At 70.6% G+C, this 56,414-nt stretch carries 48 protein-coding genes and 1 pseudogene (2 of these 49 cut by a window edge); 17 read left to right on the top strand and 32 right to left on the bottom strand.

What is annotated here, in order from left to right; translation table 11 throughout:
- From ABZ893_RS20400 to ABZ893_RS20410, 3 genes are all read left to right on the top strand, one after another.
- Window positions 1-357, top strand: the 3' end of a protein-coding gene (locus tag ABZ893_RS20400) for an MFS transporter (RefSeq protein ID WP_361405410.1). Its footprint begins 1,236 nt before the window's first position; 357 of the gene's 1,593 nt are visible here — the last part of the coding sequence; its start codon lies off the left edge, out of view; its stop codon occupies window positions 355-357.
- A 106-nt stretch (window positions 358-463) separates the two neighbouring features.
- Complete coding sequence (locus tag ABZ893_RS20405; RefSeq protein WP_361405792.1) at window positions 464-1,063, top strand: TetR/AcrR family transcriptional regulator; 600 nt, start codon at window positions 464-466, stop codon at window positions 1,061-1,063.
- A 240-nt stretch (window positions 1,064-1,303) separates the two neighbouring features.
- The gene (locus tag ABZ893_RS20410; protein WP_361405413.1) at window positions 1,304-2,341 is read left to right on the top strand and encodes an endonuclease/exonuclease/phosphatase family protein; all 1,038 of its coding nucleotides are present in this window, start codon (window positions 1,304-1,306) and stop codon (window positions 2,339-2,341) included.
- A 45-nt stretch (window positions 2,342-2,386) separates the two neighbouring features.
- Here ABZ893_RS20410 and ABZ893_RS20415 read toward each other — a convergent pair whose 3' ends face one another.
- From ABZ893_RS20415 to ABZ893_RS20435, 5 genes are all read right to left on the bottom strand, one after another.
- Window positions 2,387-4,135: an NAD+ synthase gene (locus tag ABZ893_RS20415; RefSeq protein WP_361405416.1), complete on the bottom strand. Its 1,749-nt coding sequence runs from the start codon at window positions 4,133-4,135 to the stop codon at window positions 2,387-2,389.
- Between the two features lie 283 nt (window positions 4,136-4,418).
- Window positions 4,419-5,468 carry a LacI family DNA-binding transcriptional regulator gene (locus ABZ893_RS20420; protein WP_361405419.1) on the bottom strand — a complete coding sequence of 350 codons (1,050 nt, stop codon included), beginning with the start codon at window positions 5,466-5,468 and terminating at the stop codon, window positions 4,419-4,421.
- 73 nt (window positions 5,469-5,541) lie between these two features.
- Window positions 5,542-7,179 (bottom strand): sugar ABC transporter substrate-binding protein, encoded by a 1,638-nt coding sequence (locus tag ABZ893_RS20425; protein WP_361405422.1) that lies wholly within the window; start codon window positions 7,177-7,179, stop codon window positions 5,542-5,544.
- A gap of 45 nt (window positions 7,180-7,224) precedes the next feature.
- Window positions 7,225-8,124 carry a carbohydrate ABC transporter permease gene (locus tag ABZ893_RS20430; protein WP_361405425.1) on the bottom strand — a complete coding sequence of 300 codons (900 nt, stop codon included), beginning with the start codon at window positions 8,122-8,124 and terminating at the stop codon, window positions 7,225-7,227.
- Window positions 8,121-8,975: an ABC transporter permease subunit gene (locus ABZ893_RS20435; RefSeq protein WP_361405796.1), complete on the bottom strand. Its 855-nt coding sequence runs from the start codon at window positions 8,973-8,975 to the stop codon at window positions 8,121-8,123. The genes ABZ893_RS20430 and ABZ893_RS20435 overlap by 4 nt, the downstream gene beginning before the upstream one ends.
- 308 nt (window positions 8,976-9,283) lie before the next feature.
- Here ABZ893_RS20435 and ABZ893_RS20440 point away from each other — a divergent pair, with 308 nt between their 5' ends.
- Together ABZ893_RS20440 and ABZ893_RS20445 are read left to right on the top strand one after the other, a co-directional pair.
- Window positions 9,284-10,291: a hydroxyacid dehydrogenase gene (locus tag ABZ893_RS20440; protein WP_361405428.1), complete on the top strand. Its 1,008-nt coding sequence runs from the start codon at window positions 9,284-9,286 to the stop codon at window positions 10,289-10,291.
- Window positions 10,292-10,458: 167 nt separating this feature from the next.
- Window positions 10,459-12,453 carry a carbohydrate binding domain-containing protein gene (locus ABZ893_RS20445; protein ID WP_361405431.1) on the top strand — a complete coding sequence of 665 codons (1,995 nt, stop codon included), beginning with the start codon at window positions 10,459-10,461 and terminating at the stop codon, window positions 12,451-12,453.
- 72 nt (window positions 12,454-12,525) lie between these two features.
- On the opposite strand, the gene ABZ893_RS20450 is transcribed toward ABZ893_RS20445, so the two are convergent.
- The 3 genes from ABZ893_RS20450 to ABZ893_RS20460 form a co-directional block, all read right to left on the bottom strand.
- Window positions 12,526-14,469, bottom strand: a complete 1,944-nt coding sequence (locus tag ABZ893_RS20450; protein WP_361405434.1) for a S53 family peptidase — start codon at window positions 14,467-14,469, stop codon at window positions 12,526-12,528.
- 241 nt (window positions 14,470-14,710) lie between these two features.
- On the bottom strand, window positions 14,711-15,331 hold the full coding sequence (locus tag ABZ893_RS20455) for a DUF305 domain-containing protein (protein ID WP_361405437.1): 621 nt from the start codon (window positions 15,329-15,331) through the stop codon (window positions 14,711-14,713).
- Window positions 15,328-15,999 carry a DUF3105 domain-containing protein gene (locus tag ABZ893_RS20460; protein ID WP_361405440.1) on the bottom strand — a complete coding sequence of 224 codons (672 nt, stop codon included), beginning with the start codon at window positions 15,997-15,999 and terminating at the stop codon, window positions 15,328-15,330. The genes ABZ893_RS20455 and ABZ893_RS20460 overlap by 4 nt, the downstream gene beginning before the upstream one ends.
- Window positions 16,000-16,314: 315 nt before the next feature.
- Here ABZ893_RS20460 and ABZ893_RS20465 point away from each other — a divergent pair, with 315 nt between their 5' ends.
- From ABZ893_RS20465 to ABZ893_RS20475, 3 genes are all read left to right on the top strand, one after another.
- Window positions 16,315-17,676, top strand: a complete 1,362-nt coding sequence (locus ABZ893_RS20465) for a glutamine synthetase family protein (protein ID WP_361405799.1) — start codon at window positions 16,315-16,317, stop codon at window positions 17,674-17,676.
- A gap of 113 nt (window positions 17,677-17,789) precedes the next feature.
- Window positions 17,790-18,038, top strand: coding sequence for a hypothetical protein (locus ABZ893_RS20470; protein WP_361405443.1), 249 nt, complete (start codon window positions 17,790-17,792; stop codon window positions 18,036-18,038).
- A gap of 59 nt (window positions 18,039-18,097) precedes the next feature.
- On the top strand, window positions 18,098-18,289 hold the full coding sequence (locus ABZ893_RS20475; RefSeq protein ID WP_361405802.1) for a hypothetical protein: 192 nt from the start codon (window positions 18,098-18,100) through the stop codon (window positions 18,287-18,289).
- Between the two features lie 7 nt (window positions 18,290-18,296).
- Here ABZ893_RS20475 and ABZ893_RS20480 read toward each other — a convergent pair whose 3' ends face one another.
- The 4 genes and pseudogenes from ABZ893_RS20480 to ABZ893_RS20495 form a co-directional block, all read right to left on the bottom strand.
- Window positions 18,297-19,328: a TolB-like translocation protein gene (locus tag ABZ893_RS20480; protein ID WP_361405446.1), complete on the bottom strand. Its 1,032-nt coding sequence runs from the start codon at window positions 19,326-19,328 to the stop codon at window positions 18,297-18,299.
- A complete protein-coding gene (locus ABZ893_RS20485) occupies window positions 19,325-20,746 on the bottom strand; it encodes an MFS transporter (protein ID WP_361405449.1) in 1,422 nt (473 codons plus the stop codon). Before ABZ893_RS20485 ends, ABZ893_RS20480 begins: the two co-directional genes overlap by 4 nt.
- Window position 20,747: 1 nt before the next feature.
- Window positions 20,748-21,575, bottom strand: a complete 828-nt coding sequence (locus tag ABZ893_RS20490) for an alkaline phosphatase family protein (RefSeq protein ID WP_361405805.1) — start codon at window positions 21,573-21,575, stop codon at window positions 20,748-20,750.
- A gap of 366 nt (window positions 21,576-21,941) precedes the next feature.
- Window positions 21,942-22,371: pseudogene (locus ABZ893_RS20495) on the bottom strand (VOC family protein).
- A gap of 152 nt (window positions 22,372-22,523) precedes the next feature.
- On the opposite strand from ABZ893_RS20495, the gene ABZ893_RS20500 reads away from it, so the two are divergent.
- Window positions 22,524-25,517, top strand: a complete 2,994-nt coding sequence (locus tag ABZ893_RS20500) for a bifunctional [glutamine synthetase] adenylyltransferase/[glutamine synthetase]-adenylyl-L-tyrosine phosphorylase (RefSeq protein WP_361405451.1) — start codon at window positions 22,524-22,526, stop codon at window positions 25,515-25,517.
- 292 nt (window positions 25,518-25,809) lie between these two features.
- On the opposite strand, the gene ABZ893_RS20505 is transcribed toward ABZ893_RS20500, so the two are convergent.
- A complete protein-coding gene (locus tag ABZ893_RS20505; RefSeq protein WP_361405454.1) occupies window positions 25,810-26,424 on the bottom strand; it encodes a TetR/AcrR family transcriptional regulator C-terminal domain-containing protein in 615 nt (204 codons plus the stop codon).
- Between the two features lie 149 nt (window positions 26,425-26,573).
- Between ABZ893_RS20505 and ABZ893_RS20510 the strand changes: the two genes are divergently transcribed.
- Window positions 26,574-28,052, top strand: coding sequence for an APC family permease (locus tag ABZ893_RS20510; RefSeq protein WP_361405457.1), 1,479 nt, complete (start codon window positions 26,574-26,576; stop codon window positions 28,050-28,052).
- A gap of 115 nt (window positions 28,053-28,167) precedes the next feature.
- Window positions 28,168-29,745, top strand: coding sequence for an amidohydrolase (locus ABZ893_RS20515; protein WP_361405459.1), 1,578 nt, complete (start codon window positions 28,168-28,170; stop codon window positions 29,743-29,745).
- A gap of 54 nt (window positions 29,746-29,799) precedes the next feature.
- Here the strand turns inward: ABZ893_RS20515 and ABZ893_RS20520 are convergent, their stop codons facing one another.
- A complete protein-coding gene (locus ABZ893_RS20520; RefSeq protein WP_361405461.1) occupies window positions 29,800-30,714 on the bottom strand; it encodes a phosphatase PAP2 family protein in 915 nt (304 codons plus the stop codon).
- A gap of 286 nt (window positions 30,715-31,000) precedes the next feature.
- Between ABZ893_RS20520 and ABZ893_RS20525 the strand changes: the two genes are divergently transcribed.
- On the top strand, window positions 31,001-32,689 hold the full coding sequence (locus tag ABZ893_RS20525) for a glycoside hydrolase family 13 protein (protein WP_361405464.1): 1,689 nt from the start codon (window positions 31,001-31,003) through the stop codon (window positions 32,687-32,689).
- Between the two features lie 6 nt (window positions 32,690-32,695).
- Here the strand turns inward: ABZ893_RS20525 and ABZ893_RS20530 are convergent, their stop codons facing one another.
- The 11 genes from ABZ893_RS20530 to ABZ893_RS20580 form a co-directional block, all read right to left on the bottom strand.
- Entirely contained in the window at window positions 32,696-33,397 is a 702-nt protein-coding gene (locus ABZ893_RS20530) for a TetR/AcrR family transcriptional regulator (protein ID WP_361405467.1), read from the bottom strand.
- A 56-nt stretch (window positions 33,398-33,453) separates the two neighbouring features.
- Window positions 33,454-34,527, bottom strand: coding sequence for a PDR/VanB family oxidoreductase (locus ABZ893_RS20535; RefSeq protein ID WP_361405470.1), 1,074 nt, complete (start codon window positions 34,525-34,527; stop codon window positions 33,454-33,456).
- Between the two features lie 2 nt (window positions 34,528-34,529).
- Window positions 34,530-35,447, bottom strand: coding sequence for a metal-dependent hydrolase (locus tag ABZ893_RS20540; RefSeq protein WP_361405473.1), 918 nt, complete (start codon window positions 35,445-35,447; stop codon window positions 34,530-34,532).
- 186 nt (window positions 35,448-35,633) lie between these two features.
- Window positions 35,634-37,547, bottom strand: coding sequence for a hypothetical protein (locus tag ABZ893_RS20545; protein ID WP_361405476.1), 1,914 nt, complete (start codon window positions 37,545-37,547; stop codon window positions 35,634-35,636).
- A gap of 119 nt (window positions 37,548-37,666) precedes the next feature.
- The gene (locus ABZ893_RS20550; protein ID WP_361405479.1) at window positions 37,667-38,470 is read right to left on the bottom strand and encodes a tyrosine-protein phosphatase; all 804 of its coding nucleotides are present in this window, start codon (window positions 38,468-38,470) and stop codon (window positions 37,667-37,669) included.
- 99 nt (window positions 38,471-38,569) lie between these two features.
- Complete coding sequence (locus ABZ893_RS20555) at window positions 38,570-41,716, bottom strand: alpha-N-acetylglucosaminidase (protein WP_361405482.1); 3,147 nt, start codon at window positions 41,714-41,716, stop codon at window positions 38,570-38,572.
- A 151-nt stretch (window positions 41,717-41,867) separates the two neighbouring features.
- A complete protein-coding gene (locus ABZ893_RS20560; protein WP_361405485.1) occupies window positions 41,868-42,860 on the bottom strand; it encodes an NAD-dependent epimerase/dehydratase family protein in 993 nt (330 codons plus the stop codon).
- Window positions 42,861-42,922: 62 nt separating this feature from the next.
- Window positions 42,923-43,507, bottom strand: coding sequence for a winged helix-turn-helix domain-containing protein (locus ABZ893_RS20565; protein ID WP_361405488.1), 585 nt, complete (start codon window positions 43,505-43,507; stop codon window positions 42,923-42,925).
- A 96-nt stretch (window positions 43,508-43,603) separates the two neighbouring features.
- On the bottom strand, window positions 43,604-43,726 hold the full coding sequence (locus tag ABZ893_RS20570; protein ID WP_361405491.1) for a hypothetical protein: 123 nt from the start codon (window positions 43,724-43,726) through the stop codon (window positions 43,604-43,606).
- A 145-nt stretch (window positions 43,727-43,871) separates the two neighbouring features.
- Complete coding sequence (gene glnII / locus ABZ893_RS20575; RefSeq protein ID WP_361405494.1) at window positions 43,872-44,903, bottom strand: glutamine synthetase; 1,032 nt, start codon at window positions 44,901-44,903, stop codon at window positions 43,872-43,874.
- A gap of 201 nt (window positions 44,904-45,104) precedes the next feature.
- Window positions 45,105-45,467, bottom strand: a complete 363-nt coding sequence (locus ABZ893_RS20580; protein ID WP_361405497.1) for an arsenate reductase family protein — start codon at window positions 45,465-45,467, stop codon at window positions 45,105-45,107.
- Between the two features lie 133 nt (window positions 45,468-45,600).
- Between ABZ893_RS20580 and ABZ893_RS20585 the strand changes: the two genes are divergently transcribed.
- Entirely contained in the window at window positions 45,601-45,888 is a 288-nt protein-coding gene (locus tag ABZ893_RS20585; protein ID WP_361405500.1) for a hypothetical protein, read from the top strand.
- Window positions 45,889-45,986: 98 nt separating this feature from the next.
- On the opposite strand, the gene ABZ893_RS20590 is transcribed toward ABZ893_RS20585, so the two are convergent.
- Window positions 45,987-47,165, bottom strand: coding sequence for a winged helix DNA-binding domain-containing protein (locus ABZ893_RS20590; RefSeq protein ID WP_361405503.1), 1,179 nt, complete (start codon window positions 47,163-47,165; stop codon window positions 45,987-45,989).
- A 155-nt stretch (window positions 47,166-47,320) separates the two neighbouring features.
- Between ABZ893_RS20590 and ABZ893_RS20595 the strand changes: the two genes are divergently transcribed.
- The gene (locus ABZ893_RS20595; RefSeq protein ID WP_361405506.1) at window positions 47,321-47,803 is read left to right on the top strand and encodes a hypothetical protein; all 483 of its coding nucleotides are present in this window, start codon (window positions 47,321-47,323) and stop codon (window positions 47,801-47,803) included.
- A 2-nt stretch (window positions 47,804-47,805) separates the two neighbouring features.
- Entirely contained in the window at window positions 47,806-49,170 is a 1,365-nt protein-coding gene (locus ABZ893_RS20600; protein ID WP_361405509.1) for a DUF2252 domain-containing protein, read from the top strand.
- Between the two features lie 16 nt (window positions 49,171-49,186).
- Here the strand turns inward: ABZ893_RS20600 and ABZ893_RS20605 are convergent, their stop codons facing one another.
- The gene (locus ABZ893_RS20605; protein WP_361405512.1) at window positions 49,187-49,696 is read right to left on the bottom strand and encodes a DUF1269 domain-containing protein; all 510 of its coding nucleotides are present in this window, start codon (window positions 49,694-49,696) and stop codon (window positions 49,187-49,189) included.
- 148 nt (window positions 49,697-49,844) lie between these two features.
- The gene (gene glnA, locus ABZ893_RS20610) at window positions 49,845-51,254 is read right to left on the bottom strand and encodes a type I glutamate--ammonia ligase (RefSeq protein ID WP_361405515.1); all 1,410 of its coding nucleotides are present in this window, start codon (window positions 51,252-51,254) and stop codon (window positions 49,845-49,847) included.
- Window positions 51,255-51,454: 200 nt separating this feature from the next.
- On the opposite strand from glnA, the gene ABZ893_RS20615 reads away from it, so the two are divergent.
- Entirely contained in the window at window positions 51,455-51,925 is a 471-nt protein-coding gene (locus ABZ893_RS20615; protein WP_361405518.1) for an RDD family protein, read from the top strand.
- 78 nt (window positions 51,926-52,003) lie between these two features.
- On the opposite strand, the gene ABZ893_RS20620 is transcribed toward ABZ893_RS20615, so the two are convergent.
- The 4 genes from ABZ893_RS20620 to lipB form a co-directional block, all read right to left on the bottom strand.
- A complete protein-coding gene (locus tag ABZ893_RS20620) occupies window positions 52,004-52,702 on the bottom strand; it encodes a DUF4191 domain-containing protein (RefSeq protein ID WP_361405521.1) in 699 nt (232 codons plus the stop codon).
- A 30-nt stretch (window positions 52,703-52,732) separates the two neighbouring features.
- Window positions 52,733-52,936 (bottom strand): hypothetical protein, encoded by a 204-nt coding sequence (locus ABZ893_RS20625; RefSeq protein WP_361405524.1) that lies wholly within the window; start codon window positions 52,934-52,936, stop codon window positions 52,733-52,735.
- Between the two features lie 263 nt (window positions 52,937-53,199).
- Entirely contained in the window at window positions 53,200-54,165 is a 966-nt protein-coding gene (locus tag ABZ893_RS20630) for a lipoyl synthase (protein WP_361405527.1), read from the bottom strand.
- Between the two features lie 148 nt (window positions 54,166-54,313).
- The gene (gene lipB / locus ABZ893_RS20635) at window positions 54,314-55,111 is read right to left on the bottom strand and encodes a lipoyl(octanoyl) transferase LipB (RefSeq protein ID WP_361405530.1); all 798 of its coding nucleotides are present in this window, start codon (window positions 55,109-55,111) and stop codon (window positions 54,314-54,316) included.
- Window positions 55,112-55,320: 209 nt separating this feature from the next.
- Between lipB and ABZ893_RS20640 the strand changes: the two genes are divergently transcribed.
- A protein-coding gene (locus ABZ893_RS20640; protein WP_361405533.1) for a regulator crosses the window boundary here: on the top strand, window positions 55,321-56,414 show its 5' portion. Its footprint extends 385 nt past the window's final position; the window shows 1,094 of its 1,479 coding nt (coding positions 1-1,094); it begins with the start codon at window positions 55,321-55,323; its stop codon lies beyond the right edge, outside the window.

The following is a 56,414-nucleotide window of genomic DNA, read 5'->3' on the forward strand; positions in this document are numbered from 1 at the left end:
AACACGTTCCGCCAGGTCGGCGGCGCCCTCGGCATCGCCGTACTCGGCTCCGTCCTGTCCACGGCGTACCGCAGCCAGATCCAGGACAAGCTCGGCCTGCTGCCGCCCGGACTGCGGCACACCGCCGGCGAGTCCATCGAGGCCACCCTCGGCATCGCCGCGAAGCTCGGCCCGCGCGGTGACGCGCTCGTCGGCGCGGCCAACGACTCGTTCCTGCACGCCATGCACGTGACCGCCCTGTGCGGCGCCGCTGTGGCCATCGTCAGCGCCGTCGTCACCGCGATGTTCCTGCCGGGGCGCGCACCCCAGGAGGCGGTCGGGGAGACGAGCGAGGAGGCCGTCCGGGCGGGCCGCTGACCAGGCTTGAGACAATCGCCGCCGCGGAGTGACAGGGCGGCGGGCTGGGCGGTTGTCGCCCGTACGCAGGGCGACGGGAAGGCGGAGAGGCGGAGTGGCCGTGGACATGGTGGACGCGGGGCGCGCGGGACGGGGGCGCCCCCGCAGTGAGGCCGTCGAACGGGCCATCGTCGAGGGTGTCCTCAAGCTGATCGAGGAGGGCGTTCCGCTCACCGAGCTGTCCATCGAGCGGATAGCCCGGACGGCGGGAGTCGGCAAGGCGACCATCTACCGGCGCTGGTCCGGCAAGGAGGAACTCTTCGTCGAGGTCCTGCGCTGCATGGAGGAGCCCGAGCCCGAACTGCCCGGCACCTCCATGCGCGACGACCTCGTCGTCCTCCTGGAACACCTGCGCCGGCGCGGCGTCTCGATGCGTTCCTCGGTCCTCCTGCACAACGTCTTCGCCCAGATGAAGAGCCTGCCGCGGCTCTGGGAGGCGTACCACGCCACCGTCATCGAGCCGCGCCGGCGCGTCATGTTCGACGTGCTGCGGCGCGGCGTCGAGAACGGGGAGCTGCGCGCGGACATCGACATCGAACTCGCCAACGACTTCTTCGTCGGGCCTGTGCTCCTGCGCACGATGATCCGGCCCGACGCGCCGCTCGCCGACGATCTGTCCGAGCAGATCGTCGACAGTGCGCTGGCCGGGCTGCGGCCGCCGGACTGACGGTCCGTCGGCGGGGTCGAGGGCATCTGAACGTTGTGTGTTCGCTCTCGCTGCGGGCTCGGATAATGTGCGCGTTTCGTCACAGGGTCCCCGACACGCCGACGGGAAGGAACTCACGCCGCCCGTCCGTTCGTCCTCGTGCCTGTACGGCCGTCGTGGACGGCGAAGAGCGCGCCGATCATCCCCTAGGGTTTCTCAGGGCGACGTTGGTGTGCGGCAGGGCAGTGAGGCGACGACGGTATGGCGCAGGCGTTCAGGACGCGGACGGGTGACGGCGGTTCGGGATACGAGCCCGGAAGGTCCCCGCTGCGCCGCCTGACCGACGGGTGGCGCGGTGACCGTGGGATCTGGCGCCGGGGAGTTTTCCTGGCGATCGTGGCCGTGCTGGTCGCGGGCGTGATGCTGTTCCACGCGCAGATTCCCAACACCGTCGGAAACCTTGGGTCACTCACGGAGACGTTCCTGCCGTGGCTGGGTGTTCTGGTGCCCGTGTTGTTCGTTCTCGCTCTGCTTCGGAAGTCCGCCACCGCTTTGGTCGCTGTGCTGCTTCCTGCCATCGTGTGGCTCAACCTCTTCGGTGGGCTTCTCACCGGTAAGGCCGAGGCCGCCGGGCCCGGCGATCTGACCGTCGCCACGCACAACGTCAACGCCGAGAACCCCGACCCGGTCGGTACCGCCGACGACATCGCCGCCTCCGGGGCGCAGGTTGTCGCCCTGGAGGAACTCACCGCTTCCGCCGTGCCCGTCTATGAGCGGGCGCTCGCCAAGACGTATTTGTACCACGCTGTTGCCGGCACGGTTGGTCTGTGGAGCAAGTACCCGCTGAGCGGGACCCGGCCCGTCGACATCAAGCTCGGGTGGACCCGTGCGATGCGTACGACCGTCGCCACGCCTGCCGGTGATGTCGCCGTGTACGTCGCCCATATGCCGTCCGTGCGCGTGAAGCTGCACGCCGGGTTCACGGCAAGTCAGCGGGACACCAGTGCGGATGCTCTGGGCGAGGCCATCTCGCATGAGTCGCTCGGGAAGGTCATTCTGCTCGGTGACCTCAACGGCACGATGAACGACCGGGCGTTGAACGGGGTCACCTCGCAGATGCGGTCCACCCAGGGCGCCTCCGGCAGTGGGTTCGGGTTCAGCTGGCCCGCCTCGTTCCCCATGGCCCGGATCGACCAGATCATGGTCAAGGGGATTGCGCCCGTTACGTCTTGGACCCTGCCGAAGACCGGCAGCGATCATCTGCCTGTTGCTGCTCGGGTTGATCTCACTCGGGATTGAGGCCTTGGGGTGTGGAGGTTCGGGGTTTGGGTGGGGAGGCTTTTCCTACTCCCGCCATCCGTTCGTGATCGGCAGGCGGCGGTCCTTGCCGAAGCCCTTCGGTGAGATCTTGGTGCCCGGTGGGTATTGGCGTCGCTTGTATTCCGCCGCGTCCACCATTCTCAGGGTCTTCGCCACCAGTTCCGGGTCGAAGCCCGCCGCCACGATCGCGTCCGCCCCTTGGTCCCGGTCCACATACAGCGCCAGGATCGCGTCCAGCGTGTCGTAGTCCGGGAGCGAGTCCGTGTCCACCTGGTCCGGGCGCAGCTCCGCGCTCGGGGGCTTTGTGATCGAGTTCTCCGGGATCGGGGGCGTCTGGCCGCGGGCTGCCGCCGCTTTGTTCCGCCACGTGGCCAGGCGGAACACCGTTGATTTGTATACGTCCTTGATCGGGCCGTATGCGCCGACTGAATCGCCGTAGAGCGTCGAATAGCCCACCGCCAGTTCGGACTTGTTGCCCGGCGCGAGCACGATGTGGCCCTCCTGGTTGGAGAGCGCCATCAGCATCGTGCCGCGCAGTCTTGACTGGATGTTTTCCTCTGCCAGGCCTTTGAGGTTCAGCGCGCCCATGTACGCGTTGAACATCGGCTCGATCGGGATCGTGCGGAAGTTCAGGCCTGTGCGGGTTGCCAGTTCTGCTGCGTCGGTTTTGGAGTGGGGCGAGGAGTATTTCGACGGCATGGCGATGCCGTAGACGTTCTGGGCGGTTAGTGCGTCGCAGGCGATTGCTGCTGTCAGCGCTGAGTCGATGCCGCCTGAGAGGCCGATCAGGACTGAGGTGAAGCCGTTCTTTCTGGCGTAGGCGCGTAGGCCTGCGACCAGGGCTGAGTAGATCTCTTCCTCGTCGTCCAGGCGGGGGGCGTAGTTGCCGGTCAGCTCTGGTTCGTATGGGGGGAGCTCGTCTTCGGAGAGCGTTACGTGGTCGATTCTCAGGCCGTCGTCCACCGTGCCCTCGGGGGGTTCTGCTTTTGCCGGTGGGAGGTTCAGGTCCAGGATTACGCAGCCCTCTTCGAACTGGGGGGCTCGCGCTATTACTTCGCCCTCTGCGTTCACCACGATTGAATCGCCGTCGAAGACCAGTTCGTCCTGGCCGCCTGTCGTGGCTACGTACGCGAGTGTGCAGCCTGCCTCTTGCGCGCGCTTGCGTACCAGGTCCAGGCGTGTGTCGTCCTTGTTCTGCTCGTACGGTGACGCGTTGATCGAGATCAGGAGGCCGGCGCCTGCTGTGTGTGTGGCCGGGACCCTGCCTCCGTCCTGCCAGAGGTCCTCGCAGATCGCCAGGGCCACGTCGATTCCGTGGACGCGGACCATGGGGAGTGTGTCGCCCGGGACGAAGTAGCGGAACTCGTCGAACACGCCGTAGTTGGGGAGGTGGTGCTTGGCGAATGTCAGTGCCACCTCACCGTTGTGGAGGACCGCTGCCGCGTTCTGGGGGGCGCCTGGTGGTTGGCCGTATTTTGGTTGTGCTTTTTCTGAGTGGTCCAGGTAGCCGACGATCACGGGGATCTCGCCCTGGCCCTCTTCCGCCAGGCGCTCGGCCAGGGTTTTCAGCGCCTTGCGGGACGCCTGTACGAAGGACTCTCGTAGGGCCAGGTCCTCCACGGGGTAGCCGGTGAGGATCATCTCGGGGAACGCGACCAGGTGCGCTCCCTGGTCTGCGGCGTGCTTGGTCCAGCGGAGGATCGCCTCGGCGTTTTTGGTGAGGTCGCCTACCGTCGAGTCGATCTGATTCAGAGCGAGACGTAGTTGGGGCACCTGGTCATTTTATCGTCTGGCTGACGAGATGGCCTGGTCGTTTGGCCCAGTGGGCTGTGGGGCCTTTGGTGTTCTGGGCTGTTTTTGCCGGTGGGGGACGGCGCTCTTTTGGGTGCGGGGCCGCGGGGGCATGTACGTGCTCGCTGTTCTACGTGTTTACGTGGGGTTCAGTTCGCCCGGCGTGTGGTGCTGGTGGCTCCGCGCGCACATGCCCCCACGGCCCCTCCCGTCTCGTACGCGGCTGCCCGCCGGTGGGGTGTGCCCTTGGTCCGTCGGTCCGGTTTTACGGGGTCCTCAGTGGGCGGACGCTGTCTCTGATCACTATGTGGGTGCCCAGGAGGTGGCGTTGCTGGCCTGGGCGGGATGTGCCTGTGAGGGCCAGGCGGACTGCCGTGCGGCCCATCTCTTCCGCTGGGATGTGGACCGTTGTCAGGCCCGGGGTGATGTCCGCTGCCACCGGGTCGTCGTTGTAGCCCACTACGGAGATGTCGTCTGGCACTCGCAGGCCGTATTCCGCCAGTGCCTTTATCGCTGCTGCCGCTACTCGGTCGTCGCCTGCGAAGACTGCTGTGAAGTCCGGCTTGCCGTCGCACTTGGCCAGGAGGTCGCGCATCGCCTCGTAGCCGTTCTGCTGGCCGAAACCTATGCCGTGCAGGATCGCGTCCGAGCGCGGGACTCCGTGGTCGTCCAGGGCCCGGAGGTAGCCGGTTACTCGGTCCTCGCCTGTGGTGTTGTCCGGCTGGTAGCCGATCATGGCGATCTTGCGGTGGCCTGCTCCGAGGAGGTGGCTTGTGATCGCGTGTGCGCCTGCTCCGTTGTCGTATTCGACCACCAGGGCGGGGACGTCGGGCGCTGGGGCCGGTCTGCCGCAGAGGACCAGGCGGGAGCCTGCTGCTGCCAGTGCTTGTGCGTAGTGCGCCATGCGTTCGCGGTACTCGTCGTCCTCGATCACTCCGCCGACCAGCACTACGGCCTCTGCTGCCTGTTCGCGCATCATCTGGACCAGCGCCAGCTCGCGGGCCGCGTCTCCGCCCGTCGAGCAGACCAGGGTGAGCCGGTCGTGCTGCGCCGCCTCCATCTCGACGCCCTGCGCCACTGCCGCGTAGAACGAGCTCACCACGTCAAGCGTCAGGACCGCGATCGTCTTGCGGCCCGCGCCCGCCAGTGCGCGGGCGTGCGCGTTGACCACGTAGTCCAGGTCCTTTGCTGCTCGCTGGACCTTGGCGCGTGATGCCGCGGAGGTCGGGTAGTTGCCCGCAAGGACCCGCGAAACCGTCGCTACGGAGACGCCCGCGCGTGCGGCCACGTCACGGATGGTGACCCGCTCACCCACTGTTGTAGCTCCTCAACTTGCCTGTCCGGGGCGGGCGATGCCGCCCCGGACCATCATGGACGATGCCGTGCCGTCAGCGCGCGGCCTCGTACTCCTTGGCGAACTCCTCCATGGCCTTCTGGCCACCCTGGTTCAGCCACTTCTTGTACACGGAGTCCCAGTCGGAGAGCTTCTGGCGGCCGGTGACCGTCGCCGTCACGCCGTCGGCCATGATCTGGTCGAGCGTCGCTCCCTGCTTGTTGTACGTGTCCGACTGCAGGCCCCAGCGGTCGTTGGGCACCATCATCGGGACGACCTTCTCCTGCCACGCGTGCAGCCGCTTGATGACGTCGGCGTAGCCGGGCGCGTAGAGGACCTGCGGAGCGTCGCTCAGGTACACGAACGGCAGGTTCACCCTCGACTCGACCAGGCCGAGCGGCGTCGCGATCGGGTTGTTTTCCTTGTCCCGCTTGAAGTGCGTGCCCTCCAGGCCGAAGTGGGTCAGCTCGTACTCCTCCGTGCCGAACGGCGCCGCCAGGTAGTCAAGGATGCGCAGCATGAGCTTGACGCGGTCCTTGGAACCCTTCTTGATCACCGTGTAGCCGAACGCGCCCCGGCTCTGCTGGTAGCCCGGCGTCACGCCCTCGGGCACGTACGGGACCAGGGCGTCCAGGTCGAACGCGCCCTTGATGCCCGCCGCCGAACCCGGGTACGAGAGGAAGCCGTCCGTCATCGACAGGACCGAGCCGTTCCAGAACTGCGTCTTCAGGTCGACCTGCGAGACCGACGTGGCCTCGGGGTAGTACGAGCCCTGCTTGCGCAGCTTCGACATGAACTCGAGCGACGCCTTGAACTCGTCGGTGCCGGCGAAGTACGTCGCCTTGCCGTCCTTGATGCGCCACTCGTTGGGGGCCCCGTGCCACGTGGCGTGTGTCTTGTAGCCGAAGTAGGCCGTCATGGAGGCTCCGAGCGCCCACTTCTTGCCGCCGGTCGCGTCCTTCGCCATGGTCGCGAAGTCCGTGGCCGACATGCCCGGCTTGTAGCCCGCCTTCGCGAACGCCTGGCCGTTGAAGTACATCGTGTCCTGCGGCTTCGGGCGCTCCACCGGGACGCCGAAGATACGGCCCGAGATACGGCCCATGCCCTGCCACGCGTACGTCGGGATGCCCGCCAGGTTCGGGTAGTCCTTCACCGCGTCGCCCGACAGGTACTCCGTCAGGTCCGCGCAGCGCGACTGTACGAACTGGGCCTCGCGCGGCAGGACGTAGCCGCCGCCGATGTTGATGATGTCCGGGATGTCGTCGCCCGCGAACAGCGTCGCCATCTTGGCGCGGAAGTCCGCGTCGGGGACGACGGTGAACTCGACGTCCACGCCGAGCGCCTCGTTGATCGCCGTCCACAGCTTGTTCTGCGCCGCCGGCTTCGGCGGGGTGCCGTAGGTGATCGTGAGAACCCTGATCTTCTCCTTGCCGGTGCCCGGCTTCTCCGCCACCGCCTTCACCAGCTTGGACGGGTACTTCGTGTAGCCCGCCTGCACGCCCTCCGCGGTGGCCGCGAGGTCCGGCGTCGCACCCGACGCCGGCGTGTACGTCGGCCACGGGGCCGCCTTCTTGCCCGCGTTGCCGACCGAGCCGCCGTTACCGGAGTCGGTGGAGCAGGCCGTGAGGACGGACGGGGCGGCAAGGGCTGCGCCGCCGACTGCTATGGAGCGCAGCAGGGTGCGGCGCGACATCGAGGAACCGGACACGTGAATCGACCCTTCGGAACGGGGAGTTGACTAGCTCTTGATGGCGCCGGTGAGCACGCCCTTGGTGAAGTACTTCTGGAGGAACGGGTAGACGATCAGGATGGGGACGGTGGCGATCACCAGGACTGCCATCTGCGTGGTCTGCGGGGCCGAGACCATGCCCGCCTCGCTGATGCCGGTGTCGGAGATCTGCGCGCCGCCGATCACGTACGTGCGCAGCACCTGGGAGAGCGGCCAGTGGTCGGACTCCAGGTAGATCGAGGCGTTGAACCAGGCGTTCCAGTAGCTCACCGCGTAGAACAGTCCGACGACCGCCAGCGCTGCCTTGGAGAGCGGCAGGACGATGCGCCAGAACACCGTCCAGTCGCTCGCGCCGTCCAGGCGCGCAGCCTCGTACAGCTCCTCCGGGATGCCCTGGAAGAAGCCGCGCAGGACCACCAGGTTGAACACGTTGATCAGGACCGGCGCGATCAGGGCCGCGTACATGTTCTCCAGGCCCAGACCCTTGACCAGGAGGAATGCCGGGATCATGCCAGGGGGGAACAGGAATGTGAAGAGGATGACCAGGAGGATCGGCTTGCCGCCGAGGACTCCCGGGCGGCTCAGCGCGTAGGCCAGGAGCGAGGTGCAGGCGAGCGAGGCCAGCGTGCCGATGAAGGTGACTCCGACGCTGACGCCCAGTGCCTTGGTGACGATGCCTCCGCTGAGGATGTTGCGGTAGGCGCGCAGGGTCGGCTCCGTCGGCCACAGGACCCAGCCGCCGTTGGCGACCACCTCCTTGTTGGAGGCTAGGGACGTGGAGATGATGACGAGGAAGGGGATCAGGACCAGGGTCAGGACCGCGATGATTGCGAGGGCCTTGGCGATCTGGGTCAGGGGTTTCGGCTTTTCCATCCACGCTGGGCGGGTGGGGCGTATCGCTGTTGTCATTTGTAGATCCCCTGCTCGCCCAGCTTGTGTGCCACCCGGTTGGCGGTGAAGACGAGTACTGCGCCGACCAGGCCCTTGAACAGGCCTGCTGCTGCTGCGTATCCGGTGTCTCCGCCGACGATTCCCTGCCAGAACACGAACGTGTCGAGCACCTCGCCGACCCCCGGGCCCACCGACTGGCGCTGGAGCAGCATCTGTTCGAAGCCCACGGAGAGGATGTCGCCAAGCCGCATGATCAGGAGCAGCACGATGATCGGGCGGATGGAGGGGAGCGTGATGTGCCAGAAGCGGCGCCAGGGGCCTGCCCCGTCGATCGCTGCCGCTTCGTACTGCTGCTCGTCCACCTGCATCAGGGCGGCCAGGAAGATGATCGTGCCCCAGCCCGCGTCCTTCCAGACGATCTCCGCCACCACGAGCGGTCGATACGCGTCGGGGTTGCCGATGATGTCGACCGTGTGGAGACCCGAGTCACCCAGGAACGAGTTCAACAGGCCTGTGTCGGACAGGACTTGCTGGAACAGTGCTACGACGATGACCCAGGAGAGGAAGTGCGGGAGGTAGACGACCGACTGCACGAAGCGGCGCAGGAACTGCGACGTGAGGCTGTGCAGCAGTACCGCGATGGCCAGGGGGATCGGGAAGAAGAAGACCAGCTGGAGCACCGCTATGTAGAAGGTGTTCCACGTCGCGTGCCAGAAGTCCCCGTCGCCGAACATCCGGCTGAAGTTCGAGAACCCCACCCACGGGCTGCGCCAGAGTCCGTCGAACGGCACGTAGTCCTTGAGCGCCACCACGTTGCCGATGAAGGCCCCGTAGTGGAAGAGAAGGAAGTACGCCAGCCCCGGGACCATGAAGAGCAGCAGGGTGCGGCTGCTCCGAAAACGTTTCCCCAGGCTGTCCTGCTTATGGGCTTTTGACCCGCTGCCCGGGGTGCCGGGGGGCTTCACCGCCTCGGCATCGGGCCTGTCCTTCGCCACCGTGGGCACGGAAACCCCTCCGTTGTTGGAACAAGGTGAGCGGGAATCTAAAACGGTTACTAAGCCGGGTCAACCCCCCTGTGCACGCGAACTCTTGACCATCCTTCGGGCTTGGGCCTAGCCTCCTGGCATCCTGAGGTAACCGGTTACTAAAAACCCGCAATGCTGGAGGGTGGTAGCGCGTGGCAGCTCACCGACCGATCGCCGCACTTGCCATGGACGCCGAGGTGCTCGACCGGGTCATCCCGTCGGACCTGCGGCAACGGCTCGGGCGGTGCGCCGACCTCGCGCCCGTCCCGCTGACCGGACCCCTCGACACCCCGGAAGCCCGCGCCGTCCTGGCCGGAGCCGAGCTGCTGGTCACCGGCTGGGGCTGCCCACAACTCACCGGGGACGTCCTCGCGCACGCGCCCAGGCTGCGCGCCGTCGTGCACGCCGCCGGATCGGTCAAGCCCGTCGTGACCGACGCCCTGTGGGAGCGGCCCGGCATCACCGTGTCCTCCGCCGCCGACGCCAACGCCGGCCCCGTCGTCGCCTTCACCATCGCCTCGATCACCTTCGCCGTGAAGAAGGCCCTGCCCGTCGCCGCCCGCTACGCGCGTGGCTGGCCCGGCTTCACCGAGCGCGAAGGTGCCGACGGGCGGGTCATCGGCATCATCGGCGCCTCGCGTATCGGGCGGCGCGTCATCGCGGGGCTGCGGGAATCCGACGCCGGGTATCGCATTCTGCTCACCGATCCATATGTGAGCGCTGCGGAGGCCGAGGGGCTGGGGGTGGAGCTTGTCGAGCTTGCCGAGCTTTGTCGGCGGAGCTCTGTTGTGAGTGTTCATGCTCCTCAACTGCCTGAAACTCGGGGGATGTTGGGGGAGGAGATGTTGAAGCTCATTCCGGATGGGGGTGTGGTCGTGAATACGGCTCGGGGGTCGCTCGTCGACACCGAGGCGTTGACCCGGGAGTGTGCGGCCGGGCGGCTGGACGCGTTTCTCGACGTCACCCATCCTGAGCCGTTGCCTTCCGATCACCCGTTGCTTTCGCTGCCCAATGTCCTGGTCACTCCGCATGTGGCGGGTGCGCAGGGGAGTGAGGTGCGGCGGCTCGGGCTGTACGCCGTCGAGGAGGCGGAGCGGTTCGCCCGGGGGGAGGAGCTGGTGGGGAAGCTGGTTCGGGAGGATCTTGCGCGGCTGGCGTGAGGGGGCGGGGCCGGGCTGGGCTGCGGGGGTTGCTGAGGGCGGGCTGCGTGGCTCGCGTGCGGCTTGCGCGGCCATGAATGTAACCGTTTCCCGTCCGACCCATTGACCTCAACCGCCTTACTGGGCACGGTACTTGCCGGACTTCCCTCCTATCCCCAGGAGTAAGAATGGCACCGGTTACATCCAGGCTCCGAAGAGCCGGCACCACGTTCACGGCCGGCCTCGCGCTCGCCGCCTCCGCGCTCCTCGTCCCGTCGGCGGCCCAGGCCACCGACGGGAAACCCGAACACCCCGCGCACCCCGAACAGTCCGCCAGCACCCCCTATTACGTGGACTGTTCGGCCCCCACGAACGGCAACGGCAGCCTCGCCTCGCCGTACAACTCCCTGGACGCCGCCAACGCCCTCACCTACGGGCCCGGCGACCGGCTCTACTTCAAGCGTGGCGCCACCTGCAAGGGGCAGCTCAAGCCCAGCGGGTCCGGTGTCGCCGGCAATCCGGTCAGGGTGTCCCCGTACGGGTCCGGCGGTGCCCGGCCCGTGATCGAGGGCGGCGGCACCGTCTATGCCGCCGTCCATCTGCTCAACGTCGAGCAGTGGGAGATCACCGGCCTGGAAGTCACCAACAAGGGCGCCACCGACGCCGAGCGCAACGGCATCCTCGTCGAGCTCGCCGACCACGGCACCGGCACCCATTACGTCCTCGACGACGTATACGTGCATGACGTCAACGGCGGCGACACCAAGAACAGCAACGGCATCCAGTTCAGGGTCTCGGGGACGGCGACGCCGACCCGCTTCGACGACGTACTCGTCGAGAACAGCGAGGTCTACAAGGTCGACCGCGAGGGTCTGACCACGCAGTCCAGCTGGAACTGCCGCGCCATCTACGGCTGCACCAGCGGGCCCGCCTGGACCGCCAGCACGCGGGTCGTCTTCCGCGGCAACAAGATCCACGACATCGGCGGCGACGGCATGGTCGTCCGCGCCACCCGTGACGCGCTGGTCGAGCACAACGAGGGTTACGACATCTGGATGCGTTCGGCGGGCAACAACGCCGGCTTCTGGACCATCAACAGCGACGGGACCGTCTTCCAGTACAACGAGGTCCACCACGTGCGGCGGCCCGGCCTGAACGACGGCATGGCCTTCGACGCCGACTTCGGCACGCGCGGCGCCGTCTTCCAGTACAACTACACCCACGACAACGAGGGCGGCTTCCTGCTGCTGTGCGGGGCCTGCGGAGGCGGCGCCAACACGGCCGGGACGGTGGCGCGTTACAACCTCTCCGTCAACGACGGCTCCCGCATTCTGTACGCGGTGGGTGACGCCGCCGCCCAGATGCTCAACAACACCTTCTACATGAAGGCCGGTTCGACGACGGCCATCGTGGAGAGCAGCGGTGGCGCATCCACCACGCTGTGGAGCAACAACATCATCTACAACCTCGGCACCGGCGGCTACGGCGGCAAGCCCGCCGAGCACACCTGGCGCAACAACGTCATGTACGGCAACCACCCGGCCTCCGAGCCCGCCGACCCGGGCAAGGTGACAGCCGACCCGCAGCTCGTCGCCCCCGGCTCCGCCGACCCCGCCGGTTACAAGCTGAAGGCCGGCTCCCCGGCGCGCGGCGCAGGTCAGGTCACCACCGGCTCCGGCGGCAAGGACTACTTCGGCGGCCCCGCCCCCGTCGCCTGCCGTCCCGACATCGGCGCCCACCAGGCGTCTACGTTCGACGACGGCGCCTGCTCGGGCGGCACCAACCTGGTCGGCAACCCCGGCTTCGAGACGGGCACGCCCGCACCCTGGGCGCCGTCCGGCACCGTCACCGTCGACACCGCGAATCCGCACAGCGGCACCGGCGTCCTGCGCGTCACCGGCTACCCCAGCACGGCCGAGCAGAAGGTCACGGTCGAGCCCAACACGACGTACACGCTGTCGGGTTGGGGCCGTGTCGACGCCTACGACACCCAGATGGCCATCGGCGTGAAGAACTTCGGCGGGACCGAGACCCGGATCCCCGCGTTCAGCGCCTTCGGCTGGAAGACCGGCAGCATCACCTTCACCACGGGTCCCACCAACACCACGGCGACCCTGTACTGCTACACCCGTACCGGCAAGGGCAGCGGCTGGTGCGACGACGTGAAGATCGTCAAACAGTAGCCGGGCCGAGTACGAAAAGGCGCCCGCCCCCGGGGAACGGTCCCCGGGGGCGGGCGCTTTCGCGCGTGCGTGTCAGCGGCGGCCGAACGACGTCACATAGCCCGGCGCCGGCGAGCCGACACCCGTCACGTCGTCGTAGCCGGTGACGGCCTGGAGCGAGCTGTCCTTGCCGAGGCTGCGGACCGAGGTCAGCAGGCCGTCGGCCGCGTCGAACCCGTTCGCGTAGTCCACGCGGACCACGGCGAGGTCACGGCCGGTCGGCCGGTCCGTCACGTCGTGGTAGATCTTCGAGCCGTAGTGGTCGTAGATCGCCGGGTTGGCGAAGCCGAGCGGGTGCCCGCCGCGCGCCTCCTGGGCGAGCGCCTGGACGCCCGCGATGACGGGCGCCGCCAGCGAGGTGCCGCCGATGCGGTACTCGTCGTACTTGAGCGACCCGTCGGGGAACGTCTGCGTCTGGCCGACGAGGAAGCCCGTGTTCGGGTCGGCGACCGCGGCGATGTCCGGCACCGTCCGCATCTTCGCGCCGCCGTTGGCCCGCGCCAGCGCGTTCGGGACGACACCGCGCTGGTAGAACGGCTGCTTCACCGTCTTGCTGGTGCCACCGCCCGCGCCCGACGTGTACGCGCCCGGGAACTTGTCCCAGCTCTTGCCGTCCGCGGACAGCCCGGCCTTGAGCGTGCCCCAGCCGGTCTCGAACTTGTACGTGTCGCCCTTGCCGACGGCAAGCGACGTGCCGCCGACGGCCGTCACCCACGCCGAGTTGGCCGGCACGTCGACCTGCTTCGTGCCGGTGTTCGCGACCTCGTCGCCGTTGTCGCCGGACGAGAAGTAGAAGCCGATGCCCTCGATCGCGCCGAACTTGAAGATCTGGTCGTAGGCGGCGGCGAGGTCGGGGGTCTGGTTGGCCTCGATGTCGCCCCACGAGTTCGACACGATGTCGGCGAGGTGGCCGTCGACGATCTTGCCGAGCGAGTCGATCAGCGCGTCGTCGTAGCAGGACGCGGCGCCGACGTAGGTGATGTCGGCGGCGGGCGCCACGGCGTGCACGGCCTCGACGTCGAGGGTCTCCTCGCCGTACCAGCCCGCCGCGCCGCACTCCTCGGTCTTGGTGTAGTCCGAGGGCAGGACCTGCTTCAACTGGCCGCTGCGGTAGGCCGCGTCACCGTTGCGCTTGGCGTAGGTGGCCGCGTCCTTCGCGATCGTCGGCGAGGCGTACGCGTCCGTGATGGCGACGCGGACGCCCTTGCCGGTCTTCGCGCCGGCGCCGTAGGCCGAGCGCAGCTGCTTGCCGGTGTAGCCCTTGATGGCGTAGGGAGCCGCCTGGCCGTACGCGGACGGCAGGGTGCTCGCCGTGCGTGAGCCGAAGTACGACGAGTAGGGGCCGGCGTTGTGGAACACGGCGTCCGGCGGAGGCAGCGTCTCGTCGTGGCTCGCCTTGTGCGGCGCGGTGTCCAGGCCGGTCACGGTGAGGACCGCGCCGTCCAGGGCCGCGGGGGCGGTCGCGGTGGACGCGGGCGCGCGGTAGGTGTGCTTGCCCTTGGTGTAGTCGTGCAGCTGGGCGCCGAACGCCTTCTCTGCTGCCGCGACATCGCCCGAGACGGATATGTAGTGCTGGCTGACGCCGGTCACGGTCAGGCCCGAGGACTCGAGCCACTTCGTGACCTCGGATATCTGGGCCTTGGTCGCGCCGAAGCGGGCCTGCGCCTGCTTCGCGCTGAGGTACTTGCCGTACAGCTTCGAGTGCGGGTCGGACACGGCCTGCGCGTATGCCGCGAGGCCGTTCGCGTCGCGTCCCGCGAGGTACACGCGGGCGTGCACGGCGGAGCTGTTCGGCGTGGCGCCCTGGTCGGCCTTGGTCGTGGCCCACAGCGGCTTGGTGCCGGTCAGTGCGTCGCGGGCGCCCGGGTTCGGGTCGGCCTGGGCGACGGGTGCGGCGACGGCGAGTGCGCCCGCGAGCAGTGGCAGTGTTGCCGCCAGGCTCAGTGCGGCGCGGGCCGCGGCACGGGTGGATCTCATACAACCCCCTGCGAATGTGGTTCGTCGCGTGTGTGGCGACGGTGATCCGTGGGGCACCGGTGGACCGGTGCACGCAACTGATCACTGTTGCGCCGAACCGTTCATGCAAGGGGAATGGAAGCACCAAGAAGAGCCCAAGGAACGGTATTCGAGGGCGATTTGGGGTATTAAGCGATCGTGGCGGGGCGGGTCTTCCGCCTGGCGCGGGCGAGCTTTCTCGCGGGCCGGCCCTCAGGTCTCCCTACGTCCGGTCCTTCAACATCTGTGCCATCAGGTCGAGTTCGGACTTCTGCGCGGCGACCATGCCCGCCGCGAGCCGCCGCTCCACCCCGACCCCGCACCGCTCCACACACCCCTGCGCCATGTGGACGCCGCCCTTGTGATGGGCGGTCATCAGCTTCAGGTACAGCACCTCGGCCCGCTTGCCGCTCGCCTTCCGGAGTTCGTCGAGCTGCGCGTTCGTGGCCATCCCCGGCATCAGCGCGCCGTCCTGCCCCGGCGGCATGTCACCCATCCCCATCCACGCCATCGGCGGCTTCGCCGACACCTTGGGCAGCCCCCACAGATCGAGCCAGCCGAGCAGCATCCCGCGCTGGTTCGCCTGGGTCTGCGCGATGTCGTACGCGAGCCGCCGCACCTCCTCGTCGTCCGTGCGGTCGCGCACGATGTACGACATCTCCACGGCCTGCTGGTGGTGCACCGCCATGTCCCGGGCGAACCCGGCGTCCGCGGACTCCGCCCCCGGCACCCGAACGGCCGTCTCGCCGCCGCCGAGATTCCCGTCGGCGACCGCGTACGTCACCGCGCCGGCCGCGACGAGGACCGCCGCGACAGCCGGCGCGGCCCACGCCGCGCGCCTCACTGGGTCAGGCCGTTGGTGCAGGACGCCCCCGGCTCCGGGGTCTGCTCGCCCTGCACGTACGTGGAGAAGAAGGAGGCCACGGCAGGATCGGCGGCGCTCTTCACGGTCCGCTGATGCCCCCACGCGCTCAGCATGATGGGGTCCTTCTGCTCCTGGTCCGGGCTCATCAGCGAGTACGGCGTCTGCGACACCTTCGCCGCCAGCTGCTTCACGTCGGCCGGATCGGCCTTGTCCGTGTACGTCACCCAGACCGCGCCGTGCTCCATGGAGTGCACGGCGTTCTCGTTGGCGAGGGGTTTCTTGTAGACGTCGCCGTTGCAGTTCATCCAGACCTGGTTGTGGTCCCCGCCCACCGGCGGCGTCATCGGGTACGACACCTTTCCGGGGACGTGGTTGCGGGCCAGCTTCCCGGTCCACGTCCGCACCCCGTCCGGGCCCGTACGGAACGACCCGGCCGCCGCCTTGTCATCCACCTTCCCGCCGCCCTTCGACCCGCCGTCGCCCTTCGTCAGGGCCCACGCGCCGAACCCGACGAGGCCCGCGACGACGAGGCCGCTCACCACGATCGTCAGCACGCGGCCACGGCGCTCACGGGAACGCTCGGCGCGCCGCATCTCCTCTATCCGAGCCGTGCGCGACGCGGTGCCGGTGCTCTTGGGGGAACCCATGGTGAGCCCTTCTGGGAAAGGGGGGACGGGACGGGTGATCGAGCCCGCTGATCGTAGTGGGGACCGTGTGGCGCCCGCCATGCCGCGCGGCCTGGCGGCGGGGACTATGGGACGAGGCGCCTCAGCAGGCACTATGGGCACGGAGTCGTAAACATCCGCTGTTCGCACGATGTTCGGTCCGGGGTCGGCGAGCCGATCTTGGTCGGCAACGCGTACGAAACGGGGATGTGGTGGGATGCTCAGGAGCCTGCCGTCCGCGCCCCGCGCGGCGCCGACGCAGGCGGCCTGACCAGCAAGGATGGGTGGAAGCGGAAGATGGACAAGCAGCAGGAATTCGTGCTCCGGACACTCGAGGAGCGGGATATCCGGTTCGTCCGCCTGTGGTTCACGGATGTCCTCGGCTTCCTCAAGTCGGTGGCCGTGGCCCCGGCGGAACTGGAGCAGGCCTTCGACGAGGGCATCGGCTTCGACGGCTCCGCGATCGAGGGCTTCGCGCGTGTCTACGAGTCCGACATGATCGCCAAGCCCGACCCGTCGACGTTCCAGGTCCTGCCCTGGCGCGCCGAGGCCCCCGGCACGGCCCGCATGTTCTGCGACATCCTGATGCCCGACGGCTCCCCGTCCTTCGCGGACCCGCGCTACGTCCTGAAGCGGGCCCTCGCCAAGACGTCCGACCTCGGTTTCACCTTCTACACGCACCCCGAGATCGAGTTCTTCCTCCTCAAGGACAAGCCGCTCGACGGCACCCGCCCGACCCCGGCCGACAACTCCGGCTACTTCGACCACACCCCGCAGAACGTCGGCATGGACTTCCGCCGCCAGGCGATCACCATGCTCGAATCCATGGGCATCTCGGTCGAGTTCAGCCACCACGAGGGTGCGCCGGGTCAGCAGGAGATCGACCTGCGGTACGCGGACGCGCTGTCGACGGCGGACAACATCATGACGTTCCGCCTGGTCATGAAGCAGGTGGCCCTCGAGCAGGGGGTCAACGCGACCTTCATGCCGAAGCCGTTCTCGGAGTACCCCGGCTCGGGGATGCACACGCACCTCTCCCTCTTCGAGGGCGACCGCAACGCGTTCTACGAGTCCGGCTCGGAGTACCAGCTCTCCAAGGTCGGCCGCTCCTTCATCGCGGGCCTGCTCAAGCACGCCGCCGAGATCTCGGCGGTCACCAACCAGTGGGTCAACTCGTACAAGCGGATCTGGGGCGGCGGCGGCCGCACGGCGGGCGCGGGCGGCGAGGCCCCCTCGTACATCTGCTGGGGCCACAACAACCGCTCGGCCCTGATCCGCGTCCCGATGTACAAGCCCGGCAAGACCGGCTCCGCCCGCGTCGAGGTCCGCTCGATCGACTCGGGCGCGAACCCGTACCTGACCTACGCCGTCCTGCTCGCCGCCGGCCTCAAGGGCATCGAGGAGGGCTACGAACTCCCGCCGGGCGCCGACGACGACGTCTGGGCCCTCACCGACGCCGAACGCCGAGCCATGGGCATCGAGCCCCTCCCGCAAAACCTCGGCGAGGCGATCGCCCTGATGGAACGCAGCGAACTCGTAGCCGAGACGCTGGGCGAACACGTCTACGACTTCTTCCTCCGCAACAAGAAGCAGGAGTGGGAGGAGTACCGCTCCGAGGTCACGGCCTTCGAACTTCGGAAGAATTTGCCGGTGTTGTAAGGGGCCGGTGTTGTAAGGGAGTTGAGAGAAGGGGACGAGGCGCCTGGGGCGTCTCGTCCCCTTTGTTGTTTTGTGGTCGCTACCGTGGACGGTGTGTCAGAAGGGAGTGTGTGATGGCTGATCCGCTCAGAACCATCGTCGACGGGGTCGAGGTCGAGGTGCCCAACAGCATCCCCGCCATCCGGGACGCCCTGCCGGAGGGGCGGCGCGGTGAGTTCGACCGGGAGATCAACGCCGCCGGGGTGCACGAGATCCACGCCGTGATGCGGCACTGGATGCTGGAGGCCGTGCCCGATCCGGCCGCCGACGCCATCATGGAGCGGCTGGCCCGCGAGGAAGCGGAGAGGGCCGGAGCCGCGTGAGCCACCGTCACTCTCACCGCATCGCCTACGCCCCGCCCGCCGACGACACGCTCGCGAAGATGGCGGAACCGGTGCCCTTCCGGGCGGAACTGGAACGCACGCTCGGCATCGACCCCTACGGGCACGGGTCCCTGCCCATCGGCCGCTGGGCCGACCGCCGCGAGGCCACCGTGCGTGGCGTCATCGTCCGCTACTACGTCTCCGTCTCGATCCTGGCCGTGACGGTGGTGAGGCTCATCCCGGAGCCGTGACCGGGATTCACAAGTACGCCGGTGACACCGCCGCCTTGGTCAGGAGGCGCGGGGCGCCTGTGCCGTCCGCCGGGACCGAGTAGAGGTCCGCGCCGAAGTCGCCCGGCAGTGCGTATGTCAGGGTGCGTCCGTCGCTCCACACCGCCTGGTCGTCGACGCTCCGGGTCTCGGCCAGGGGGGTCTCGTGGTGGGTGCGGAGGTCGAGTACGTAGAGGCGCCATGGGGCGTCCGCCGGGAGGCCCTTCACGCGCTTCTTGTACGCGACGCGCGTGCCGTCGGGGGAGAGGGACGGGCACTCTACGTTCTCGTGGACGGTCGTCAGGGTGCGGGTCCGCGGGTCGCCTCTGACCAGGTACGTCTTTCCATGGGTCGCCAGCGTCGCGTAGAAGTGGCGGTCGTCGGCGGCGAATGTGATGCCCCAGAAGTTGATGTCCGCCGCTCGGTAGGTCCGGCCGTCCTTCACGACCCTGAAGTCCTCCAGGGTGGGGGTGAGGCGGCCCGTACGGGTGTCGACTATCGCCGCGCGTGTCGAGAAGTTCGTGCCCGCGTAGCTGTCGCCGCCCACGAACACCGTCCACGCCGCGTACCGGCCGCTCGGTGACACGCGGGCGCGGGACGGGATGCCCGGGAGTGCGTAGTGGGCTTTCTCCTTGAGCTGTGTGTCTAGGACCCGTGCTGTGTACGTGTCCCGCATTGCGCCCCGGTTGGCCGCGAGGCATACCGCCGTGCCCGAACTGGCGTAGAAGCGAAGGCACTTGATGGCTGATGCGGTGCGGGGCGCGTCGGGGTGGGACGCCGGGACCGTGGTGAGCTCGTCGCGGTGCGGGCCCCAGGCCATGTTCCGGAAGATGAGGTGGTGCGCGGTGACGGTGGTTTCGGTGGGCAGTGTCACCCGGCCGGCCGTGATCCTCGGGCCGCCCGGCCGCGCCTGGTCCCTGCGGTCGGCGCGCGCCGCCGCGTGCCAGACGGATGCCGTGGCTACGGCCGCCAGGGCGATGACCGTAGCCACCAGGACGAGGAGCTTGTTTCGGGTCGTCATGCGGGTGCTTCCTCCACGGTCGGGGTTCCTGGGCGGAACGCGTAGGCCACGGTGGCGGCGGCCGTCAGCAGAACGGCCGCCGTGCCCAGCGCCGTACGGTCGCCCCACGCCGTCCACGCGGCGCCGAAGCCGATGGAGCAGACGAACCTGGCGAGCGCCTGTCCGGTCTGTACGACGGCCAGCCCCGATGAGCGCAGTTCCTGCGGGATGGCCGTGGACGCCGCCGCCATCAGGACGCCGTCCGTCGCCGCGTAGAAGCTGCCGTGCAGCGCGAGGACCACGTAGGGGAGGGCGTTGCCGTGCCAGGGGGAGAGGAGTAGGCCGTACGCGGCCAGCAGCGCGACGTGTCCGGCGAGGAACACGCGCCAGCCGCCCACGCGGTCGGCGAGCCGGCCGAGCGGTGCGGCCAGCAGCAGAAATGCCCCCGCCGTGCCCAGGGGAAGCAGCGCGAACCATTGGTCCGGGACGCCGAGTCGCCGCTGGAGCAGCAGGTAGACGAAGGAGTCGCTGACGGTGGCCAGGCCGAGGAGCAGGGCGCAGATGGTGGTACGGCGGATCTCGCGGCGGTGGAGGAGGGCCAGGGCGGAGCGGAAGGTGGGGCGGCGGGAGGGTGCGGGCACGGGGGCGGGGGCGGTTCCGGTCGGCGGCTCGGGTGCCGCGCCCTCGCCCGGGGTGGGCCTGGGGACGCCGCTCACGTCCGGCTCACGCTGCGCGGGGGTGGCGCTGACGTCCGGCCCACGCCGCGCACGCGTGTCGCCCACGTCCGGCCCACCCCGCACACCCCGGCCCGGCACGAACAGCACCAGCACCACCACCCCCACCAGCGCCACGCAGAAGCTCACCGTGAAGACCGCGTCGTAGCCGTCCGTCGTCGCGCGCAGGATCAGGAAGGCGGCGAGTGGGCCCAGGAGGGCGCCCGTCGTGTCCATCGCTCGGTGGACACCGAATGCCCGGCCGCGCGTGGTCGGCGTGCTGCTCAGGGAGATCAGGGCGTCGCGCGGTGCCGTGCGCAGGCCCTTGCCCGTGCGGTCGGCCGCCAGGACCATGCCGATCGTGGGGAGCGTGGCGGCCAGTAGGAGCAATGGTTTGCAGAGGGCCGAGAGCCCGTAGCCGAGCAGGGCGACCGTCTTGTGGCGGCCCTCTCCACGGTCCGCGAGGTGGCCGCCCGCCAGACGGACCAGCGCCGAGAAGCCGTTGTAGACGCCGTCCAGGAGACCGAAACCGAGTGGGGTCAGGCCGAGGCCCGCGACGAGGTAGAGCGGCAGGACCGCCGTCACCATCTCGGACGAGACGTCGGTGATGAGGCTGACCGTGCCGAGGGCGAGAACGGTGGGGGCGACCGCGAAGCCGCGCCGCCCGGCGGGTGGCCGGGCGGCGGGTTCCGCGGACGCGCTGCTGCGGGCGTCCGCCAGGTACACGTCAGGACGTCCAGATGCCCGTGATGTCCTTGCCGGACGCCGCGTTGCCCGCGTGCGGGAGGCCGTGCATGTCCTCCAGGGTGCGCAGGACGTCGTAGTGGTTGTACGTCGTCGCCGACGTGGAGCCCGGGGTCACCCGCTGGCCGTAGAGCACCGTCGGGATCTTGTTGCCGGCCAGGCGGTTGTCCTCGTCGAAGGTGACGACGAGGAGGCTGTTGTGCGTCTTCGCCCAGGTCGCGTAGGCGGACAGGTTGTTCTTGAGCCACGTGTCACCCGTCGACACGGAGCAGTCGTGCATGTCGCTGCACAGGTCGGGGATCACGAAGGACACCTGGGGGAGCGTCGAGTAGTCCGTCGGGAACTGGGCGAAGGTCTTCGCCGAGGAGGCCGGGACGTTGCTGAAGCCGAACCACGGGTTGTGCTTACGGGCGTAGCGGCCGGACGAGCAGGTCGTCGAACCCTGGCTCGGGAGGCCCTCGTTGTAGCTTCCCCACGACTTGCCGGCGGCGATCAGCTCGGAGGCGAGGTTCGGCTGGGAGGAGAAGTCCGGCGTGTAACAGCTGTCGTCCGTGACGCCCTGGGTCGCGCCGGAGAACAGCGCGAAGTAGTTCGGCTGGCTCGGGTGGGTGAGGGCGTAGGACGCGGTGAGGTTGGCGCCGTTCGTCTTGAGGCTGTTGAGGTACGGGGCACTGGAGGAGCCGATCACCTGGTCGTACGCGTGGTTCTCGAAGACCACGACGACGGTGTGGTCCGGGGTCGGGACGGCGGGCGCGGCGTGCGCGGACGAGCCGCCGAGCCCGGACCAGAGCGCGGCGGACGTGACGGCCAGGGCGAAGGTGGACGCGAGCGCGGCGGCGCGGCCGCTGCGGAACGGTGATGATCTGCCGAGCACGTGAGACCTCCGGTGGGGGGAGAGGCGGCGGCGGTGCGGCTAGAGCATGGTCATGCCGTGGACATGCCAGGATGCTCCTGTTCTACGGGCGTGTGAAGCGCCGGTGAACCCTCGGAGCTCGTGAGCCATGTGTTCCGTGAGTCACGCGCTGCGGAAGTCATGCGTTCCGGGAGCCATGTACTCCGTATGCCCGGCGCCGCGCGACCTCAGTGCCGCGTGAGCCCCAGCACCCCGTAAGCCCAGTACCCCGTAAGCCCAGTACCCCGTAAGCCCAGTACCCCGTAAGCCCAGCGCCGCGCCCCCTCAGCGCTCCGCCAGTGGCGCAGGCGCCTGCTGCACCGTCCACCCGTTCCCGTCCGGGTCCGTGAAGAACATGAACGAGTTCCACACGTCGCCAGGACCCTCCTCCCAGCCCGTCGGGCCCGCGTGCTGGACCGGGCTCACGTCCACGCCCCGCTCCACCAGCTCCGCGCGCCGCCGCGATGTCCGTCACGCACAACTGGAGCCCGGTGAGCGACCCCGGTGCCATCGGCCGTTGCCCCGGCGCGCCCGGCATGCCCTGCATCAGCGTGATGGAGCAGCGCGAGCCCGGCGGAGTCAGCTGCACGACGCGGATGCCTTCCGCGACCACCTGGTCCACGTCGACGCCGAAGCCGATCTGTTTCTCGTAGAAGTCCTTCGCCCGGTCCACGTCCGAGACGGGCACGACGACCACTTCGAGGGTCCATTCCATACGTGCTCCCCTTCCGGCTGCGCGGAGCGCAGGGCGATTCGGCCCCCGCTCCTTCGATGCTCTCGTCAAAGGGGAGACCCCGCACGCGGGCGGAACTCATCGGCGAAGCCTTAGGCTCTGGACGAGTGCGTGATCGAACAGGAGGACCTGCGATGTCGTTGCCGCAAGGGCGCAGGAGCAGCACGTTCACGCGGCTGCTGCGGCACGGTTTCACCGACCCCTCCGCCGCCGAACGGCTGCTCGACGCGCCCGCGCTGTCCGCGGTGCGCTCCGATCCGCTGCTCCTTGACGCGCTGGGCGGCACCGCCGACCCCGACCTGGCGCTCCTCGGACTCGTGCGGCTCGTCGAGGCGCAGGCCGGGGACACCGAGCGCCGCGAACTCCTCGACACGCTCATCGCGGCCAAGCCGCTGCGCGACCGGCTCCTCGGGGTCCTCGGTTCGTCCGAGGCGCTCGCCGACCATCTCGCCCGGCACCCGCTGGACTGGCAGGCCCTCGTCACGTACGAGCCGTCCGACCTGCACCCCGGCGTCGAGGAGTTCGAGCAGGGCCTCGCCGACGCCACCGACCCCGTCGCGCTCCGTGTGTCGTACCGGCGCTGCCTCCTGTCGATCGCCGCGCGGGACGTCTGCGGCACCACCGACATAGTGCAGACGGCCGCCGAACTCGCCGACCTGGCCACCGCCACCCTGCGCGCGGCCCTCGCCCTCGCGCAGGCGGACGCGCCCGGGGACGCCGAGCTGTGCCGGCTCGCGGTCGTCGCGATGGGCAAGTGCGGCGGGAACGAACTCAACTACGTCTCCGACGTGGACGTCATCTTCGTCGGCGAGGCCGCCGACGGGGCCGACGAGGGCAAGGCGATCCAGGCCGCGACCCGGCTCGCCTCGCACATGATGCGGATCTGCTCCGAGACGACCGTCGAAGGCACGATCTGGCCCGTCGACGCCAACCTTCGCCCCGAGGGCCGCAACGGCCCCCTCGTCCGCACCCTCTCCTCCCACCTCGCCTACTACCAACGATGGGCCAAGACCTGGGAGTTCCAGGCCCTCCTCAAGGCGCGCCCGGTCGCCGGTGACCTCGCGCTCGGCGCGGAGTACGTCAGTACGCTCGCGCCCCTCGTCTGGCAGGCCGCCGAGCGCGAGAACTTCGTGGCCGACGTGCAGAAGATGCGCAAGCGCGTCGTCGAGAACATCCCGGCCGGCGAGGTCGAGCGCGAGCTGAAGCTCGGGCCCGGCGGCCTGCGGGACGTCGAATTCGCCGTACAGCTCCTGCAGTTGGTGCACGGCAGGACCGACACGTCGCTGCGCAGCGGTACGACGCTCAAGGCCCTCGCCGCACTCGCCGACGGCGGGTACGTCGGACGGGTCGACGCCGTGCAGCTCGACGACGCCTACCGGTTCCTGCGCACCCTCGAACACCGCATCCAGCTCTACCGGCTGCGCCGCACCCACCTCGTCCCCGAGGGCGACGCCGACCAGCGGCGCATCGGCCGCTCCATGGGGATGCGCACCGAGCCCATCACCGAACTCAACCGGGCCTGGCGCCGGCACACCTCCGTCGTCCGCCGCCTCCACGAGAAGCTCTTCTACCGCCCGCTGCTCGACGCCGTGGCCCAACTCGCCCCGGGTGAGACGCGGTTGAGCACGGGCGCCGCGCGCGAACGGCTCGTGGCCCTCGGGTACGCCGACCCCACCTCGGCCCTCCGCCATCTGGAGGCGCTGGCCTCCGGCGTGTCCCGCAAGGCCGCGATCCAGCGGACGCTGCTGCCCGTACTCCTCGGCTGGTTCGCCGACTCCGCCGACCCGGACGCCGGGCTGCTCAACTTCCGCAAGGTGTCCGACGCGCTCGGCAAGACGCCCTGGTACCTGCGGCTGCTGCGCGACGAGGGCGCGGCGGCGGAGAATCTGGCCCGCGTCCTGTCGGCCGGCCGGCTCGCGCCCGACCTGCTGATGCGCGCGCCCGAAGCCGTCGCTCTCCTCGGCGACCAGCGCGGCCTCGAACCGCGCGAGCACGCGCAGTTGGAGCAGGAGGTGCTGGCCGCGGTCGGGCGCGCCGACGGCGGCGAACAGGCCGTCGTGGCGGCCCGTGGCGTACGGCGACGCGAACTGTTCCGTACGTCGGCCGCCGACATCATCGCGTCCTACGGCACCGAGGACACCCCCGCCGAGCCCGACCAGGGAGCCCTCGTGGACCGGGTCGGCTCCGCGGTCTCCGACCTCACGGCGGCGACCCTCGCCGGGACACTGCGGGCCGTCGTGCGCGCGGGGTGGGGCGACGAACTGCCCACCCGGTTCGCCGTCATCGGCATGGGGCGCTTCGGCGGCCACGAGCTGGGTTACGGGTCCGACGCCGACGTCCTGTTCGTCCACGAGCCGCGTGACGGCGTCGGTGACCAGGAGGCGGCCGAGGCCGCGAACCGGGTCGTCGCCGAGATGCGCCGGCTGCTCGCCCTGCCGAGCGCGGACCCGCCGCTCCTCGTCGACGCGGATCTCCGTCCGGAGGGGAAGTCGGGCCCGCTCGTGAGGACCCTCAAGTCCTACGAGGCGTACTACCGCCGGTGGTCCCTCGTGTGGGAGTCGCAGGCGCTCCTGCGGGCCGAGCCCGTCGCGGGCGACGCGGATCTCGGGCGGCGCTTCATCGAACTGGTCGACCCGCTGCGGTACCCGGCCGAGGGGCTCGGGGAGGACGCCGTACGGGAGATCAGGCGGCTCAAGGCGCGCATGGAGTCGGAGCGGTTGCCGCGTGGCGCGGACCCCGCGCTGCACACGAAGCTGGGGCGCGGCGGGCTCTCCGACGTCGAGTGGACGGTTCAGCTCATGCAGCTCCAGCAGGGCTGGGCCGAGCCGGGCCTGCGCACGACCCGCACCCGGGAGGCGCTCGCGGCGGCGTGCGCGGCGGACCTGATCCCGGCGGACGAGGCGGCGATCCTCGACGAGGCCTGGGTCCTGGCCTCCCGCGTACGCGGCGCGGTCATGCTGGTCCGCGGCCGCCCCGGCGACACGTTCCCCTCCGACGGCCGCGAACTCGCCGCCGTGGGCCGCTACTTGGGCTACGACCCGGGCCACGTGGGCGACATGCTGGACGACTACCGCCGGGCTACGCGCCGGGCGCGGGCGGTTATGGAGGAGCGGTTTTACGGGGCGTGAGGGGTCGCCGGGGGCGAGACGGGGTGGAATGGGGCGCTGCCCTTTCATCTCCCGGCCGGGCCATCCTGGCCGGTCCGAAAGGGGCGCCGCCCTTTCATCTGCCGGCCGGGCCATCCTGGCCGGTTCGAAAGAGGGGGGCGCCCTCTTTCATCCCCCGGCCGAACGCTCAGCGGCCGGTTCGAAAGGGGGGCCGCCCCCTTTCATCCCGCCGCAGCGGCGCTCAACCCCCACGGCCCCAATCGGCGGTGCCAAGCCCCCGCAAGCCCCTCCCCGAGCGCCGCAGGCACCCCGTTCAAGCCAAAAGCAACCCCCGCGCCTCCGCAATAAGCCCCCTAAGCGCCAGTTCGAACGCCCTGTCCGGGCGCCCGGCGGCGCCCATCGCCGCCAGTGCCTCAGCGAGACGCGGCGTCACCGTTTCATCCGCCGGTTCCCACATCGTCTCCGGCGCCGCCAGGTCAAGCGCTGAGCCCAGTACGACGTTGTCCAGGCCGATGATCACCGGCATCACGTCCGCCGGGGCGAACCCCGCGTCCAGCAGCAGGCCGGCGGCCAACTCGTACTGCTCAAGCACCCGCGGCGCCCGCACCGGCGACGTCGCGAGCAGCGGGATCGCCTTCGGATGGGCGGCGAAGGCCGCCCGGTAGGAGCGGGCCCAGGCCGCCATCGCCTCTTCCCAGGGCAGCCCCGGCGACTTGAGCGGCGTCGGGTCGATCGCCTCGCAGACCCGCTCCCGCAGCAGCTCGACGATCCCGTCCCGCCCGTCCACATGGTGGTACACGGACGCCGTCTGCACCCCGAGCTTCTTCGCGATCTGCGGAACGCTGAACTCGCCCTTCTCGTCGACGAGTTGGAGCGCCGCAGTGGTGATCCGTTCCCTGTCCAGCAGCGGCTTGCTCGGCCGTCCCATCGCGCGCTCTCCGAATCTGAGGTCTTCCCGAATGCTCTACGGGAGGCTACATTGCCGAAACCGAAAGCCTTTAGGTTTTGCTTCCCGGCCCCCAGGACGACACCTCCGGGACCCCGTCCCCGCCCGCCGCACGAAGGGCTTCCCCACCCATGCCCGTAACCTCCCCGCAGTCACGGACCAGCGCGAGCACCACCACCCAGGACACCGGGCCGACCCTGCGCACCGGCACCCTCGGCACGTCCGACATCGCCTTCTTCGTGGTCTCCGCCGCCGCCCCGCTCACCGTCATGGCGGGCGTCGCCCCGTTCGCCATCGCGCTCGGCGGCATCGGCGCCCCCGTCGGCTACCTCCTCGCCGGCCTCACCCTCGCCGTCTTCGCCGTCGGCTTCACTACGATGAGCCGCCACGTCCGCAGCGCCGGCGCGTTCTACGCGTACATCACGCGCGGCCTCGGCCGCACCGTCGGCATCGGCGCCGCCCTGCTCGCGATGGTCGGCTACAACGGCATGGAGATCGGCGTCTACGGCCTCCTCGGCACGGCGACGCAGGACACCCTGCACTCCCTCTTCGGCATCGACATCCCCTGGCTGCCGGTGTCCCTCGCCGGGCTCGTGCTCATCTGGTACGGCGGATTCCGGTCCATCGACTTCGGGGCCAAGCTGCTCGGCATCCTGCTCTGCGCGGAGACCGGCATCCTCGTCCTGCTGGCCGGCGGCGTCCTGCTCAAGGGCGGCGCGCACGGCCTGTCCGCCGCGTCGTTCGCGCCGGGCAACGTGTTCGTGCCCGGCACCGCCGTCGTCCTGGCCTTCGCCTTCGCCGCGTTCACCGGCTTCGAGTCGACGGTCATCTACCGCCGCGAGGCCCGCGACCCCGGTCGCACCGTGCCCCGCGCCACGTACATCGCGGTCGCCTTCCTCGGCCTGTTCTACGCGTTCATCGTCTGGACCGTCATCCAGGCCTTCGGCGACGCCCAGGTCGTCAAGGCCGCGGGCGACGACCCGGCCGGCCTGTTCTTCTCCGCGATCACCACGTACGTGGGCGGCTGGGCGGCCGACCTGATGCACATCCTCATCGTGACCAGCGTCATCGCCTGCCTGCTCGCCTTCCACAACGCGATCAACCGCTACGGCCTCGCCCTCTCCGAGGAGGGCGTCCTGCCGAAGTCGTTCGGCCGCGTCCACGCGAAGCACCGCTCCCCGTACGTCGCCGGGCTCGCCCAGACCGTGCTCGGCGCCGTCGTCGTCATCGGCTTCTGGGCCGCGGGCGCGGACCCGTACGCGCAGCTGCTCCTGTGGGTGAACACGCCCGGCATGATCGGCCTGATGGCGCTCCAGCTGCTCGCCGCGATCGCCGTGCCGTTCTACTTCCGCCGGATCACCCACCAGGAGGGTGCGCTGCGTACGGTCGTCGCGCCGATCGCGGCGACGGTGCTGCTCAGCCTCGCGACCGTCCTGGTGTGCACCCACCTTGACCTGTTCACCGGCGCGTCCCCGCTGGTCAACGTCGTGCTGATGGCCGTGGCGCCAGCCGTCTTCGTGCTCGGGCTCGGGCTTGCGTGGCGCCTGCGGCGTACCAAGCCCGAGGTGTACGAGCGGTTTGCCGCGGAGCCGGACGGCGAGTCGGCCTGACCTTTTCCATCCCCCAGCCCGCCCCTTCCCGAAGTCCCGGGGCTCTGCCCCGGACCCCGGTCCTCAAGCGCCGGACGGGCTGGTTTGTGCCCCACCCTGAACGGAGTTCACCCCCATGCCCGCAGCCGACCTCCTCCTCACCGGTGCCCGCGTCCGTACCCTCGACCCCGCCCTGCCGGAGGCGACCGCCGTGGCCGTCCGGGACGGACTGATCGCCGCCGTCGGCGGTACCGAGGAGCTCGTACGGGACTGGAACGGACCCGGCACCGAGCGCGTCGACCTGACCGGCGCGACCCTCGTGCCGGGCCTCGTCGACGCGCACAGCCACCCCGTGTGGGGCCTGGAGATGGCGACCGGCGCGGACCTGTCCGGCGTACGGAACCTCGACGAGCTGCGGGCCGCCCTGCGCACCGCGCCGCGCGTCGACGGCTGGGTCGTCGCCTGGGGGCTCGACCACAACGCGTTCGCCGGTCACCCCATCGACCGCACGCTGATCGAGGACGTCCTCGACGGCGCCCCCGCATTCGTCCGCCTCTACGACGGGCACTCCGCGCTCGCCAGCGGGGCCGCCCTCGCCGCCGCCGGGATCACAGGGCCGCGCGAGTTCGCGCAGCGCGCGGAGATCGTGTGCGACGCGGACGGCCGCCCGACCGGGTTCCTCGTCGAGCACGCCGCGATGGACCTGCTGGTCGACGTCATGCCGAGGCCGTCCTTCGCCGAGCGCCGCGCCCGGCTCCTCTCGCTGCTGTCCGACATGGCCGCCACGGGCCTGACCGGCGCCCACGTCATGGACCTCAGCCACGCCGACGTACCCCAGCTCCTCGCCTCGGTCGAGGAGGAGGCCGTGCTTCCGCTGCGGCTGCGGCTCGCGCCCTGGTGTATGCCCGGCGTCGACAAGGCCGGCCTGGACGAGCTGATCGCCCTCCAGAGTGTGGCCGGGAAGCACTGGCGGGTCGGCGGGGTCAAGTTCTTCATGGACGGCACCGTCGAGGGCGGCACCGCGTGGCTGGAGCACGCGGACTGCCACGGCCAGGGCACCGACGCGTTCTGGCCGGACCCGAAGGCGTACTCGGACGCCGTGCGGTATCTGCACGAGGCCGGCGTCGGCACCGCGACCCACGCGATAGGGGACGCGGCCGTGCGGCACGTCCTGGACACCGTCGAGTCCCTGGGCGCGAGCGGCCGGGGACGGCACCGCGTCGAGCACATCGAGACGGTGCCCGACGACACGGTCCCGCGGTTCGCCGCGCTGGGCGTCGCCGCCTCGATGCAGCCGCCGCACACCGCGTACACCCGCGGTGACCACGCCGACGAATGGTCGAAGCGGCTCGGCACGGAGCGGGCCTCGCGGGCCTGGCGCATCCGGGACCTGCGCGACGCGGGCGCCGTTCTCGCGCTCGGCTCCGACTGGCCGATCGCGCACTACGACGTGCGCCGCGTCCTGTCCATGGCCCGGGTGCCGGAGGGCGCGGCGGGTCCCGGGCAGGGGCTCACGGGGCTGATGGCGCTGGAAGGCTGTACGTCACACGCGGCGCTCGCCGCCGGTGAGGACGCGGGGCGCATCGCCGTCGGTCTGCGGGCCGACCTCACGGCGTTCGGCCTCGACCCGGTCGAGGCCCCGGCCGACGAGGTGGCGAAGGCGCCGGTGCGTCTGACGACGGTGGGCGGGCATGTCACGTACCGGGCTGTCTGACGACGGCTACGCGCACCTCACGTACTGGCCGCTCTGACGACGCCGGCGGACCCGTCACCTACCGGGAGGTGTGACCCCGGACCGGACCGGTTCGGGGTCCGTGCCCCCGGCACGGGCCCGCCGCGTCCTGCGCGGAGCGCTCTCGTCCACGTAGCGCGGCAGCGAGTACGGCAGCGCCCCGTACCAGAGCCGTGCCACCGTGAAGCCGAACGCGAGGCACATCATGCCGCCCACGGCGTCCAGCCAGAAGTGGTTCGCCGTGGCGACGATGACGACCAGGGTGAGTGCCGGATACATGAGTCCGAGGACGCGTACCCACGGCACCGAGGCGAGCGCGAAGATCGTCAGGCCGCACCACAGGGACCAGCCGATGTGCATGGACGGCATCGCCGCGTACTGGTTCGACATGTTCTTCAGGTCGCCGGACGCCATGGAGCCCCACGTCTCGTGGACCTTGACGGTGTCGATGAACGCCGCCCCGTGCATCAGGCGTGGCGGGGCGAGCGGAAACAAGTAGTAACCCAGGAGGGCCACCGCGGTCGTGGCGAAGAGGGCGAGCCGGGCCGCCGCGTAACGGCCGGGATGGTGGCGGAACAGCCACACCAGGACACTGAGGGTGACGATGAAGTGCAGTGTCGCGTAGTAGTAGTTCATCCCGACGACGAGCCATGTCACCGAGTTGACGGCGTGGTTGACGCTCTCCTCGACGGCGATCGAGAGATGGTTCTCCATCCGCCAGATCCAGTCGGCGTTGCTCAGCGCCTGCGTCCGCTGTTCCGGAACGGCGTTGCGGACGAGGGAGTACGTCCAGTAGCTCACCGCGATCAGCAGGATCTCGAACCAGAGCCTGGGCCGCCGTGGTGCCCGCATCCGGCCGAGCAGCCCCCGCCCATCGCGGCGGTGATCCGCCATGGGTGATGCGGTGGGCCCCTGTCGGCCTTCCAGTGTCGTCACGGTCGATTCACCCATAGAGACAGAGTCTGCCAGATACCGCCCCCTCGTCCGATCATCCCTTGGGCGGGTCCTGAGTGCACGCTCTACGTCTTGTGGACGACGCGGACCTCTACAAACACGCCCCCGCACCGGCGACCGGACGGTGTTGATCGCCGTACGGGTGTCCGCGTTCTTCTACGGTGTCCGGAGGAACCGGTCACCGGCCGCACGCGCGCAACCACTCCTGAGCACATCCAGAGCACCACTCCTGAGCACCTCTTGAGCACCACTCCAGAGCGCACCTCTTGAGCACAAGGACACCATGAGCCAGCACACGGCAGGCATCGCACACACGGCGCAGGAGGTCACCGGCTGGTGGCGCGACGCGGTGATCTACCAGGTCTACCCGCGCAGTTTCGCCGACAGCAACGCCGACGGCATGGGCGACCTCGAAGGCATCCGCTCCCGCCTCCCGCACCTGAGCGACCTCGGCGTGGACGCGGTGTGGCTCAGCCCGTTCTACGCGTCCCCGCAGGCGGACGCCGGCTACGACGTCGCCGACTACCGCGCCGTGGATCCCATGTTCGGCTCCCTCCTCGACGCGGAGGCCGTGATCCGCGACGCGCACGCCCTCGGCCTGCGCGTCATCGTCGACCTCGTGCCGAACCACACCTCGGACCAGCACGAGTGGTTCAGGAGGGCTCTGGCCGAGGGCCCCGGATCCCCGCTGCGTGCGCGCTACCACTTCCGGGCGGGCAAGGGCGCGCGCGGGGAACTGCCGCCCAACGACTGGGAGTCCGTGTTCGGCGGCCCCGCCTGGACCCGCGTCCCCGACGGTGAGTGGTACCTCCACCTGTTCGCGCCGGAGCAGCCCGACCTCAACTGGGAGCACCCCGCCGTCGGCGACGAGTTCCGCTCCATCCTGCGGTTCTGGCTCGACATGGGTGTCGACGGCTTCCGCATCGACGTCGCCCACGGTCTGGTCAAGGCCGACGGGCTGCCCGACCTCGGCGCGCACGGCCGACTGCGGCTGCTCGGCAGCAGCGACGCCGGCCTGCCGTTCTTCGACCAGGACGGCGTGCACGACGTGTACCGCGCCTGGCGGCCGATCCTCGACGAGTACGCGGGGGAGAGGATCTTCGTCGCCGAGGCGTGGACGCCCACCGTCGAGCGCACCGCCCTCTACGTCCGGCCCGACGAGCTGCACCAGGCCTTCAACTTCGAGTATCTGGTGGCCTATTGGGACGCCGTCGAGCTGCGCGACATCATCGACCGCTCCCTCGACGCGATGCGGCCCGTCGAAGCCCCGGCCACCTGGGTCCTCTCCAACCACGACGTCACCCGGCACACCACCCGCTACGCCAACCCGTCCGGCCTCGGCACCCAGCAGCGCGTCGCCGCCGAGCCCGCGCTCGGCCTGCGCCGCGCCCGCGCCGCCACGCTCCTCATGCTGGCCCTGCCCGGCTCCGCGTACCTCTACCAGGGCGAGGAGCTGGGCCTGCCCGACGTCGTCGACCTGCCCGACGAGGTGCGGCAGGACCCGTCGTTCTTCCGCGCGGACGGACAGGACGGCTTCCGCGACGGGTGCAGGGTGCCGATCCCGTGGACCGCCGGAGGGCCCTCGTACGGCTTCGGGGCGGGCGGTTCCTGGCTGCCGCAGCCGGAGGGCTGGGGCGCGCTGAGCGTGGAGGCGCAGACGGGGGTGCCGGGCTCGACCCTGGAGATGTACCGGTCGGCCCTGGCGACCCGGCGCACACACCCGGCGCTCGGCGCGGGCGACACCGTGGAGTGGCTTCAGGCACCCGCGGGCGTACTGGCCTTTCGACGGGAGGCGGCCGGGGACGGCGACGCGTTCGTGTGCGTGGCGAACACGACGGGCGAGGACGTACGGGTACGGGTGCCCGCCTCCGCACGGATCCTGCTGACGAGCCTCCCGGCCGCCGAGGGCGTCAAGGCCGGCGACGGCGCGGCGCTCGTGCCCGCCGACACCACCGTGTGGTTCAGCGCCTGAGCCGCTTCAGGAAACCGGGACCGGCGCGAGCGCAACGAGGCGGCCGATGAGGTCGCCGAACGTGCCGTCGGCCGGCTCGCTCTCCAGGATGCGCCGCAGCAGCGCCGCCATCTCCTCGTCGTACGCGGCACTCACCGCGGCGAGCGCGGCGAAGTCGTGCACGAGCTGCGCCTCCAGCTCACCGCGCGGGATGCGCCGCCCGTCCAGCCAGATCAGCGCCGTCGACTCGGCGAGCGAGATCCACGAGCGGACCACGAGTTCGAGCCGCGGCGACGGGTCGGTGACCTGGAGGTGCGCGAGGATCTGGACGTACGCGGCCTGCCGCACCGAGTCGATGAGCGCGTTCGTCGTCGTCGAGCCGACGGCCGGGCCGCCGCGCATCAGCGCCGAGAAGCCGGGCCCGTGCTCGTCCACGAAGTCGAAGAACCGGCCCATCACGCGGATCAGACGGGCGCCGAGCGGGCCGTCCTGCCGCTCCTCGAAGCGCTGCGCGAGGTCGTCCGCCGCCCGGCGCAACGCGGCCTCGTACAGGCTGAGTTTGCCCGGGAAGTAGTGGTAGACCAGCGGCCGGGAAATGCCCGCGGCCGCGGCGATCTCGTCGATGGAGACGTCGTCGGGGGAGCGGTGGCTGAACAGTTCGAGTGCGACCCCGATCAACTGCTGTCGCCGCTCCTCGACTCCCATCCTGCGGCGCACCCCGGTTGTCATACGAACACCCTACCGAGCCGGACCGGCCCTGTGAGGAGCCGGTCCGTCAGTAGTGATCACAGGTCGAGCACGAGGCGCTCGCCGCGCGCCCGGGAGACACAGATCAGCATCGAGTCGTCACGCTCCGAGTCCGTGAGCAGCTCGTCGCGGTGATCGATCTCCCCTTCCAGGACCCGCTGTTGGCACGTCCCGCAGAAACCCTGCTCGCACGAGTACGTCACGTTCGGGACCTCGGCGCGCACCGCCGCGAGGACCGTGGTGTCGGCCGGGACGGCGATCGTGGTGCCGGTGCGGCGGAGTTCGACCTCGAACGGGCCGTTGCCGTCGGTCGACGTGTGCGGGGCGAAGCGCTCCAGATGCAGTGCGCAGTCGCCGGGAAGCGCCGCGGCCACGGCCTCCATCATGCCCTCGGGCCCACACGTGTGGACGGCGGTGCCCGGCGCGCAGTCCGCGAACAGCGCGGCCAGGTCCGGACGTCCGTCCTCGTCCTCGGCGACGACGGTCACCCGGCCCCGCTCGCCGCCGAGCTTCTCGATCTCCTCCAGGAACGGCATCGAGGCGCGCGTGCGTCCCGCGTACAGCAGCCGCCAGTCGGCACCGCGGGCGTCGAGGGCGCGCAGCATCGGCAGGATGGGGGTGATGCCGATGCCGCCGGCGACGAACACGTACGACGACGCGTCGGCGAGGGGGAAGCGGTTGCGCGGGCCGCGCACCTCGACCTCCATGCCCTTCCGCAACCGCTCGTGCACCTCGCGCGACCCGCCACGCCCGTCCTCGACGAGCCGTGTCGCGACCGTGTACGAGGACGTGTCCTCGGGGTCCCCGCACAGCGAGTACTGCCGGACGATCCCGGACGGCAGGACGAGATCGAGGTGCGCGCCGGGCTCCCACGCGGGCAGGTTCTGCCCCTCCAGGCGGAGTTGGACGACGCCGTCGGCGACGCTCTCGTGCCCGGCGACGAGCAGGCGCAGGGCCCGCGCGCGCGGACGGCCCGAGATCGGCTCGTCGAGCGCGGGCAGCGGCCACAGCGGTGACGCCTGGATCCGGCGGCGCATCGCCCGCCGCGCGAGCAGCGCGGTCCCGGTCACGAGCAGGACGGTACGCAGCCGTGGGGTGCGGAGGCTGGGCATGGTCAGGCGGCTCCCTTGGACGTGCGGGCCTCGGCCGCGGTCGCGGCGGGGGACGAGGCCAGATAGGCGACGGCCTGCGCCGTGCTGCCCTCCTGCGAGGGGTGGTACGAGCGGCTGAGGTAGCGCGGGATGGACTTCATCATGGCGCCGGTGGAAGGCAGGACGCCCCGCTTGCCGTTCCGGTAGAACTCCCCGAAGGACGCCTTGCCGTCGAGGAGCGTCGGGTCGTTCTCCATGAAGAACCGCGCGCCGCGCTGCCAAAGGAAGACCAGCGCGCTGAACGCGAGCGCCCAGGTCCGCACCCGGCGCCGGTAACTCCCGTCGACGTGCTCGAACAGCTCGAAGGCGACCGAGCGGTGCTCGACCTCCTCCGCGCCGTGCCAGCGCAGCAGGTCCAGCATCGTGGGGTCGGCGCCCTTGCGGTCCAGCTCGTCCGCGTTCAGCACCCAGTCGCCGAGGAACGCGGTGTAGTGCTCGATCGCGGCGATCGTCGCCACCCGCTCCATCAGCCACCACTCGCGCGCCTTCCCCGGCGGCAGCGTCCGGTCACCGAGCAGCTTCTCGAAGAACCAGTCGATCTGCGCGGTGTACGGGGTCGGGTCGAGGCCCTGGTCCTTGAGGTGCGGCAGCACCTCGTCGTGCGCCTGCGAGTGCATGGCCTCCTGGCCGATGAACCCGATGACGTCCTCGCGGAGCCGGTCGTCGCGGATGTACGGCAGGACCTGCTTGTAGACGTGGACGAACCAGCGCTCACCCGCCGGCAGCAGGAGATGCAGCACGTTGATGGTGTGCGTGGTGAACGGGTCGTCCGGGACCCAGTGGAGCGGGGTCCTGTCCCAGGAGAAGGAGACCTTGCGTGCCTTGAGCGCGACGTGCTCGTCAGCGACGGGCCGCGGCGCCCGGCTCTGCGTATTAGACATGGCGTCAATGTACTGACGGGTAGCGACCTGGTACACCCCTCGCGCGCCGTTTTCTTTACGGAGGTGTCAACGGGGGTGTCAACGGAGGTGTCAGCTTTCGTCTCGGATGCGGTGCGGGTGCGTCAGCTTTCGTCCTGGCTACCTCGTGGATACGTCGGCTTTCATCCCGGCCACCTCATGGATACGTCACCGAAGCGCGCCCACCTGGCGGCCCGTAGCCGTACGTCCCGTCAGCTTCGCCCCCGCGCCCGGACGGGTCGGCGCGGCCAGTACGTTGCCGAGCGCGCGGGCGCCGCCCGTCGAGCTGATCGACGTGACCTGACCGCTCGCGCCCGCCACCACGTACCAGGTCCCGGCCCGCGACTTCCACAGCACGCCCGCGAGCACCATCGGGTCCCGGGTGCCGCACGCCGGGGTCCCCTCCGCCGTCGCCGCGACCGCCGCCGTCACCGCGCCCGGCGCCGTGAACAGGGCCAGCGTCCGCGCGCCGCCGCCCCGCCATGTGTCGGCCCGCGCGCACGACCAGTCCGCCGTGCCCGCGCCCTCGGGCAGCGGCTGGCGGGCGTACGCCCAGGAGTTGACGGTGCGCACGCCGTGGGAGCGGACGGCGGTCAGGGAGCACGCCGTGTGCTGCCAGTCGGCCGCCACTGCTTCATGAGGCGCGCCGGGGCGGCCCGCGGTGAGGTGGGCCGGGACGAGTTCGCCGAGGTCGGTGGAGAGGCGGGTGCCCGTGTCGTCCCGCAGGGCGAGCGCGTTCCAGGAAGCGCACTCGCGGGCCAGCGCCGGGCTGGCGAACGGGGCCGTGACGCCGTCGGGGGCCCGGTCGAGCGGCCGCGCCGCCACCGTCGGGTGCAGCAGGTCCCGTACGGCGGCGCTCTTCACCCAGGGCGCCGTCAGATAGCGGACGTTGCCGTCGGCCCGGTCCACCACAAGGGCGCCCGCCTCCGGTCCCGTCGCGCCGTCCGCCCGCGCGAAGTCGAGCGCGGCACCGCTCGTGCCGTCCTTCGGCTCCGCGTACCGCACGACCCGCAGCCCGTCGTAGAGGAGCACGATGCGCGCGCCGTCGACCTCGCCCGCGTACAGGAGCTGCGGGGGGCCGGGCGGGGCGCCGGCCGGGGTGCCCGGGGTCGCGGAGACCAGGACGGAACCGCCGGGCCGCGCCCAGACCGCGAGGGCGCGCCGCAGCAGTTCCCGGTCGCCCGTCAGGGAGCCGCGCGCCGGCCACACCGAGAAGTCCGTGCGGGCCGACGACTGCCAGGCCGTGTCCGGGACCTGCGTCAGCTGCGCGGGATCGAGCGCCGCCTGTCCGGCCGGGTTCAGCGCGTACGAGGGTGCGGCGGCGCCGTCCGGGCCCCAGCCGCCGCCCGGCAGGCCGAGCAGCGCCCCGCACACGAGCGTCGCCGCGGCGGCCGCGACCACGGCCTTCACATGCTGCCGGCGCCGCATCAGGTCCGGCGGCCTCGCCTGGAGCGAGCACGGGTCGAACTCGGTCGACTCCAGAAGCCCGAGAGCGTCCCTGCTCGCGGGCGTGGCCACCCCGTCCGCCTCGGCGAGCGCCGCGTCCGCGTCCTCGGCCCCGGCCGCCGCGAGCAGATTCCGTACGGCGGTGTCGTCGAGCCCTTCGAGGCCGCGCAGGACGAACGCGGCACGGCCCGCGCCGGTCAGGGCGGAGAGCGCCTGGTCGAGGGCCAGTTCGTCGGCGCCGCCCGAGCGCGGGAAGAGCCGCAGGCCCCACACCTGGGGGAGCAGCGGCGGGAACTGGGAGCGGCGCGGCCAGGCCAGGCGCCGCAGCGGGCGACCGGCTTCGAGCGCGGTGCGCAGCACCCTGAGCCGGACGAACCCGTAGCCGGGGTCGGCGTCGCGGCCCTGCGCCGAGCGCTGCGCGGGGACCGCCGCCGCGGCGGCCGACGTGCGGGCGCGCGGCAGGGCGCGCTGGGTGAGGGAGTGTGCCGTGAGCACGCGGCGGTTGCGGCCGAGGCTGGGCGGAAGCACCAGATAGGCGAGCCGGACGAGCCGTGGATAGTGCTCGACGAGAGCGGCCTCGGCCTGCTCCACGTCGACGACCGGGCCGGAAGGGGGGACGACATCCTGTGACTGCACCTTCGACTGCACGTTCAGCTGAACGAGCGAATCGTCCGATGGTCACTTCACGGGTTCACGTGGCTCGATCTCGCTCTGTTGCTGAATATCCGGTCAACTCACCCATCGGCGTACCGAGTTCAGGCCGTCAGGCGCTGCCGGATCCGCTCCACCGCCTCGTCCGTCACGCCGAGCCCGTCGCGCACGTACGTCGCGAAGTCGCCGTACCGCTCCGTCACCTCGTCCTGGGCGGCCCGCAGGTACGAGGGGCGGACGCCGATGAGCGCGAGGGCGATCTCCGGGTCGCCGCCCTGCGCGGTGAACCCCTCGACGAGCGACGCGAAGGCCTCCCGTACCGCCGCGTTGACCGACAGGTACTCCGCCTCCAGCGTCTCCTGGCCCGCGCCGAGGAGCGTCAGGACGACCGTCGCGCCCCAGCCGGTGCGGTCCTTGCCCGCAGTGCAGTGGAAGAGGACCGGACCCGCGTCCGGGTCGGCCAGTTCGGTCAGGAGCGTGCGGTACGCGGCCCGCGCGGACCTGGTCGAGACGAGGGCGCGGTACGTGTCGGCGAAGAGGGACTCCGCGCGCCCGCCGCCCAGCCGTTCCTCGGCTAGCGCCGGGTCGGAGAGGATCGCCTTGAGCTGGGCGGCGGCCGGCGCGGCCCCCGTCTGCGCGATCTTGTCGGCGAGCGCGTCCGCCACCAGGACCTGGACGCCGTCGGGCACCCGGTCCGGGTAGGAGGCCCGCTCGGCGTTGGTGCGGAAGTCCACGATCGTGCGGACGCCGAGCGTGGCGAACGCCGGATCGGCGGCCGGGTCGAGCCGGTCGAGCTGTCCGGACCGCAGGGCGAGGCCCGATCGGACGACGCGGCCGTCGGACAGCGCGGTGCCGCCGAGGTCACGGAGGTTGGCGACGGTGGTGGCGGGGATCGCGGACGCGGGCATGGGCGGGACTCCAGAGTCGCAGTCGAGAGTGGATACAGAGTCGCAGTCGCGAGTGGATACGCGGCTTTCGTCCCGCCCATTCTGGCCCAGGACGCTCCGCTACCTGAGCTGCCATCCGCTGAACTCGACGGTGCCGCGCGCCCCGCCGCCCCCGTTCGTCGCCGTCATGAAGAGGCCCACGTCCTGGCGCGCCGCCGCCCCCGGCACCCGCACCGTCGCGACGGTCCGCCACGTCGCCCCGTCGTCCACCGAGAAGGCGCCGGTGTACGAACCCCCGGACCGGGTCACCCTCAGCGTCACCGGCGCCGCGACCCCGGTGACGCGCTTGTACGTGTCGAGCGTCCCGTCCCCGTTCGAGTCGTACGACACCACGACCCCGTTGGACGGAGTCACGGAGAGGTTCAGGAAGCCCGTACTGCCGGGTGTGGCAAGGGAGTTGCGGAGGATGAGACCCGCTCGCGCCCACGGGCTGGTCGTGTCCTGGGCCGTCACCTTCACCCGCGCCGACGACCCGTCCGCGAAGGCCGCCTTCCGGTACGCGGAGCCGAACTCGGCCGTGCCCTTCCACAGGTCGGCGCCGCCGCCGTCGATCGCGTACCGGCCGCCCAGCTGCCCGAAGACGGCGGAGTTGTTCGTGACGGTCCGCCAGCCGGAGCCGAGCGGCCCGGCCTCGAACAGCGTGCCCTCGTGCACCGACGCCACCCGGCTCTCGCCCTGCGGCCCGTACCGCACGGTGAGCGTGTACGGCAGCGGACGCAGCGGCCGGTCCAGGGGCGTGCCCGGCGCGTTCGCACGCCAGCGGACCGCGCCCGAGCCCGCCGGTGCGACGCTCGACAGGGACGTGGGGCCCTCGGGAGTGGCGGCGATGCCGGACAGCGTGAAGTCCACGGCGCCGGTCGCCCGCAGCCCGTTGACGTTGCGGAAGGCGGCCTCCACGCGCGCGTGCCCGCCGGGAGGGAACGCGGACGGCTGCGCGGTGACGGTCAGCGCGCCCTGGTACGGCGCCCGCGCGAGCGTGTCCCGCACCCGCGCCGCCGTCGCGTAAGCGTCCCCGACCGGCCGCAGAGGATAGTCCTTGCGCTCCCGCGTCCACGGTTCCTCGAACGCGAACCAGTCGACGGCGGCGGGCTTCGACCTCGTGGACAGCGCGTCCTGCAACTCGTCCAGCCACTTCTGCCAGCGCGGCACGTAGAAGTCCGACATCAGGCCGTGCCACTCACGGTTCGCGTATTCGTGCAGGTCGCCCGGGTCAGCGGTGGCCCGGTCGCCCCACACGGTGATGAGTGCCTTGGCCGTGCGCTCGAACTCGGTGCGCTCGCCGTCGTTCGTCGCGAGCCGCCGCGCGTCCTCGATCCACGGCCCGAGCAGGAACGCCGGATGCGTCCCCGTCACGTCGTCCGACAGCCGCATCAGCTTCAGCCACAGCGTCGCCAGCGCCCGGAACGTGCCCTCGTCCTTCCTGCCGTACGCGGCCCGCAACTGCGGCAGCAGCTGCCGAGACCGGTGCGCGAGCGCCTGCCGCGCCACATCCACCAGGTCGTACTTGTACGCGGCGCTGCCCCGCAGCCCGCCACTCACCCCGAGCAGCCCGCTCAGCGCCGCGTCGAAGCGCCCCGGGTCGTACGTCAGGCCGCGCGGCGCGAACTCGGCGGCCCGGTTCGCGGCCAGGTCGGGCCGCGCCGCGAACAGCGAGTCGTGCGCGTCACTGCGCTCCACGGCGGTGTGCTGGTACGCGGTGTCGTGCAGGGCGCTCCAGGCCGATCGCGCCTGCGCGTCCCGCCCGCCGTAACGGAAGTCGGCGTACGACGAGAACCAGGCGGCCCGGTCCAACGGCCGCTCAGTCCAAGCGAGTTCGGAGAACAGCTCGAAGGCCGCCGGGTCGCGGTCGGCGCCCTCCGGCATGAAGGCGGTACCGACGAGCGCGCTGCCCGGCTTGTCGCGCCACGCGAAGAACTTCTCGTTCCAGACGTGGGCGCGGGCGCCGATCGTGGTCCGCCCGCCGAAGTTCGGGATCGTGCCGAACGCGTACGGCGTGCCGTCCCAGTCCTTCTCGCGGTCGGTGACGCTCGTGAAGCGGTCGGAGACGCCGTCGACGATCAGCATCCGCTTCTTGTCGATCGCGTTCACGAGCGCGGGCAGCGGGTTCGCCTCCCAGCCGAGGATCACCCAGGTGGCCCCCGGATGCGCCTTCTGGAGCGCCCGCTCGACCCCGCGCGCGGCGTCCGGCACGGGGACGTCGCCGGCCGTGCCGCCCTCGTGCAGGAGGTCCATCTTGAAGTGCTTCGCCGCACCGAACAGATCCTTCTGGTGCCGGTAGAAGGACGCGGCGACGGAGGCGAAGGAGCGGGTGCGCGGGTCGAGCCAGTCGGGCCGGCCGAAGCCGTGCCAGGTGCCCTGCGGCACGACGTGCGCGTCACCGCCGTTGCGCTTCACGAAGCCGCTCGGCACGTGACCGTAGTAGCCGGGGAACACGGGCGCCATGCCCAGCTCGCGCAGCCGGCCCGCGATGCGCTGCCCCAACTCGACGCGCTTGGCAATGAGTTCGGGGGAGAGCGGCCCGCCGTAACCGGACAGGTTCTGGAGCAGCCACCACGGCTGGTGCGTCGGCGCGGGCAGCCAGGCCCGCGACTCCGCGTCGCTGTACCCGAAGTCCTTGAGGACACGCTCGTAGACGGCCTCGGTGCCCGCGATGACAAGCACCTCGTTGCAGCCGTGCACCGCGAGGACGTCGATCATCCGCTCCCAGTACGGCCAATCGGCGTAAGGCGCGGTGTAGCCGTCGTTCGTGTCGTTGAGCGCGAACCGGTGGCGCAGTCCGGTGGACCTCTCCAGCGGGCGGGTGGGCGCGGGCAGGGTCTTCGGCAGGTCGAGCTGGCTGCCCTGCCAGGCGATGTGCGCCCCGCACACGTACTTCAGATACCAGTGAACTCCCGTCAGCAGCACGGCCGGTGTCGTCCCGGACACCTCGATACGGCCCTTGCTCCCGGTCACCCGGAACCGGTCGCGGCCGCTCTGCGGGGCGACGAGCGTGAGCCGGAACTGGCCGGCGTGGGCCGGGAGCAGCCGCTTGAGCGCGGCGCGTACGGGAGCGGTGGTGAAGGCGGGAGTGGTCAAGGCGGTGGTGGTGGCAGTGGCGGTGAAGGCACGGCCCTCGGCGGCGTGCGCCGTGGCCGGGAGACCCCCGGCGGCTCCCAGGCCGATCGCGCCGGCGGTGCCGAGGACGGTACGTCGCGACAATGCGGTCATATGTGTGCCCCCTGGGTCGGATGGTGCGGCGCCGCACGGTAACCCTGAGAGCCCCCTCGCTCCACGGTCCTTACACGGATGGCGAGTTCGTGTCGCCGCGCGGGCGAGGGGGGTGTAGCTATGGGACGTGACCCAAATGGGTGACGCTGCGTCAGCTGTTCAGAACCTTCGCCTCCGTCGCCGGGTCGAGGCCGAGGGAGGGGCGGTCCGGGCGGTGCGGGGGTACCCCGCCGATGGAGTCCAGCCAGGCCCACGTGTCGACGACGGTCTCCTCGACGGGCCGGCAGCGCAGCCCGGCCGCCACCGCCTTCGTCACGTCCGCGCTGTGCAGGGCGGCATGTTCCTCACTGTCCGGCGGCACCCACACCGGCAGCTGCGTCCACGGCTCGATCCCCGCCTCGATGATCACCTCGGGAGCGGTCCACCGCAGCTCGGCGCCGTCGCCGGCGACCTGCGCACACGCGTCGAGTAGCTGCCCCATGGTGGCGTGCCCGGAGGGGCTGATCAGGGTGTACGGGCCGCTCAGGCCGGCCTGCGCCGCGTCGAGGGTCCAGGTGGCGAGGTCGCGTACGTCGATGTACTGGAGCGGCAGGTCCCGGGGGCCGGGCGCGAGGACGGGGCCGCCCCGCGCCATGCGCGTCAGCCACCAGGGGAGCCGCCCGACGTTCTCGTACGGGCCGAGGATCAGGCCGCAGCGCACGAGGAGCGAGCGGTCCGCGCCGAACGCGTCGATCGCCGCGAGTTCGCCGCCCCGCTTGTCCCGCGCGTAGTCCGTCGCCTCCGCGTCGGGCGAGGCGCCGTCGACGAGCGGGGCGTCCTCGGTGTACCCGGGTGGCGGCGCCCATTCGTACACGGACATGGTCGACACGTACACGTACCGGCCTACCCGCCCCGCGAGCAGCCGGGCCGCGTCACGGACCGCGCGGGGCGCCGACGACCAGGTGTCGACGACGACGTCCCACTCGCCCTCCGCGAGCGCGCCGAGCCCGCCGTCCGCGGTGCGGTCCCCGTGCAGGGACCGCACCCCGTCGGGCGCCGGGTGTCGCCCGCGATGGAAGACGGTGACGTCCCAGGACCGGGCGAGCGCGGCCTCCACCACGGCTCGCCCCACGAACTCCGTACCACCGAGCACCAGAAGTCTCATACCGGTGACTCTGCCCGCTCTCGGTGCGTCAGGACATCGGTTCCGCCAAGGGGCGAATCGGATCAACGGGCGGTCGGCGGCGTGTACTTGTAGCCGACGCGCCGCACCGTCTGGATCACCTGGCGGTGCTCGGCCCCGATCTTGCGCCGCAGCCGCGCGACATGGACGTCGACCGTCCGCCCGTCGCCCACGTGCCCGTAGCCCCACACCGTGGTCACCAGCTGGTCCCGCGTGTGCACCCGGTGCGGATGCGCCACGAGATGCGCGAGCAGCTCGAACTCCAGGTAGGTCAGGTCGAGTTGACGGTCGTCGACGTGGGCGGTGCGCCGGACCGGGTCGATGCGCACGAGGGCGTCGGCGGTGTCCGCAGCGGGGGCCTCGTGAGCGTAAGGGCCCTCGTGCGCGGGCTCGCTCGCCAGGGGCGGCTGCTGGTCCGCCGGTACGAGGACCAGGTAGCCGATCATCGGCGGCCGGCCCGGGAGCGTCGGCAGCGTGTGGGGCGGGGCCGGCAGGAGCGTGGCGCCCGGCGGCAGGAACGCGGAGACGTCCAGGTGCGGGCCGAGCGGAGGGACCTCGTCCCGGTCGACGGCACGCAGCCGGTGCCGGGCGGGAGAAGGAGCGACGGAGAGCGGGTGGGCGTGTGCCATGAGTGGTCAACTCTTTCGCGCGAGAAGTCGTCTGAGAAGGACGTACGTCATGCGCGCCGGCCGAAGGCCGTGCGACCCGTGCGGACGGGGACGGTTTTAGAGGGCCTGCGCGTTCACCGCGCGGCAACACACCCGGTCGAAGTCGTGGTGCTGGCGGGACGGCCAGAACGGCTCAAGGTCATGACGACCCTGCGCACTGGTGTTCCGGAAGTCGGCCATGCCCTTATTGAAGCAGACGGGATACGGGAACAAGAAGGCGCCCGCACAATGTGCGGGCGCCTCCCAAGAGTTGATGGCCGGAATCAGACCTGCCCGGCCGCTCTCACCGCCGTGGATCAGACCTCTCCGAGCCCTCCGCCGTGGATCAGACCTGCCCGGCCTTCTCCAGCGCCGTGCAGCACGTGTCGACGATCAGGCGCGTGACGACGTACGGGTCGACGTTCGCGTTCGGGCGGCGGTCCTCGATGTAGCCCTTGCCGTCGCGCTCGACCTGCCACGGGATGCGGACCGAGGCGCCGCGGTCGGAGACGCCGTAGGTGTACTGGTCCCACGGAGCGGTCTCGTGCAGGCCGGTGAGGCGCTCGTCGATGCCCGCGCCGTAGTTCTTGACGTGGTCCAGCGGCTTGGAGCCCTCGCCGAGCGACTCGCACGCGGTGATGATCGCGTCGTAGCCCTCGCGCATCGCCTTCGTGGAGAAGTTGGTGTGCGCGCCCGCGCCGTTCCAGTCGCCCTTGACCGGCTTCGGGTCGAGGGTCGCGGAGATGTTGAAGTCCTCGGCCGTGCGGTACAGCAGCCAGCGGGCCACCCACAGCTGGTCGGAGACCTCGAGCGGGGCGAGCGGGCCGACCTGGAACTCCCACTGGCCGGGCATGACCTCGGCGTTGATGCCGGAGATGCCGAGACCCGCCTTCAGGCAGTTGTCCAGGTGCGCCTCGACGACGTCACGGCCGAAGATCTCGTCCGAGCCGACACCGCAGTAGTAGCCGCCCTGCGCGGCCGGGAAGCCGCCGACGGGGAAGCCGAGCGGGCGGTCGCCCTCGAAGAACGTGTACTCCTGCTCGATGCCGAAGATCGACTCCTGGCCCTCGAAGCGTCCGGCGACCTCGGCCAGCTCGGCCCGCGTGTTGGTGCGGTGCGGCGTCATGTCGATGTTGAGGACCTCGCACATGACGAGGATGTCGTCGCCGCCGCGGATCGGGTCCGGGTACGAGGCGACGGGGCGCAGCACGAGGTCGGAGGCGTGGCCGTCGGCCTGGTTGGTGCTCGAACCGTCAAAGCCCCAGAGCGGCAGCTCGTCGACGGCCGGCGCGGAGCCCGCGATGATCTTCGTCTTCGAACGGAGCTTGGCCGTCGGCTGGGTGCCGTCGATCCAGATGTACTCAGCCTTGAACGTCACGGGGGCCACATCCTTCGGTGGGTCTGTGCGGAGCGGTCGTCCGCTGGTGCGGCGCCTCTGTGCTGCTCAACAGACTGTCAACCGGCGATTTCCCGTCCGTTGCCCGAATGTGAACCCCGTGTTACCTGGGCCTTTTGTGGCCGGAGTCACGTCCCGGCCCGCGCAGGCCTTTCAGGGCACGCGCGGGCCGGGCACGAGGGGTCACTTACGGCCGAGCGCGTCCCGGACCGCCTCCTCGCTGCGGCCCACCACCGCCGTACCGTCCTCCGCCGTGATGATCGGCCGCTGGATGAGCTTCGGGTGCGCGGAGAGCGCCGCGATCCAGCGGTCGCGCGAAGCCTCGTCCCGCGCCCAGTCCTTCAGGCCGAGCTCCTTCGCGTCGGCCTCCTGCGTCCGCGTGATGTCCCACGGCTCCAGGCCGAGCCGGTCCAGGACGCCGCGGATCTCGTCCTCGGACGGCACGTCCTCCAGGTAGCGGCGGACCGTGTAGTCGGCGCCCTCCGCGTCGAGCAGGGTGAGCGCGCTGCGGCACTTCGAACAGGCCGGGTTGATCCAGATCTCCATGCGGCCAACGGTACGGGATATACCCGCTGACCAGGGGCTGTTGTCAGTGCCCGCCCGTAGAATAGAAGCAGTGTTCGAGGGAGCGTCCGGGGCCGCGGAGGGCCCCGTGAGGTCTCCCTCCCGCGACAGGAGGATGTCTGTGCCCGCTGCCGCACCGATGCTGACCGACCTGACCGAGCTGACCTTCACCCCCGTCAAGAAGAAGCCCCTGCCCGCGGGACGCCCCCGCGACTGGTACATCACCCATAACCGCCGCCTCAAGGCCATGCGCCTCGCGATCGCCCTGCTCGACTCGGGCGTCTACCTCCCGAACCAGGCCCACAACAAGGCGATACGGAGCGCCGCGGAGCGCGTCGGTATCCACCCGCCGTCGGACATCACCTGCCACATGGTCCGCGCGCTGATGCGCTACAGCCGCTGACCCGTCGTCGACATCGTGTGCCGCCCGCCCGTCACTTCCCGACGGGCGGGCGGCACACGGCAGTTCAGGGCCACCCATGCACGGGCCCCCACGGAACCTCAGCCCCGCGCCAGCTCCTTCTCCAGCGGCGTACGGAAACGCGGCGTCACCCGCGCGTCCCCCAGCCACCCCTGAAGCGTCGCGACCCGCTCCTCTACCGCCGCCGCGCCCTCCCGGCCCACGTCCGCGAGCAGCCGCCACCTGACCTCACCGTCGGCGCCCTGTGCCCACCCGCCGGCGATGCGCCCGTCCCACCACACGGTGGGCCCGATGTTGCCCGCCCCGTCGAAGAGCGGCGCCCGCAGCTCCGGCGGCAGATACCAGTCACGCTGCTGCCAGCCCATCGCACTCGGGTCGAGCCCGGGAAGCAGGGCGGCCCACGGCTCCGCGTCGGCGGCGACGGGTTCGACGTGCTCGGGCAGCACGTACCCGGCCCCTTCGTCGAGCTCCACCTCGACGGCCTCGACCGCCTTCAGCGCCCGGCGTACGTCGGTGACCTTCCACCCCGTCCACCACTTCAGGTCCGCCTCCGTGGCGGGACCGCACGCGCCGAGCCAGTGCCGCAGCAGCTCCGACTTGGCCTCGGCGACGGGCAGTTCGGGGTGCGCGGGCGCCAGCGCCCAGCGGAACTGGCTCGACGTCCACGAGCCGCGCGGCCGCCCGCGTACGACGCGCCCCTCCATGCCCAGCACCCGCAGCACCCGCGTGGAGATCGCCTGCCAGGCCTCGTACTTCTTTCCCGGCGCGTACAGGAGCTGGGTGCGCAACCGGGGTTCGGCCGCCGCCAGTTCGGCCGCCGTCGCCTCGCCGCGCGCCGCGAGCACGGCCAGGGTGCCCGCCTCGACGTCCGCGAGCCACGCCGCGTCGTGCTCGCTGCCCGCCTCCAGAAACTTGACGAAGGAGGCCCGCTCCCGCGCCGCGACCTCGATGCCCGTGGAGGCGTGCACCACGGCGGTGAGCGCGGTGGGGAACACGAACACCGTGTGCCGCATCCCGTGCATCCGTACCAGGGTGCGGTCCTCGTACAGCGCGCGCTGTACGTCGGCCACGGTCTGCGAAGGGTCCGCGAGGCGCGCGCCCACCGCCAGGTACACGGTGGACGGGTCCGTGCCGTGGAGCGCCACGAGCGAGGCGGCGACCTCCTCGGCCGAGCGGGCCCGTGCGGCGGGCGCGAGCCGTTGCCCGGCGGCGAGCCGGGCCCGCCGCTCCGTCGCGTCGATGTGCCGCCGACCACTCACACGTACCTCCCAGGGACAGTCCACCGGCCGTGCCCCATCCTGCCTCCGGATCCGGCCGGGCTCACCTGATTGCCGTGCCCGGCATGACGGGGGTCCCGGGCGGCCTTTGACTTGAGGGGACTGATGTACGGGCCGGAATGGCAGCGGGAGGCGTGATGTCGGTACGTGGCGTGCGGGGTGCGGCAGCCGGACTGCTCGTGGCGATACTGGTGCTCGCCGGGGCCGGCTGCTCCAACAACAACACGAGCCCCTCCAACGAGGCGTCCCAGGCCGCCTCCGCCGCGTCGTCCGTGGCGTCGCGGGCCGGCGAGGTGATCGCGTCCGCCACGGCCAAGGCCCAGCAGGAACTGGACCGCATCAAGGGCGGGGTGAACGCCAAGGGCGACATCGCGCTGGGCTCGGTGACGAACGACGGCGGCCGCAAGAGCGTCCCCGTCACCGCCACCAACCACTCCGGCTCCCAGGCGTCGTACGCGGTGCAGATCGACTTCCGCGACCCCGGCGGCAACCTCCTCGACGTGGTCGTCGTGACCATCGACAACGTCGGCAACGGGAAGTCCGGCAAGGGGACGGCCCGCAGCAACCGCGACCTGAGCGGCGACGTGACGGCGGACGTCGCACGTGCGGTGCGGCACTAGCCATGGCCGCGCCCGCCTACCGCCGAGTCAGCACCCCGCACGCCCGCGCGGCCCGGGGCAAGGCGGCCCGCAAGCGCGCGTCACGCGGCTCGCACGCGGCCTGGATACCGGCCGCCGACCGCACCGACCCCGTCGTCGTACTCGAACAGCAGGCCGCCGACCGCGTCACCGAGCTGCTGCCGATCCGCTACGGACGCATGGCCGCCTCACCGTTCGGGTTCCTGCGCGGCGCCGCCGCCGTGATGACCGCCGACCTGGCCGCCCAGCAGGCCACCGGCCTCACCGTCCAGCTCTGCGGCGACGCCCACCTCCTGAACTTCGGCTTGTTCGCGTCCCCGGAACGGTCCCTGCTCTTCGACGTCAACGACTTCGACGAGACCAGCCCGGGCCCCTTCGAATGGGACGTGAAGCGGCTTGCCGCGAGCATCGCCGTCGCCGCGCGCGACAACGGCCACAAGGACGTCCAGGCCCACCGGTCGGCCCGCGAGGCCGCCTTCGCGTACCGCACGGCGATGCGCCGGCTCGCCGGGATGGGCGAACTCGCCGTCTGGTACGAGCACATCGACGCCCACGCGCTGCTGCCGCTCATCCGCTCGGGCCGCGACCGCCGCCGCGTCCAGGCGACCCTCGCGCACGCCACCCGCCGCACCAGCCTGCACGCGCTCGGCAAACTGACCGAGATCGTCGACGGGCACCGCCGCATCATCCACGACCCGCCGCTCCTCGAACCGGCGAGCACCCCCGACACGGCCACCGTGCGCAAACTCTTCGGCGACTACCGCTCCACCCTCGCCGAGGAGCGCCGCCGCCTCCTCGACCGCTACCGCTTCGTCGAGGCCGCCCGTAAGGTCGTCGGCGTCGGCAGCGTCGGCACCCGGTGTTTCGTCGTACTCCTCGAAGGGCGTGACGCCGACGACCCGCTGTTCCTCCAGATCAAGGAGGCCACGCGGTCCGTCGTCGAGGACCACCAGCCGCACGGCCCGTACGTGCACCCGGGCCATCGCGTCGTCGCAGGCCAGCGCCTGCTCCAGGCCACCCACGACATCTTCCTCGGCTGGATGACCGGCCCGCAGGGCCGCGCCTTCTACTGGCGTCAGCTGCGTGACATGAAGGGCTCCGCCGACGTGGCGGGGATGGGCCCGGAGGTCCTGCGGGACTACGCCCGCCTCTGCGGCACCGCGCTGGCCCGCGCCCACGCCCGCTCGGGCGACCGCATCGCCATCGCCGCGTACCTGGGCCGCGCCGACACGTTCGACCGAGCGGTGGCCGACTTCGCGCTCCGCTACACGGACCAGAACGCCGCCGACCACACGACGTTGCGCCGAGCGGTGGCGGACGGCCTGATCACGGCGGCACCGGGGGTGTGACACCCCCGGCACCCGCCTACGAACCCTGCCTGCTGTGCGCCTGAGCCGCCTGGATCGCCGCCCGCAGATGGTCCTCCTCCTCATGACTGAGGGAGGTCTGCACGAGCTGCCCGCCGAACGCGGCGATCTCGGGGATCACCTTGTCCCCGGCGGCCTGCTTGACCAGGAGGAACAGCGCGGCGGCGCCGGGCCGCAGATTCTGGCTGAGTTCCTTCATGAAGTCGTCGTTGATACCGGTGTCGGTCACGGCACCCCCGGCGGCCCCGGCCGCCGCCCCCACGGCCGCACCGAGCAGCGGAGCGAGAAACAGCAGCCCGATGACCCCACCCCACAACGCCCCACCGGCAGCCCCCAACGCCGTTTGGTTCACCGCCTGATGCAACTTGATCTTCCCGTCCTCCCGCCGCTCGACGACGACGATGTCCTCGAGCTCGACAAGATGCTGCCGAGAAAGATCAATAACCTTGTCCCGCACCCGCTCGGCAGTAGCGAGATCGTTGTAGGCGAGAACGAACAGGTTGCTCATACGACACTCCTCAATAGCCGGGTCAATTTCGCCCGAGTTTATGAGGGTTTACGGGGCCGCGCAGCGCAAAACCCCCGCCCCTCCCGAAGGAGGCGACGGGGGCCTGAGCTGCTCGGAGTACGCGGCTGGGAAACCCGGCCGGGCCGTCCTAGAGGTCGAAGTAAAGCTCGAACTCGTGCGGGTGCGGGCGGAGCTGGATCGGGGCGATTTCGTTTTCGCGCTTGTAGTCGATCCAGGTCTCGATCAGGTCGGACGTGAAGACGCCGCCGGCCTGCAGGTACTCGTTGTCGGCCTCCAGGGCCTCGAGGACCGCGGGGAGGGAGGTCGGGACCTGCTGGACGTTCGCGTGCTCCTCGGGAGCCAGCTCGTAGAGGTCCTTGTCGATCGGCTCGGCCGGCTCGATCTTGTTCTTCACGCCGTCCAGGCCGGCCATCAGGAGAGCCGAGAACGCGAGGTACGGGTTCGAGGACGGGTCCGGCGCGCGGAACTCGACGCGCTTGGCCTTCGGGTTCGAGCCCGTGATCGGGATACGCATCGCGGCCGAGCGGTTGCGCTGCGAGTACACCATGTTGACCGGCGCCTCGAAGCCCGGCACCAGGCGGTGGTACGAGTTCACCGTCGGGTTCGTGAACGCGAGCAGCGACGGCGCGTGCTTGAGGATGCCGCCGATGTAGTAGCGGGCGACGTCCGAGAGGCCCGCGTAGCCCTGCTCGTCGTAGAACAGCGGCTCGCCGCCGGCCCACAGGGACTGGTGGACGTGCATACCCGAGCCGTTGTCACCGAAGATCGGCTTCGGCATGAAGGTCGCGGTCTTGCCGTTCCGCCAGGCGACGTTCTTGATGATGTACTTGAACAGCATCAGGTCGTCCGCCGCGGCGAGCAGCGTGTTGAACTTGTAGTTGATCTCGGCCTGGCCGGCGGTGCCGACCTCGTGGTGCTGGCGCTCGATCTGCAGACCGCTCTTCTCCAGCTCCAGGGACATCTCGGCGCGCAGGTCGGCGAAGTGGTCGACCGGCGGGACCGGGAAGTAGCCGCCCTTGTAGCGGACCTTGTAGCCGCGGTTGTTCTCCACCGCACCGGTGTTCCAGGCGCCGGCCTCGGAGTCGATGTGGTAGAAGCTCTCGTTCGCCGACGTCTGGAAGCGGACGTTGTCGAAGACGTAGAACTCGGCCTCGGGACCGAAGTACGCGGTGTCGGCGATGCCGGTGGAGGCGAGGTACGCCTCGGCCTTCTTGGCCACGTTCCGCGGGTCACGGCTGTACTGCTCGCCGGTGATCGGGTCGTGGATGAAGAAGTTGATGTTGACGGTCTTGTCGCGGCGGAAGGGGTCGACGCGGGCGGTCGACAGGTCCGCGCGGAGCGCCATGTCGGACTCGTGGATGGCCTGGAAGCCGCGGATCGACGAACCGTCGAAGGCAAGCTCTTCGGTCGGGTCGAAGGTCGCCGCCGGGACGGTGACGTGCTGCATCACACCGGGCAGGTCACAGAACCGGACGTCGATGAACTTGACGTCATTGTCGGCGATGAACTTCTTCGCGTCGTCGGCGTTCTGGAACATCCAACTCCTCCTACTCCCACCCAGGGAGGGGCGGGGTTGCAGCTCTAGCAGCTCGGTGGTGCGGCCAAGTGCGGTGGCACACGCTGGACCCCGACCTTATGCAGGCGGGATTTCTCAAGCATGACCCATTTGTTTCGCCGACGTTAACCGGAGCAGGGGGCCAGGGCAGGGCTCGGTGGCCGAGCGCGTACCTTGGACGGGTGGACAACAGGCAAGCAATCGGATCGTGGCTCTCCGGGCCGCGCGCGGCCGCCGAGGACGCGGGTGTCGAATTCGGGTACCGCGGTGAGCAGCTGGGACTGCCCGAGACCGGTCCGGGCTCGATCGCCCGTCCGGGTAGGCGTATCGCCGCTCTCTGCATCGACTGGGCCCTGTGCATGTTGATCGCCTACGGCCTCCTCACGCACGGTTACAACCAGCAGACGGGGAACTGGGCCCTGGCGATCTTCTTCGTCCTCGGCCTGCTCACCGTCGGCACGGTCGGCTTCACGCCCGGCAAGCGCATCATGGGCCTGCGGGTCGTCGCGGAGAACGGGGGCGGGCGCCTCGGCCTCGGCCGCGTCCTGCTGCGCACCCTGCTCCTGTGTGTCGCCGTCCCCGCGCTGATCTGGGACCGCGACGGCCGCGGCCTCCACGACCGCCTCGCCCGCGCGGTCCAGGTCCGCGTCTGACGCAATCTGCTTCTACGACGACGAAGAGGCCCCCGAACCGATCGGTTCGGGGGCCTCTTCGCAGTAGAAGGGGGTGGGTCAGCGGCCCTTGCCGCCGCGCGGCATACGCATTCCCTTGGGCATCGGGCCCTTGGGGAGCGGCATGTTGCTCATCAGGTCGCCCATCGCCTTGAGGCGGTCGTTGGTCGTCGTGACCTGCGGGCCCGCGAGGACGCGCGGGAGCTTGAGCATCGTCGTACGGAGCTTCTTGAGCGGCACCTGGCCCTCGCCGTTGCCGACGAGGATGTCGTGGACCGGAACGTCCGCCACGATGCGGGCCATCTTCTTCTTCTCGGCCGCCAGCAGGGACTTCACCCGGTTCGGGTTGCCCTCGGCGACCAGGACGATGCCGGCCTTGCCGACCGCCCGGTGGACGACGTCCTGGCTGCGGTTCATCGCCACGGCCGGGGTCGTGGTCCAGCCACGGCCGATGTTGTCGAGTACCGCGGCGGCCGCGCCGGGCTGGCCCTCCATCTGCCCGAAGGCCGCTTTCTCGGCACGGCGTCCGAAGACGATCGCCATCGCGAGGAAGGCGAGCAGGAAGCCGAGAATTCCGAGATATACCGGGTGACCGATCAAGAAACCGATCGCGAGGAACACACCAAAGGTGACGATTCCCACAGCCGCGAGTACAAGACCGATCATCGGGTCGGCCTTGCGGGTCATCTTAAAGGTCAGGGCGATCTGCTTGAGTCGCCCGGGGTTCGCAGCGTCCGCTGCGGTTTCCTTCCTCGCCATGCCTTGAAGTCTACGTGGCCGGGCAACGGACTACGACGTGCGGGCGGCCACAGCCTCCTCGAGCACGCGCTCCGCCTCCACCCGGTCCTTGGCGCGGCGGCGGTCTTCCAGCACGGAGGTCCAGGCGTTGCGGCGGGCGGTGCGCTGTCCGCTGCCCATGAGCAGCGACTCGACCGCGCGGAGCGCGTTGGTGAAGGTCGGGATGGCGGTGGCGCGAACGGGCGCGGCCTGCATTGGGTGTTCCCCCTCGGGAGAGACTCCGGCTACGTGTGTACGTGGCGTGAGTACAGCGTCACTGTTCGGTGTTACCAGCGCATGACGGAAGGGTCAAACGGCCGTGAAGCCTCGGTGCGGGGGAGCCGGAAGCAGGACGCGGCCCTGACAGGCCCCCCATCTGCGGGGACTGTCAGGACCGCGTCCTCACGACCGTTACCAGCCGGTAATTACCTGTGCGTGACTTCACACGGCCGCTGGCGGACCGTGCGGGTGGCGCCGGATCAGACCGCCTGCGAGGCGACGTACGCGCCGCGCTTCTCGACTGCCATCTGGTACAGCCGTCCCGCGCGGTACGAGGAACGCACCAGCGGGCCCGACATGACGCCGGAGAAACCGATCTGCTCGGCCTCCTCCTTCAGCTCCACGAACTCGTCCGGCTTCACCCAGCGCTCCACGGGGTGGTGGCGCGGCGTGGGCCGCAGGTACTGGGTGATGGTGATGAGCTCGGTGCCCGCCTCGTGCAGCTGGCGCAGCGCCTCGCTGACCTCCTCGCGGGTCTCGCCCATGCCCAGGATCAGGTTGGACTTGGTGACCAGACCTGCCTCGCGGGCCTTCGTGATGACCTCGAGGGAGCGCTCGTAGCGGAAGCCGGGGCGGATGCGCTTGAAGATGCGCGGCACCGTCTCCACGTTGTGCCCGAGGACCTCGGGGCGGGACGAGAAGACCTCGGCCAGCTGGTCCGGGTCGGCGTTGAAGTCGGGGATCAGCAGCTCGACCTTGGTGAAGCCGCCCTCGCGCTCCGCCGTCATCGCGTGGATCTGGCGCACGGTCTCCGCGTACAGCCAGGCGCCGCCGTCCTCCAGGTCGTCGCGGGCGACGCCGGTGATCGTGGCGTAGTTCAGGTCCATCGTGACGACGGACTCGCCGACGCGGCGGGGCTCGTCACGGTCCAGCGCCTCGGGCTTGCCCGTGTCGATCTGGCAGAAGTCGCAGCGCCGCGTGCACTGGTCGCCGCCGATGAGGAACGTGGCCTCGCGGTCTTCCCAGCACTCGTAGATGTTCGGACAGCCCGCCTCCTGGCAGACCGTGTGCAGACCCTCGCTCTTCACGAGTTTCTGCAGGGCGTTGTACTCGGGACCCATCTTCGCCCGGGTCTTGATCCACTCGGGCTTGCGCTCGATGGGGGTCTGGCTGTTCCGGACCTCCAGGCGCAGCATCTTGCGTCCGTCGGGTGCGACTGCGGACACGACCGGCTCCCTACAACTTCGATTCTTCGGCGTACCTCAGGGTACGCCCGTGGTCTTCATGGGCCTTACGGGTGGCCAACCTGCGGCGGGCGGGGCACATTCCCGGAGCCTCGCGCTCCGTGGTCCCCGGTCCCCGTTCGCGGGACCCTTAAGCGGTCGCCTTCTCGACGGTGCGCGGCGCCAGAGCGGCGTTCTCGAGCACGGCACGCAGGTGGCGCTCGGCCACCGGCAGCACGTCGGCGATCGTGACCTCACGGCCCAGCTCGTACGAGAGCGAGGTGACGCCCGCGTCGCGGATGCCGCACGGGATGATCTTGTCGAAGTTCGACGTGTCCGGATTCACGTTCAGCGCGAAACCGTGCATCGTGACGCCCTTGGCGACGCGGATGCCCATGGCGCAGATCTTGCGGTCCTCGCGGCGCTGGCCGGCGTTGGACGGCGCGTACTCCGGGCCGTTGAGGCGGGGGTCGAACTCCGAGTCGTTCACGCGGGGGTCGAAGTCGAGCGACAGGCCGCCGAGCTTCGGGCGCTGCTCGACCGGGTCGCCGAGCACCCAGACCCCGGCACGGCCCTCGACGCGCGAGGTGACCACGCCGAACTCGGCGCACACCGCGATCATCGCCTCCTCCAGGCGGCGCAGGTGGGCGACGACGTCCACCGGGCGCGGCAGCTTCTGGATCGGGTAGCCGACGAGCTGGCCGGGGCCGTGCCAGGTGATCTTGCCGCCGCGGTCCACGTCCACCACGGGGGTGCCGTCGAGCGGGCGCTCCTCGGGCGCGGTGCGGCGGCCCGCCGTGTAGACCGGCGGGTGTTCGAGCATCAGGCAGGTGTCGGGAACCTCGTCCGCGAAGCGGGCGGCGTGCACCCGGCGCTGCTCGTCCCAGGCCTCCTGGTAGTCGACCGAGTCCGCTCCGAACCCCAAGCGGACGAACCGCAACTCATTCACGGTCAGTGCCTCCCTAGAACCTTCGCCATGCACATATCGCGCCCTCAGCCACTGTACGGGCCTCTGTTTCTTGTCAGTTCTCCGGTCAATCGTCACACGATCGGATGAAGCCCTGTCGAAGGGCGGGACGCTGCTTGCGGGGGCCGTTACATTCGCGCCGTTCCATGAGGGCTGCACCAAGGCCCGGAAGGCAGGAGACCGCACAGCTGATGACGGAACGACCTCCGCAGCGCACCCCCAACCGCCAGCTCGCCGCGCTCATCGCGGAGGCAGGGTTCTCCAACGCCGGCCTGGCCCGCCGCGTCGATCAGCTGGGCCTGGAGCACGGTCTCGACCTGCGGTACGACAAGACCTCCGTGACGCGCTGGCTGCGCGGCCAGCAGCCCCGCGGCACCACGCCCGCGCTGATCGCCGAGGTGTTCACCCGCCGCCTCGGCCGCCGCCTCTCCGCCCAGGACCTCGGCCTCGACGCCTGCTCCCCGGTGTACGCGGGCCTGGAGTTCGCGGCCTCGCCCGAGGAGGCCGTCGACATCGTCAGCGGCCTGTGGCGCAAGGACTCCGGCAGCCACGCCGAACTCCGCAAGATTGCCTTCACCCCCGCCGGGCTCGTCGTGCCCAGCCGGGACTGGCTGATCGGACGCGCCGACGACCGCGTTGCCCACGGCGAGCAGGCGGGCACCGGCGGCCGGATCCCCGCCCAGGGACGCTTCGCCAAGGCCCCGTCCGCGCTCGACCGCCCCTCCCTGCCCGTCCAGCGCCCCCAAGCGGAGCGCGGCCCCGGCCAGCGGGTCACGGCGGGCGACATCGCGGCCCTGCGCTCCGTCGGCGACCTGTTCCGCTCCCTCGACCAGGCCTACGGCGGCGGCCACGCCCGCCAGGCACTCGTGCGCTACCTGGAGCACGAGGCCGAACCGATGCTGCGGGGCTCCTACGGCGAGCAGACCGGCCGGCGCCTCTTCGCCGCCGCCGCCGACCTCACCCGCCTCGCCGGCTGGACCTCGTACGACATCGCCGCGCACGGGCTCGCGCAGCGGTACTTCGTGCAGGCGCTGCGGCTCTCGCAGGCCGCGGGGGACCGGACGTACGGGGCGTACGTGCTGGTCACCATGAGCCGGCAGGCCGTGTATCTCGGGCACGGGCGGGAGGCGGTGCAGCTCGCGCGGGTCGCCCAGCAGGGTGTGGGGTCGTCGGCGCCGCCGGCCGTGCAGGCGCTGCTGCACTCGGCGGAGGCGCGGGGGCACGGGGTGCTCGGCGAGGTGCGCGCGTGCACGGCGTCGCTCGTGCGGGCGGAGCGGGCGCTTGA

The organism is Streptomyces sp. NPDC046821 (assembly GCF_040645335.1).
GTDB lineage: Bacteria > Actinomycetota > Actinomycetes > Streptomycetales > Streptomycetaceae > Streptomyces.

What these genes read in the sequence shown, in the direction of transcription:
- ABZ893_RS20585 (WP_361405500.1), top strand. Translation starts at nt 45,601, where the DNA reads ATGTCTGTGCCCGCTGCCGCACCGATGCTGACCGACCTGACCGAGCTG.
- ABZ893_RS20445 (WP_361405431.1), top strand. Translation starts at nt 10,459, where the DNA reads ATGGCACCGGTTACATCCAGGCTCCGAAGAGCCGGCACCACGTTCACG.
- ABZ893_RS20530 (WP_361405467.1), bottom strand. Translation starts at nt 33,397, where the DNA reads ATGACAACCGGGGTGCGCCGCAGGATGGGAGTCGAGGAGCGGCGACAG.
- ABZ893_RS20595 (WP_361405506.1), top strand. Translation starts at nt 47,321, where the DNA reads ATGTCGGTACGTGGCGTGCGGGGTGCGGCAGCCGGACTGCTCGTGGCG.
- ABZ893_RS20555 (WP_361405482.1), bottom strand. Translation starts at nt 41,716, where the DNA reads ATGACCGCATTGTCGCGACGTACCGTCCTCGGCACCGCCGGCGCGATC.
- ABZ893_RS20515 (WP_361405459.1), top strand. Translation starts at nt 28,168, where the DNA reads ATGCCCGCAGCCGACCTCCTCCTCACCGGTGCCCGCGTCCGTACCCTC.
- ABZ893_RS20570 (WP_361405491.1), bottom strand. Translation starts at nt 43,726, where the DNA reads ATGGCCGACTTCCGGAACACCAGTGCGCAGGGTCGTCATGACCTTGAG.
- ABZ893_RS20580 (WP_361405497.1), bottom strand. Translation starts at nt 45,467, where the DNA reads ATGGAGATCTGGATCAACCCGGCCTGTTCGAAGTGCCGCAGCGCGCTC.
- ABZ893_RS20475 (WP_361405802.1), top strand. Translation starts at nt 18,098, where the DNA reads ATGGCGGAACCGGTGCCCTTCCGGGCGGAACTGGAACGCACGCTCGGC.
- ABZ893_RS20450 (WP_361405434.1), bottom strand. Translation starts at nt 14,469, where the DNA reads ATGAGATCCACCCGTGCCGCGGCCCGCGCCGCACTGAGCCTGGCGGCA.
- ABZ893_RS20560 (WP_361405485.1), bottom strand. Translation starts at nt 42,860, where the DNA reads ATGAGACTTCTGGTGCTCGGTGGTACGGAGTTCGTGGGGCGAGCCGTG.
- ABZ893_RS20480 (WP_361405446.1), bottom strand. Translation starts at nt 19,328, where the DNA reads ATGACGACCCGAAACAAGCTCCTCGTCCTGGTGGCTACGGTCATCGCC.
- ABZ893_RS20535 (WP_361405470.1), bottom strand. Translation starts at nt 34,527, where the DNA reads ATGCCCAGCCTCCGCACCCCACGGCTGCGTACCGTCCTGCTCGTGACC.
- glnA (WP_361405515.1), bottom strand. Translation starts at nt 51,254, where the DNA reads ATGTTCCAGAACGCCGACGACGCGAAGAAGTTCATCGCCGACAATGAC.
- ABZ893_RS20550 (WP_361405479.1), bottom strand. Translation starts at nt 38,470, where the DNA reads ATGCCCGCGTCCGCGATCCCCGCCACCACCGTCGCCAACCTCCGTGAC.
- ABZ893_RS20460 (WP_361405440.1), bottom strand. Translation starts at nt 15,999, where the DNA reads ATGGGTTCCCCCAAGAGCACCGGCACCGCGTCGCGCACGGCTCGGATA.
- ABZ893_RS20435 (WP_361405796.1), bottom strand. Translation starts at nt 8,975, where the DNA reads ATGGTCCCGGGGCTGGCGTACTTCCTTCTCTTCCACTACGGGGCCTTC.
- ABZ893_RS20425 (WP_361405422.1), bottom strand. Translation starts at nt 7,179, where the DNA reads ATGTCGCGCCGCACCCTGCTGCGCTCCATAGCAGTCGGCGGCGCAGCC.
- ABZ893_RS20405 (WP_361405792.1), top strand. Translation starts at nt 464, where the DNA reads ATGGTGGACGCGGGGCGCGCGGGACGGGGGCGCCCCCGCAGTGAGGCC.
- ABZ893_RS20520 (WP_361405461.1), bottom strand. Translation starts at nt 30,714, where the DNA reads ATGGGTGAATCGACCGTGACGACACTGGAAGGCCGACAGGGGCCCACC.
- ABZ893_RS20470 (WP_361405443.1), top strand. Translation starts at nt 17,790, where the DNA reads ATGGCTGATCCGCTCAGAACCATCGTCGACGGGGTCGAGGTCGAGGTG.
- ABZ893_RS20620 (WP_361405521.1), bottom strand. Translation starts at nt 52,702, where the DNA reads ATGGCGAGGAAGGAAACCGCAGCGGACGCTGCGAACCCCGGGCGACTC.
- ABZ893_RS20410 (WP_361405413.1), top strand. Translation starts at nt 1,304, where the DNA reads ATGGCGCAGGCGTTCAGGACGCGGACGGGTGACGGCGGTTCGGGATAC.
- ABZ893_RS20465 (WP_361405799.1), top strand. Translation starts at nt 16,315, where the DNA reads ATGGACAAGCAGCAGGAATTCGTGCTCCGGACACTCGAGGAGCGGGAT.
- ABZ893_RS20565 (WP_361405488.1), bottom strand. Translation starts at nt 43,507, where the DNA reads ATGGCACACGCCCACCCGCTCTCCGTCGCTCCTTCTCCCGCCCGGCAC.
- ABZ893_RS20525 (WP_361405464.1), top strand. Translation starts at nt 31,001, where the DNA reads ATGAGCCAGCACACGGCAGGCATCGCACACACGGCGCAGGAGGTCACC.
- ABZ893_RS20505 (WP_361405454.1), bottom strand. Translation starts at nt 26,424, where the DNA reads ATGGGACGGCCGAGCAAGCCGCTGCTGGACAGGGAACGGATCACCACT.
- ABZ893_RS20625 (WP_361405524.1), bottom strand. Translation starts at nt 52,936, where the DNA reads ATGCAGGCCGCGCCCGTTCGCGCCACCGCCATCCCGACCTTCACCAAC.
- ABZ893_RS20430 (WP_361405425.1), bottom strand. Translation starts at nt 8,124, where the DNA reads ATGACAACAGCGATACGCCCCACCCGCCCAGCGTGGATGGAAAAGCCG.
- ABZ893_RS20600 (WP_361405509.1), top strand. Translation starts at nt 47,806, where the DNA reads ATGGCCGCGCCCGCCTACCGCCGAGTCAGCACCCCGCACGCCCGCGCG.
- ABZ893_RS20500 (WP_361405451.1), top strand. Translation starts at nt 22,524, where the DNA reads ATGTCGTTGCCGCAAGGGCGCAGGAGCAGCACGTTCACGCGGCTGCTG.
- ABZ893_RS20605 (WP_361405512.1), bottom strand. Translation starts at nt 49,696, where the DNA reads ATGAGCAACCTGTTCGTTCTCGCCTACAACGATCTCGCTACTGCCGAG.
- ABZ893_RS20540 (WP_361405473.1), bottom strand. Translation starts at nt 35,447, where the DNA reads ATGTCTAATACGCAGAGCCGGGCGCCGCGGCCCGTCGCTGACGAGCAC.
- ABZ893_RS20510 (WP_361405457.1), top strand. Translation starts at nt 26,574, where the DNA reads ATGCCCGTAACCTCCCCGCAGTCACGGACCAGCGCGAGCACCACCACC.